This is a genomic window from Chryseobacterium ginsengisoli (assembly GCF_039542325.1).
Taxonomy (GTDB): Bacteria; Bacteroidota; Bacteroidia; order Flavobacteriales; family Weeksellaceae; genus Chryseobacterium; species Chryseobacterium ginsengisoli.
In genome coordinates this window covers 1-57,671 of record NZ_BAABHX010000004.1, presented here as the reverse complement: position 1 = coordinate 57,671, position 57,671 = coordinate 1, and the positions used below count along the sequence as shown (strand labels likewise).

The 57,671-nt window shown below is 33.8% G+C and carries 56 protein-coding genes and 1 rRNA gene (1 of these 57 running past the window's edge); 34 read left to right on the top strand and 23 right to left on the bottom strand.

Annotated elements, in window-relative coordinates; genetic code table 11:
- From ABD940_RS13510 to ABD940_RS13485, 6 genes are all read left to right on the top strand, one after another.
- Positions 1 to 143 carry the 3' portion of an NADH-quinone oxidoreductase subunit J family protein gene (locus ABD940_RS13510; protein ID WP_345204882.1) on the top strand. 355 nt of this gene lie to the left of the window's left edge, so 143 of the gene's 498 nt are visible here — the last part of the coding sequence; its start codon lies off the left edge, out of view; its stop codon occupies positions 141 to 143.
- Positions 144 to 147: 4 nt separating this feature from the next.
- Positions 148 to 477, top strand: a complete 330-nt coding sequence (nuoK, locus tag ABD940_RS13505) for an NADH-quinone oxidoreductase subunit NuoK (RefSeq protein WP_062652978.1) — start codon at positions 148 to 150, stop codon at positions 475 to 477.
- Between the two features lie 2 nt (positions 478 to 479).
- Positions 480 to 2,393 (top strand): NADH-quinone oxidoreductase subunit L, encoded by a 1,914-nt coding sequence (gene nuoL / locus ABD940_RS13500; RefSeq protein WP_345204878.1) that lies wholly within the window; start codon positions 480 to 482, stop codon positions 2,391 to 2,393.
- Positions 2,393 to 3,886 (top strand): complex I subunit 4 family protein, encoded by a 1,494-nt coding sequence (locus ABD940_RS13495; RefSeq protein WP_345204875.1) that lies wholly within the window; start codon positions 2,393 to 2,395, stop codon positions 3,884 to 3,886. Before nuoL ends, ABD940_RS13495 begins: the two co-directional genes overlap by 1 nt.
- A gap of 16 nt (positions 3,887 to 3,902) precedes the next feature.
- Positions 3,903 to 5,288 carry an NADH-quinone oxidoreductase subunit N gene (locus ABD940_RS13490; protein ID WP_345204873.1) on the top strand — a complete coding sequence of 462 codons (1,386 nt, stop codon included), beginning with the start codon at positions 3,903 to 3,905 and terminating at the stop codon, positions 5,286 to 5,288.
- Between the two features lie 75 nt (positions 5,289 to 5,363).
- Positions 5,364 to 7,685 carry a GAF domain-containing protein gene (locus tag ABD940_RS13485; RefSeq protein WP_345204870.1) on the top strand — a complete coding sequence of 774 codons (2,322 nt, stop codon included), beginning with the start codon at positions 5,364 to 5,366 and terminating at the stop codon, positions 7,683 to 7,685.
- Here the strand turns inward: ABD940_RS13485 and ABD940_RS13480 are convergent.
- A complete protein-coding gene (locus ABD940_RS13480; protein ID WP_345204867.1) occupies positions 7,670 to 8,584 on the bottom strand; it encodes a bestrophin family protein in 915 nt (304 codons plus the stop codon). The genes ABD940_RS13485 and ABD940_RS13480 overlap by 16 nt on opposite strands.
- 11 nt (positions 8,585 to 8,595) lie before the next feature.
- The gene (locus ABD940_RS13475) at positions 8,596 to 9,774 is read right to left on the bottom strand and encodes a Pycsar system effector family protein (RefSeq protein WP_345204865.1); all 1,179 of its coding nucleotides are present in this window, start codon (positions 9,772 to 9,774) and stop codon (positions 8,596 to 8,598) included.
- Between the two features lie 38 nt (positions 9,775 to 9,812).
- Here ABD940_RS13475 and ABD940_RS13470 point away from each other — a divergent pair, with 38 nt between their 5' ends.
- Positions 9,813 to 13,517: a metallophosphoesterase gene (locus ABD940_RS13470; protein ID WP_345204862.1), complete on the top strand. Its 3,705-nt coding sequence runs from the start codon at positions 9,813 to 9,815 to the stop codon at positions 13,515 to 13,517.
- Positions 13,518 to 13,578: 61 nt separating this feature from the next.
- Here ABD940_RS13470 and ABD940_RS13465 read toward each other — a convergent pair whose 3' ends face one another.
- From ABD940_RS13465 to ruvX, 5 genes are all read right to left on the bottom strand, one after another.
- Positions 13,579 to 14,460 carry a hypothetical protein gene (locus tag ABD940_RS13465; protein ID WP_345204860.1) on the bottom strand — a complete coding sequence of 294 codons (882 nt, stop codon included), beginning with the start codon at positions 14,458 to 14,460 and terminating at the stop codon, positions 13,579 to 13,581.
- On the bottom strand, positions 14,460 to 15,233 hold the full coding sequence (gene mazG, locus ABD940_RS13460) for a nucleoside triphosphate pyrophosphohydrolase (RefSeq protein ID WP_345204857.1): 774 nt from the start codon (positions 15,231 to 15,233) through the stop codon (positions 14,460 to 14,462). Before mazG ends, ABD940_RS13465 begins: the two co-directional genes overlap by 1 nt.
- Positions 15,234 to 15,534: 301 nt before the next feature.
- Positions 15,535 to 16,098: a DUF5606 family protein gene (locus tag ABD940_RS13455; RefSeq protein WP_345204854.1), complete on the bottom strand. Its 564-nt coding sequence runs from the start codon at positions 16,096 to 16,098 to the stop codon at positions 15,535 to 15,537.
- A gap of 76 nt (positions 16,099 to 16,174) precedes the next feature.
- Positions 16,175 to 16,747, bottom strand: coding sequence for a peptide deformylase (gene def / locus ABD940_RS13450; RefSeq protein WP_345204850.1), 573 nt, complete (start codon positions 16,745 to 16,747; stop codon positions 16,175 to 16,177).
- On the bottom strand, positions 16,744 to 17,160 hold the full coding sequence (gene ruvX / locus ABD940_RS13445; protein WP_345204848.1) for a Holliday junction resolvase RuvX: 417 nt from the start codon (positions 17,158 to 17,160) through the stop codon (positions 16,744 to 16,746). The genes def and ruvX overlap by 4 nt, the downstream gene beginning before the upstream one ends.
- 113 nt (positions 17,161 to 17,273) lie before the next feature.
- Between ruvX and ABD940_RS13440 the strand changes: the two genes are divergently transcribed.
- Together ABD940_RS13440 and ABD940_RS13435 are read left to right on the top strand one after the other, a co-directional pair.
- Positions 17,274 to 17,750 (top strand): SixA phosphatase family protein, encoded by a 477-nt coding sequence (locus ABD940_RS13440; protein ID WP_345204844.1) that lies wholly within the window; start codon positions 17,274 to 17,276, stop codon positions 17,748 to 17,750.
- Positions 17,731 to 18,618, top strand: a complete 888-nt coding sequence (locus ABD940_RS13435; protein WP_345204841.1) for an archaemetzincin — start codon at positions 17,731 to 17,733, stop codon at positions 18,616 to 18,618. The genes ABD940_RS13440 and ABD940_RS13435 overlap by 20 nt, the downstream gene beginning before the upstream one ends.
- A gap of 32 nt (positions 18,619 to 18,650) precedes the next feature.
- Here the strand turns inward: ABD940_RS13435 and ABD940_RS13430 are convergent, their stop codons facing one another.
- On the bottom strand, positions 18,651 to 20,195 hold the full coding sequence (locus ABD940_RS13430; RefSeq protein WP_345204839.1) for a serine hydrolase: 1,545 nt from the start codon (positions 20,193 to 20,195) through the stop codon (positions 18,651 to 18,653).
- Between the two features lie 79 nt (positions 20,196 to 20,274).
- On the opposite strand from ABD940_RS13430, the gene ABD940_RS13425 reads away from it, so the two are divergent.
- The 4 genes from ABD940_RS13425 (at position 20,275) to ABD940_RS13410 (ending at position 22,731) form a co-directional block, all read left to right on the top strand.
- Positions 20,275 to 20,772 carry a metallophosphoesterase family protein gene (locus ABD940_RS13425; protein ID WP_345204837.1) on the top strand — a complete coding sequence of 166 codons (498 nt, stop codon included), beginning with the start codon at positions 20,275 to 20,277 and terminating at the stop codon, positions 20,770 to 20,772.
- Between the two features lie 80 nt (positions 20,773 to 20,852).
- Entirely contained in the window at positions 20,853 to 21,347 is a 495-nt protein-coding gene (locus ABD940_RS13420) for a Smr/MutS family protein (RefSeq protein WP_345204835.1), read from the top strand.
- Between the two features lie 18 nt (positions 21,348 to 21,365).
- Entirely contained in the window at positions 21,366 to 22,082 is a 717-nt protein-coding gene (locus ABD940_RS13415) for a DUF3822 family protein (RefSeq protein ID WP_345204832.1), read from the top strand.
- 61 nt (positions 22,083 to 22,143) lie between these two features.
- The gene (locus ABD940_RS13410; protein ID WP_345204829.1) at positions 22,144 to 22,731 is read left to right on the top strand and encodes an RsmD family RNA methyltransferase; all 588 of its coding nucleotides are present in this window, start codon (positions 22,144 to 22,146) and stop codon (positions 22,729 to 22,731) included.
- Between the two features lie 27 nt (positions 22,732 to 22,758).
- Here the strand turns inward: ABD940_RS13410 and ABD940_RS13405 are convergent, their stop codons facing one another.
- Positions 22,759 to 23,106: a winged helix-turn-helix transcriptional regulator gene (locus ABD940_RS13405; protein ID WP_345204826.1), complete on the bottom strand. Its 348-nt coding sequence runs from the start codon at positions 23,104 to 23,106 to the stop codon at positions 22,759 to 22,761.
- Positions 23,107 to 23,191: 85 nt separating this feature from the next.
- Here ABD940_RS13405 and ABD940_RS13400 point away from each other — a divergent pair, with 85 nt between their 5' ends.
- Positions 23,192 to 23,791 carry a nitroreductase family protein gene (locus tag ABD940_RS13400; protein ID WP_345204823.1) on the top strand — a complete coding sequence of 200 codons (600 nt, stop codon included), beginning with the start codon at positions 23,192 to 23,194 and terminating at the stop codon, positions 23,789 to 23,791.
- Positions 23,792 to 23,835: 44 nt separating this feature from the next.
- Here the strand turns inward: ABD940_RS13400 and murI are convergent, their stop codons facing one another.
- The 5 genes from murI to ABD940_RS13375 all read right to left on the bottom strand — a co-directional run bounded on the left by murI (position 23,836) and on the right by ABD940_RS13375 (position 29,280).
- Positions 23,836 to 24,666 (bottom strand): glutamate racemase, encoded by an 831-nt coding sequence (gene murI, locus ABD940_RS13395; RefSeq protein ID WP_345204820.1) that lies wholly within the window; start codon positions 24,664 to 24,666, stop codon positions 23,836 to 23,838.
- A 179-nt stretch (positions 24,667 to 24,845) separates the two neighbouring features.
- A complete protein-coding gene (gene hemW / locus ABD940_RS13390; RefSeq protein ID WP_345204818.1) occupies positions 24,846 to 25,970 on the bottom strand; it encodes a radical SAM family heme chaperone HemW in 1,125 nt (374 codons plus the stop codon).
- A gap of 51 nt (positions 25,971 to 26,021) precedes the next feature.
- On the bottom strand, positions 26,022 to 26,972 hold the full coding sequence (locus ABD940_RS13385) for a PorP/SprF family type IX secretion system membrane protein (protein WP_345204815.1): 951 nt from the start codon (positions 26,970 to 26,972) through the stop codon (positions 26,022 to 26,024).
- Positions 26,973 to 27,023: 51 nt separating this feature from the next.
- The gene (locus tag ABD940_RS13380; RefSeq protein ID WP_345204811.1) at positions 27,024 to 28,097 is read right to left on the bottom strand and encodes an RluA family pseudouridine synthase; all 1,074 of its coding nucleotides are present in this window, start codon (positions 28,095 to 28,097) and stop codon (positions 27,024 to 27,026) included.
- A 73-nt stretch (positions 28,098 to 28,170) separates the two neighbouring features.
- Positions 28,171 to 29,280 carry a PASTA domain-containing protein gene (locus tag ABD940_RS13375; RefSeq protein ID WP_345204808.1) on the bottom strand — a complete coding sequence of 370 codons (1,110 nt, stop codon included), beginning with the start codon at positions 29,278 to 29,280 and terminating at the stop codon, positions 28,171 to 28,173.
- Positions 29,281 to 29,435: 155 nt separating this feature from the next.
- Here ABD940_RS13375 and ABD940_RS13370 point away from each other — a divergent pair, with 155 nt between their 5' ends.
- The 4 genes from ABD940_RS13370 (at position 29,436) to ABD940_RS13355 (ending at position 32,172) form a co-directional block, all read left to right on the top strand.
- Positions 29,436 to 30,422 carry a D-alanine--D-alanine ligase gene (locus ABD940_RS13370; RefSeq protein ID WP_345204806.1) on the top strand — a complete coding sequence of 329 codons (987 nt, stop codon included), beginning with the start codon at positions 29,436 to 29,438 and terminating at the stop codon, positions 30,420 to 30,422.
- A gap of 5 nt (positions 30,423 to 30,427) precedes the next feature.
- Positions 30,428 to 30,895 (top strand): pantetheine-phosphate adenylyltransferase, encoded by a 468-nt coding sequence (coaD, locus tag ABD940_RS13365; protein WP_345204804.1) that lies wholly within the window; start codon positions 30,428 to 30,430, stop codon positions 30,893 to 30,895.
- 83 nt (positions 30,896 to 30,978) lie between these two features.
- On the top strand, positions 30,979 to 31,611 hold the full coding sequence (locus tag ABD940_RS13360; RefSeq protein WP_345204802.1) for a trimeric intracellular cation channel family protein: 633 nt from the start codon (positions 30,979 to 30,981) through the stop codon (positions 31,609 to 31,611).
- A 3-nt stretch (positions 31,612 to 31,614) separates the two neighbouring features.
- Complete coding sequence (locus ABD940_RS13355) at positions 31,615 to 32,172, top strand: hypothetical protein (RefSeq protein WP_345204800.1); 558 nt, start codon at positions 31,615 to 31,617, stop codon at positions 32,170 to 32,172.
- Positions 32,173 to 32,199: 27 nt separating this feature from the next.
- Here the strand turns inward: ABD940_RS13355 and ABD940_RS13350 are convergent, their stop codons facing one another.
- Both ABD940_RS13350 and ABD940_RS13345 read right to left on the bottom strand, forming a co-directional pair.
- Positions 32,200 to 32,766, bottom strand: coding sequence for a DUF2892 domain-containing protein (locus ABD940_RS13350; protein ID WP_345204798.1), 567 nt, complete (start codon positions 32,764 to 32,766; stop codon positions 32,200 to 32,202).
- A gap of 75 nt (positions 32,767 to 32,841) precedes the next feature.
- Positions 32,842 to 33,336 carry a dihydrofolate reductase gene (locus ABD940_RS13345; RefSeq protein ID WP_345204795.1) on the bottom strand — a complete coding sequence of 165 codons (495 nt, stop codon included), beginning with the start codon at positions 33,334 to 33,336 and terminating at the stop codon, positions 32,842 to 32,844.
- 76 nt (positions 33,337 to 33,412) lie between these two features.
- Here ABD940_RS13345 and ABD940_RS13340 point away from each other — a divergent pair, with 76 nt between their 5' ends.
- From ABD940_RS13340 to ABD940_RS13320, 5 genes are all read left to right on the top strand, one after another.
- A complete protein-coding gene (locus ABD940_RS13340) occupies positions 33,413 to 34,021 on the top strand; it encodes a LemA family protein (RefSeq protein ID WP_345204792.1) in 609 nt (202 codons plus the stop codon).
- Positions 34,021 to 34,452, top strand: coding sequence for a TPM domain-containing protein (locus ABD940_RS13335; protein WP_345204790.1), 432 nt, complete (start codon positions 34,021 to 34,023; stop codon positions 34,450 to 34,452). The genes ABD940_RS13340 and ABD940_RS13335 overlap by 1 nt, the downstream gene beginning before the upstream one ends.
- Complete coding sequence (locus ABD940_RS13330) at positions 34,433 to 35,254, top strand: TPM domain-containing protein (RefSeq protein WP_345204787.1); 822 nt, start codon at positions 34,433 to 34,435, stop codon at positions 35,252 to 35,254. Before ABD940_RS13335 ends, ABD940_RS13330 begins: the two co-directional genes overlap by 20 nt.
- Positions 35,255 to 35,474: 220 nt before the next feature.
- Positions 35,475 to 35,996 (top strand): NAD(P)H-dependent oxidoreductase, encoded by a 522-nt coding sequence (locus ABD940_RS13325; protein ID WP_345204784.1) that lies wholly within the window; start codon positions 35,475 to 35,477, stop codon positions 35,994 to 35,996.
- Between the two features lie 3 nt (positions 35,997 to 35,999).
- Positions 36,000 to 37,883, top strand: coding sequence for a monovalent cation:proton antiporter-2 (CPA2) family protein (locus ABD940_RS13320; protein WP_345204781.1), 1,884 nt, complete (start codon positions 36,000 to 36,002; stop codon positions 37,881 to 37,883).
- Between the two features lies 1 nt (position 37,884).
- On the opposite strand, the gene ABD940_RS13315 is transcribed toward ABD940_RS13320, so the two are convergent.
- A complete protein-coding gene (locus tag ABD940_RS13315; protein ID WP_345204778.1) occupies positions 37,885 to 38,703 on the bottom strand; it encodes a head GIN domain-containing protein in 819 nt (272 codons plus the stop codon).
- 58 nt (positions 38,704 to 38,761) lie between these two features.
- Between ABD940_RS13315 and ABD940_RS13310 the strand changes: the two genes are divergently transcribed.
- Together ABD940_RS13310 and ABD940_RS13305 are read left to right on the top strand one after the other, a co-directional pair.
- On the top strand, positions 38,762 to 40,900 hold the full coding sequence (locus ABD940_RS13310) for a M3 family metallopeptidase (protein ID WP_345204775.1): 2,139 nt from the start codon (positions 38,762 to 38,764) through the stop codon (positions 40,898 to 40,900).
- 306 nt (positions 40,901 to 41,206) lie between these two features.
- The gene (locus ABD940_RS13305) at positions 41,207 to 41,584 is read left to right on the top strand and encodes a YchJ family protein (protein ID WP_345204773.1); all 378 of its coding nucleotides are present in this window, start codon (positions 41,207 to 41,209) and stop codon (positions 41,582 to 41,584) included.
- A gap of 197 nt (positions 41,585 to 41,781) precedes the next feature.
- Here the strand turns inward: ABD940_RS13305 and ABD940_RS13300 are convergent, their stop codons facing one another.
- Together ABD940_RS13300 and ABD940_RS13295 are read right to left on the bottom strand one after the other, a co-directional pair.
- On the bottom strand, positions 41,782 to 42,282 hold the full coding sequence (locus tag ABD940_RS13300; RefSeq protein WP_345204770.1) for an FKBP-type peptidyl-prolyl cis-trans isomerase: 501 nt from the start codon (positions 42,280 to 42,282) through the stop codon (positions 41,782 to 41,784).
- A gap of 102 nt (positions 42,283 to 42,384) precedes the next feature.
- Positions 42,385 to 42,633: a VF530 family protein gene (locus ABD940_RS13295; RefSeq protein WP_345204767.1), complete on the bottom strand. Its 249-nt coding sequence runs from the start codon at positions 42,631 to 42,633 to the stop codon at positions 42,385 to 42,387.
- 185 nt (positions 42,634 to 42,818) lie between these two features.
- Between ABD940_RS13295 and ABD940_RS13290 the strand changes: the two genes are divergently transcribed.
- The 9 genes from ABD940_RS13290 to ABD940_RS13250 all read left to right on the top strand — a co-directional run bounded on the left by ABD940_RS13290 (position 42,819) and on the right by ABD940_RS13250 (position 52,610).
- Positions 42,819 to 42,971: a hypothetical protein gene (locus ABD940_RS13290; RefSeq protein ID WP_345204765.1), complete on the top strand. Its 153-nt coding sequence runs from the start codon at positions 42,819 to 42,821 to the stop codon at positions 42,969 to 42,971.
- Positions 42,968 to 44,173: a metallophosphoesterase family protein gene (locus ABD940_RS13285; RefSeq protein WP_345204762.1), complete on the top strand. Its 1,206-nt coding sequence runs from the start codon at positions 42,968 to 42,970 to the stop codon at positions 44,171 to 44,173. The genes ABD940_RS13290 and ABD940_RS13285 overlap by 4 nt, the downstream gene beginning before the upstream one ends.
- Positions 44,174 to 44,176: 3 nt before the next feature.
- Positions 44,177 to 47,206, top strand: coding sequence for an AAA family ATPase (locus tag ABD940_RS13280; RefSeq protein ID WP_345204760.1), 3,030 nt, complete (start codon positions 44,177 to 44,179; stop codon positions 47,204 to 47,206).
- A gap of 51 nt (positions 47,207 to 47,257) precedes the next feature.
- A complete protein-coding gene (locus ABD940_RS13275; RefSeq protein ID WP_345204758.1) occupies positions 47,258 to 48,346 on the top strand; it encodes a sensor histidine kinase in 1,089 nt (362 codons plus the stop codon).
- Between the two features lie 6 nt (positions 48,347 to 48,352).
- Positions 48,353 to 49,027, top strand: a complete 675-nt coding sequence (locus tag ABD940_RS13270) for a LytR/AlgR family response regulator transcription factor (protein WP_345204754.1) — start codon at positions 48,353 to 48,355, stop codon at positions 49,025 to 49,027.
- Positions 49,028 to 49,427: 400 nt separating this feature from the next.
- Positions 49,428 to 50,177, top strand: coding sequence for a dioxygenase family protein (locus ABD940_RS13265; protein WP_345204752.1), 750 nt, complete (start codon positions 49,428 to 49,430; stop codon positions 50,175 to 50,177).
- Between the two features lie 131 nt (positions 50,178 to 50,308).
- Positions 50,309 to 50,950, top strand: coding sequence for a pirin family protein (locus ABD940_RS13260; protein WP_345204749.1), 642 nt, complete (start codon positions 50,309 to 50,311; stop codon positions 50,948 to 50,950).
- 18 nt (positions 50,951 to 50,968) lie between these two features.
- Complete coding sequence (locus ABD940_RS13255; RefSeq protein WP_345204747.1) at positions 50,969 to 52,003, top strand: T9SS type A sorting domain-containing protein; 1,035 nt, start codon at positions 50,969 to 50,971, stop codon at positions 52,001 to 52,003.
- Positions 52,004 to 52,112: 109 nt separating this feature from the next.
- A complete protein-coding gene (locus ABD940_RS13250; protein ID WP_345204743.1) occupies positions 52,113 to 52,610 on the top strand; it encodes a hypothetical protein in 498 nt (165 codons plus the stop codon).
- 164 nt (positions 52,611 to 52,774) lie between these two features.
- Here the strand turns inward: ABD940_RS13250 and ABD940_RS13245 are convergent, their stop codons facing one another.
- From ABD940_RS13245 to rrf, 4 genes are all read right to left on the bottom strand, one after another.
- Positions 52,775 to 53,800: an LLM class flavin-dependent oxidoreductase gene (locus ABD940_RS13245; RefSeq protein WP_345204740.1), complete on the bottom strand. Its 1,026-nt coding sequence runs from the start codon at positions 53,798 to 53,800 to the stop codon at positions 52,775 to 52,777.
- 77 nt (positions 53,801 to 53,877) lie between these two features.
- Positions 53,878 to 54,954, bottom strand: a complete 1,077-nt coding sequence (locus tag ABD940_RS13240; RefSeq protein ID WP_345204737.1) for an acyltransferase family protein — start codon at positions 54,952 to 54,954, stop codon at positions 53,878 to 53,880.
- Positions 54,955 to 55,177: 223 nt separating this feature from the next.
- Positions 55,178 to 57,319 carry a S9 family peptidase gene (locus ABD940_RS13235; protein ID WP_345204733.1) on the bottom strand — a complete coding sequence of 714 codons (2,142 nt, stop codon included), beginning with the start codon at positions 57,317 to 57,319 and terminating at the stop codon, positions 55,178 to 55,180.
- Between the two features lie 197 nt (positions 57,320 to 57,516).
- Positions 57,517 to 57,625 (bottom strand): 5S ribosomal RNA (gene rrf, locus ABD940_RS13230).
- Positions 57,626 to 57,671 lie beyond the last annotated feature (46 nt).

Sequence of the window (57,671 nt, the reverse complement as noted above, 5' to 3'; positions counted from 1 at the left end):
AAAATGTAGACAAAGGCGTTGGTCTTACTAAAAATCTGGGTAGACTTTTGTTTAATGAATATGTTTTACCGTTTGAGCTTGCATCCATCCTTATTTTGGCAGGTATTGTAGGTGCGGTATTAATCGGTAAAAAAGATTTATAAAATTATGGGAGAAGTAAATACATTTATACAAAGCATCCCTCTGAATTATTTCATCATTCTTTCTTCTGTATTATTCAGTTTAGGAGTGTTGGGCGTATTGTTGAGAAAAAATGCTATTGTTATTTTGGGTTGTGTTGAGCTTATGCTAAATTCTACGAACCTTTTATTGGCTGCATTTTCTGCGTACAAAGGTAACGGAGACGGACAACTTTTAGTTTTCTTCATTATGGTGGTTGCAGCTGCGGAAGTAGCGGTAGGTTTGGCAATTATTGCTATGCTTTATAGAAATACCCGTTCTGTTGATGTAAGTATATTTAATAAATTAAGAGGATAAGAATGGAGAATTTAATATATGCAATAATACTTTTACCACTTTTAGGTTTTCTTATTAACGGTTTATTCGGAAAAAATCTTCCAAAGATTGTTGTTGGTAGTTTGGCTACAGCAATGGTTTTTGCGTCTTTTTGTATTGCAGTAAGTATTTTCATGAATTTTGATTCTGAAAGTCCTGCTGTAGTTGTAAAAGCTTTTGAATGGTTTAGAGTAAACGGAGTTCAGATCAATTTTGGTTTCCAGATCGATCAGTTATCATTAATGATGATCATGATTATTACAGGAATCGGTTCTTTGATTCACCTGTACTCTATCGGATATATGAGTCATGATAAAGGTTTCTATAAGTTTTTCACTTATTTAAATCTGTTTATCTTCTCAATGTTACTATTAGTAATGGGAAGTAACTACCTTATCTTATTCATCGGATGGGAAGGTGTAGGTCTTTGTTCTTATTTACTTATTGGATTCTGGTATACAAACGAAGAATACGGTAAAGCAGCAAGAAAAGCTTTCATCATGAACAGAATCGGTGACCTTGCGTTATTGATTGGAATTTTCATGATCGCTTCTCAGACAAATGCTTTAGATTATATGACGGTAAAAGAAAATGCCGGAAAATTTGAATTAGACGGAAGCGTAATTATCTTTATTACAGCGAGTTTATTTATCGGTGCAACTGGAAAATCTGCTCAGGTTCCTTTATATACTTGGTTACCGGATGCGATGGCTGGTCCGACTCCTGTTTCTGCGTTAATTCACGCGGCAACGATGGTTACTGCGGGTATTTATTTAGTTGTACGATCAAACTTCTTATTTACTTTAGCACCAACAGTTCAGGGAGGAATTTTATTCATCGGATTCTTGACTGCAGCTTTGGCTGGATTCTACGCACTACGTCAGAACGATATCAAAAAAGTATTGGCATACTCTACAGTTTCACAGCTTGGATTTATGTTCATTGCTTTAGGTCTTGGAGCTTATACAACAGCAATGTTCCACGTAATGACACATGCATTCTTCAAAGCATTATTGTTCTTGGGAGCAGGTTCTGTAATCCACGCTATGAGCAACGAGCAGGATATGCGTTTTATGGGAGGTTTGAAAAAATACATTCCAATTACTCACGCTACTTTCCTTATCGGAACATTGGCTATTTCAGGATTCCCTTTATTATCAGGGATGATTTCTAAAGACGAAATTTTAGTAGCAGCTTTCGCTAAAAATCCAATTTATTGGGTATTCTTATTCATTTTAGCGGCTATTACTGCAACATATATGTTCAGATTGTACTATTTAACTTTCCACGGAGAGTTCAGAGGTACTGAAGATCAAAAACACCACTTACATGAAAGCCCGTCTAATATGACGTTACCATTGATCGTATTGGCTATTTTTTCTGTTTTAGGTGGTTTAATTAACCTTCCTCACTTTATCGGTCACGGTCATTATGCAAAATTAATGGAGTGGTTAAAGCCAGTTCTTACTGAGGAAAGCTTTAAACAAATGGAAGCTACTCTTTCGGGAGTTCCGTTTGGTACTGAAATGATTCTTTTAGGAGCAACTGTTTTGATGTTCTTCTGCGTTTGGTTTATTGTTAAAAATACTTATGTCAATAAGAAAAAACAAGCATTACCGGAGGCACAATACACAGGATGGGAAAAATTGTCTGCTAAAAAATTATATATTGACGAACTTTACAATGCATTAATTGTAAAAACTGTTGAAGGATTAGGACGAGGAGGAAAGATGTTTGATAAAGGTATTCTTGATCGTTTCGTGGACTTTGTAGGTGAAGGTGCTGAAGATAGCGGAAAAGCTATGAAACGTATCCAGAACGGAAATGTTGAGAATTACATTCTTATCATGTCTTTAGCTGTGGGAATTATACTGATTGTTAACTTTATATTACAATAATGTCTGGTTTATTATTAACATTATTACTATTACCTCTAGTAGGTTCGGGATTAGTTTTTGCCTGGAAAAACAATTCCAGCAAATATTTGGCACTGGGAATTGCATTGGTTCAGATGCTTGTAACATTCTACATTGCGGCGGATTTTAATTTTACGCCAACTGTGGACAGCGTGTTGCAACATGAGATCAACTACCCTTGGTCACAATTTATGAAGAGTTCTCTTCACTTCGGTATCGATGGGATGAGTTTGCTTCTTTTGTTGTTGACTAATATTTTAGCGCCAATCATTATTTTATCTTCTTTTAATGAAAATGTAAGCTACAGAAATACTTTCTACGGTTTGATTTTGCTGATGCAATTCGGTCTTGTAGGAGTTTTCACGTCGCTGGACGGATTATTGTTCTACATTTTCTGGGAAGTAACTTTGATTCCGATTTGGTTTATTGCCGGACTTTGGGGTCAGGAAAATAAAAGATTTGAATTCACTACGAAATTCTTCGTATATACATTCGTTGGGTCATTATTCATGTTAGCTGGTTTGATTTATGTTTACAATCATTCTGCATCTTTTGCGCTGACAGATTTATATAATGCTCAATTAAACGAAACACAACAGACAGTGGTATTCTGGTTTATTTTCTTTGCTTTTGCAGTGAAATTACCGGTATTCCCTTTCCATACTTGGCAACCGGACACATATACTTATTCGCCAACGCAAGGATCGATGCTTTTATCTGGTATCATGCTTAAAATGGCGATTTATGGAGTTATGCGTTATTTATTACCGATCACTCCCCTTCCGATTGCAGGAATTTCGGGACAGATTGTAATAATTTTAGCGATTGTAGGAATTGTTCACGGAGCATTAATTGCGATCATCCAGACAGATATGAAGAGAATCATTGCGTATTCTTCTTTCTCTCACGTTGGATTGATGGTTGCTGGTATTTTTGCTTCTGCAGTAATTACTTTAAGAGGAAATTTCAACATCGAAGGTGCTGAAGGAGCTTTGGTACAGACTTTCGCTCACGGTATCAACGTGGCAGGTCTTTTCTACTGTTGTGATATTTTATACAAGAGATTTAAATCAAGAGACATCAGACAGATGGGAGGTTTGGCGAAAGTTGCTCCTAAGTTTGCCGTGTTGTTCCTGATTATTATATTAGGATCAATGGGAGTTCCATTGACTAATGGATTCATCGGAGAATTTATCCTGTTGAAATCAGTGTATGATTTTAACGGATTGGCAGCGGTAATCGCTGGTCTTACGGTAATTCTTTGTGCTGTATACTTATTGAGATTCTACGGAAAAGCAATGTTCGGACAAGGTGATGATGCGGTTTTAAGTACAGCAAAAGATTTATCTGCAGTAGAATTCTCGGTATTGGCAAGTTTAGCGGTTTTTGTGATTGTACTTGGTATTTTCCCACAGCCGATAATCGAAATGGTGAATAGTTCGTTGAAGTTTATCTACCAATCAATGGTAAGTTAATTTGATATTTTAAAAAATGAGTGTTTTAATTATTGTTTTCCTAACGGCAGTTGTTGCGTTATTTTCAGGAGTTTTTGAACAAGGGAAATTCGCAAGGTACATTGGGATTTTGGGATTAATCATCGCATTATACGTAAGTTTCATGCCGGAATGTGCTTTCTTCGAAAAGTACAGACACATGTATGATTATACTGCAAATACTGCTTTATTTACTAAAATATCAATCGTAACGACATTATTACTATTCTTTCTGGGAGGTTTTGCGTTCAGCAATCACAGAAGCCACCAGTCAGAATTATACGCATTGATGCTTTTTGCATTGTGTGGTGGAATTATCCTTTTCGGATACCAGAATTTAGTTACACTATTCTTAGGCGTTGAAATCCTTTCTATTCCTTTATATGTAATGGCAGGAGCTAATAAAACTGACTTGAGGTCAAACGAAGCTTCAATCAAATATTTCTTGATGGGTGCATTTGCGACAGGTTTCTTACTTTTCGGTATCGCATTTATCTACGGAAGTGTTGGAAGTTTCGATTTATATAAAATTCAGGATTTCGGAGTTTCAAACCCTAAAGATACCATGTTCATTCTAGGAGTTTTACTGATCCTTTGTGCATTGGCATTCAAAGTTGCATTGGCACCATTCCACATGTGGAGCCCAGATGTTTATTATGGAGCGCCTTCATTAATAACAGCTTTCATGGCGAGTGTTGTAAAAATCTCAGGATTTTTCGCATTATTCAGATTAATGACCATCGGATTCGGAGGTGTTACAGAAGAATGGATCAATGTTTTCGGAGTACTTTTAATTATCACATTGCTTTTGGCAAACGTTATGGGACTTGCTCAGACGAACGCAAAAAGAATGTTGGCATACTCTTCAGTTTCTCACGCAGGATACATCGGTTTGGTTTTCTTCGGAATGACGAGCCTTTCTACTTATAATTTAGCATTCTATTTATTTGCATACGCTTTATCAACAGTAGGAGTTTTCATGTGTCTGATTTATGTTGAAAAACTGAAAAGAGAAACTTCTTTCGGAGCTTTCAAAGGATTGGCAAAAACAGAACCTTTATTAGCAACAGTTGCGGCAATCTCTATGCTTTCAATGGCGGGAGTTCCTTTAACAGCAGGTTTCATGGGGAAATTTGCTTTATTCTCTCAGGCAATGAATTCTAAGCACGGAGTTTTCTTAGTGTTAGTTGCGGTTTTAGGTTCTGCAGTTTCAATTGCGTATTACTTAAGATTAATTATTTCAATGTTCTTCTTTAAAGAAAGTACATTCAAATCTTCAGAAAAGGTAACGGTTACTTACAATATCGTTGGAGTATTCGTTATCGCTTCAGTGGTTGTTTTGGGAGTTTTCCCTGACTTATTTGCGAAACTATTCGGACTGTAAAAAGTCACAATAAAAATATTAAACCACAACATTGATGTTGTGGTTTTTTTATAACTTTACTCTAAATTTCAGCTTTTGTCAAATCTTTACAAAAAAGACGCTCCATTTCAGGTTTACATTTCGTTCAAAAAGTATTTGGATGTGTTAGAACATATCCGTTACAACGATCGTTTGGAGTATCGGGTAAATTATGCTGAATCTTTAATTGAAAAAACGAAAAATTTCCAAGAGCTTAGAGACGGTTTTCAGGATACTTGTTTATTAGAAAAAAATGAAGAACTCATCAAGCTTTTATTGGCAGACCTCTTTCCTACCGGACTGACTCATAACGAAATAAAAGCCGCAAGTATTCCCCTTTCCAATATTACATTCAATTATACTGAAAGATTTAAAGATATTCTAAAAGATGCCGGAAAAGATTTTGAGATTGAGCTTAGAAATATCGACGACGACGAATTTTATGTATTTTGCTGTTGTTTGATTTTACAAAGTTATTTTAAAAGAGACATAAAAAGTACCATTCCTTTTTACTATGATATTCCGAATAAACAGGGGATCATGAAACATTATAAAATTTCGGTAAATGCAGATTTTACTGAAGTTTTTCCTACGGAAGAAGCAAAAATTCCTTCTGATGAAGTCTTAGATGTATTGCTGGAAAATCTTGATGATTTCAAGCTTTGGAAAAAATATTTTCCTTCACAATCATGGATCTTAAAAGGTTTTTCAATTGTTTCTTTGGTTGATTGTACCTCAGAAGTGGCTCTTTCCGATCTTAAATCCAGTATGATTCAGATTGATCCGGAAAATTTAAAGCCGGATGAAAATCTTGTTGAAATTTTTAAATCATATTTTGATGTTGCCGAACTTAATTTCGGATTAATGCTTTTCAACAAAAAAGATCAGAGGCTTGATAAACTTCCGATTTACGAAAATCTTTTTACCAACCATATTCTGGATTTCTGGATTAATGCTTTTGACGAAGAAACCAGAAAAAATACCTTTAATAATTTAAATCATAATTCAAAACCGATTGTTGTTTCCAACATCGAAAATTTGGATCATGAAATAAAATCATTGCCATCATTCCGAATTTTAAGGGATAATAAAATCAACAGTTTCATGGTCATTCCGATCATGAAAGACAATGAATTACTGGCGATTATGGAATTCACTTCTCCTATTGCCAATAGTTTTAACGGTTTAAAGCTCAAAAAAATGGAGTTTTTCTCGGATATGATTTTATTTTCTTTAAATCGGTTCAGTTTCGAAAAAAATTATCAGATCGAAGCTATTATTCAGCGGGAATATACAACCATTCACGACAGCGTTGTCTGGAAATTCAGAAATGAAGCCGAGAAATATTTTAATGCTTCACTCGGAAAAAAAATATATACCTTAAAACAGATTTCATTTAAAAACCTTACGCCACTTTTTGGTTTTTCGGATATCCGTTCGTCTTCGGATAAACGCTATAATTTGATGCTTGAAGACCTCAACCAACAGATTGATTGTCTTCACGGTATTTTTTCATTGATTAATTCAGATTCGGAAAAATATTTATTAGCCCTGGATGTTTTTGAAAATGAACTGAACAACGAAATTAAAGCTGACAGTGAACAACGTTTTCAAAGATTATTGAGAGAAGAAATTCACCCGTTTTTACAGGCTAAACTGGAAGTGAAATCATCCAGCGAAATAAAGGCAAAAATTAAAGATTATTTTGTACAGGTCTTCACCCAGAATGATCTTTTTTATGCCAACAGAAAAAACTTAGACGATTCTATAACACTATTAAACAGAAAATTAGCAGATTTATTAGATGAAGGTCAGATAAAAGCTCAACAGATTTTCCCGCATTATTATGAAAGATTTAAATCTGACGGTGTTGAACACAATTTATATACAGGGCAAAACATCGCGCCTGAACTTCATTATCATTCAAAAGTTGTTCATAAACTGAGATATTGGCAACTGAAAACGATCTGTAATATGGAACGTGAATTTCAGATTTTCAAAAAAGATCTTCCGATTTCACTTGATATTGCTTCATTGATTTTTGTTTATAATGAAAAAATAGACATCCGTTTCCGAATGGATGAAAAACGTTTTGACGTAGACGGAGCATTCAATTCTTACTATGAAATTATTAAAAAACGTTTGGATAAAGCTCATGTGAAAGATTCGACGGACAGAATTACGTGTCCTGGGAAAATTACGATCGTTTATTTCGGAATGGAAAACCAAAGAGAATATCTGGATTACATCAACAGATTACAGAAAAAAGGAATTCTCCAAAATGATACAGAATTTCTGAAAGTTGAAGATCTACAGGGAATTACAGGACTTCTTGCATTAAGGGTTTCGATAGCTCATGAAGATCAGTCTATGAAATAAGAATCCGGTTTTTTCAGTTCGCCTTGCGGAATTTGCGCCTGTTCAAATATTGAAAATTCTATGGTTCTGCAAATACTGTTTAAAGCCAGATCATTTTCTTCTTCACCAAAAGGTTCTCCAATTTCCTGAATAATGGCATCCAAAGCAATAAAAGTATAACTGATGAGAACCACTATCAAGGGCATCATCCAATCCAGCATATCAACTAAACCAAAAGGCAGCCAAAAACAGTAAAAATAAACAGTTCGATGCAGTAAAACACTGTAGGCAAAGGGTAAAGGTGTGTTATGAATTCTCTCGCAGCCTCCGGAAATATTCGAAAACTGGTTTAACTGATGATCCAACTGCGTTAAAACAATTGTATCAATATTCCCTTTTCTGTTTTGCTCTTTGATCCAATCTGCAATAAATCCCAAAATGATACTGGAAATAAATTTTTTATCTCTCAATTCTTCAACCTGTTCGGGAGACAGCAATCGGGAAAGATGTTCTGTACCAGATTTTTCTCTTAACTGATAATTTAATGACCAGCCAAATGCAGAAATTAATTTTACAATTTTTTGTTTTTCTTCAAGAGAAGGTCCGTCAACAAAAGAGAGAATCTGCCTCGTCAAAGATCTTGTTTCAATCACCAATGATCCCCAAAGTTTTCTTCCTTCCCAATAGCGGTCATAGCTTGCGGAATTACAAAATCCCATAAAAATTGCAAGAGCAAGACCGATCAGCGTAAAAATCGTAGGATTAAGATGAACTTTATAATCGAATATTTTTCCTTTAAAAAAGTAAATAGCCAAAGAAAACAACGTAATGATACTGAGCTGAACAACAATTTTCTTCAATACAGAGCCTCTCCATATGAAAAGCATTTTCAGCCAGTTGGTACGCTGTCTTACAATCATTTTAGTTTAAATTAAAGTGAAAGAAAAGCATATCCGAAAGATAATACCGAAATTATAATTCCAGCCATGAAAATCTGATAGGTTATCGACAAAAGCCTGTATTTTCTGTCCAAAACTTTTCCCAGATAATATAAATCTTTCACCATAGAATCATAAATATAATCACGGTCTTTGATTAAAATATTCATTGCGCTATGATAATCATCAAACATCATTCTATTGAAATTTCCAAAGAACAAAAGATTTACTTTTCTGTCGGCAACATCCTGTAAACTGAATTTTGCCTTTGTAACATTTGGCTTTGTAGATAAAATGGCAAAAATGATCGTTAAAACAGCCGATAACAACAGAATAAAACTCGGAATAATCAAATGTGAGTTTTTCGGAGTATCTAGCTTCGGAACCAAAACGGAAAGACAAACCGAAATGATAATCGCATTTACAGAAAGTAAAATATTGGCTTTGCTGTCTGCAATATCGCTTAATCTTGTATGATTACTCAACGTCACTCTGAACAAAGTATCGACACTTCTGTCGGATTTCGGTTCTTTTTCTTTCTTATTTTCTGAATTATCTTTTTTACTTTCTTTCTTATCGTCGTCTTTTTCCAGCTTTTTCTCGATTTTTTTGATATTTTTCTCCTTTAAAGGTTGCCAAGCTTGTTTTGCATAATCTGTGTAAAATTTATGCTTATTTTTCAGCATTTCAAGATTTCCGGCATTCCATTCATCGTTGGAGAAACATCTTACATTGGTCAGCTCCCACTCTTTTCTCAAAGCATCAGAAATATCATTGTAATCGTGACTTGCAAAATGGCTGCAGTCTGCATCTTTTACGATCTGTTCCAAAAGATTCTGAGGTTCGTAAGTAATTTTTGTTGCCAAAATCAATTTTGAAACGTCCTCAATATAATTTTCAGGGTAATTTTCTTTCTGTAAAAAATCTTTCACAATCTTTACTCCCTCCTCTTCATGATTTTTGGCACATTCTATGTATCCAGTATCGTGAAACCAAAGAGCCAACAGCACCTTTTCCTGATCTTCTCCGGAAACGGGTGTGTTCCTCATTATTTCTTCGGCTTTATTTACCGTAAATGTAGTATGTATAAAATTATGATAAAAATATACCGAAGATAACTTATCTTTGAATAAGGTTTCAACATAATCTTTGGCTTTTTGTAAAATGTCCATCACCGAAATTTAGTTAATGTAAATTTATGAATTTATCCTTGAAAACTCACTTAAAAAATACTTCTGTTGTAATCAGAGTAGCATTGTCCGCCGGAGTTCTCTATTCCTGCGCAACATATAACGTAAAAAAGGGTAAAAACTTATCTGAAATAAGTAATTCTGATATAAAATCCGTAACTGATTTTAAAATTTTCCTGATCGGTGATGCTGGAAATGCAGATGAAGCTCAGGCTCAGAATACCCTGAATTTGCTTAAAGGACAATTGGAAGCTGCCGATAAGAATTCGATGCTGATCTTTTTGGGAGATAATATTTATCCTTCCGGAATGCCCGAAAAATCTGATAAAGATTACAATTCAGCAAAGAAAAAGCTGGAAGATCAATTGGCAATTGTAAAGAATTTTAAAGGAAAAACTTTAGTTATTCCTGGAAATCATGATTGGTACAACGGATTGGACGGTCTGAAGGCTCAGGAAGAATTTGTAAAGGATTATTTTAACGATAAAAAGTCTTTTTTACCAAAAGCTTCCTGCCCGATTGATGATATTAATTTGACCAAAGATGTAAAATTAATTGTCATTGATACAGAATGGGCTTTGGTAAACTGGGACAAATATCCCGGAATCAATAAAAACTGTGACATCAAAACCCGTGAAGATTTTTTTGATGAATTTAAAGATTTAATTAATAAAAATCAGGATAAGAGAATTATTGTCGCATTACATCATCCTGTAATCAGTTCAGGAACTCACGCTGGCTATACTTCTGCGAAATCTCATCTTTATCCTTTTAAGAGTAAAGTTCCGGTTCCTGGAGTTGCAAGCTTGCTGAATGTTGTAAGAACTTCATCAGGAGCCAATCCTCAAGACATCAACAGTCAGCATTACGCTGATTTATCGAATAGATTAAAGAGCATTGTTCAGGAAAAGGAAAATATCATCTTTGTTTCTGGACACGATCATAATCTGCAATATCACGAAGAAAGAAATATCAGACAAATCATCAGCGGAGCCGGTTCCAAAACAGATCCTGCATCCATCGGAGAAAAAACAGATTTTTCTTATGGAGGAAGTGGTTTTGCTGTATTAAATATCAGAAAAGATCAAAGTTCCGATGTTGAATATTTTTCGACAAAAGACAATAAACTGGAAAAACTTTCACAAATTCAGGTGATCGATAAACCTAAAGAGTTTGTAAACAATTATCCTAATTCTTTTCCATCAACCGTTTCATCTACCATTTATCCTAAAAAATTAACGGAAAAAGGAAAATTCTACAGATGGCTTTGGGGAGATCATTACAGAAGATATTACGGAATGCCAATCGAAGCTCCGACAGCAAATATTTCGACACTTGACGGAGGTTACACTCCTTTCAGAGAAGGTGGTGGAAACCAGTCGAACAGTTTACGATTGAAATCTCAGGACGGACAGGAATTCGTCATGAGAGGTGTGAAAAAAAGTGCCGTTCGTTTTCTTAATAATATGGCTTTCAAGAAAAGTACTTTCGGAAACGAACTGAATAATACTTTTCCGGAAAAATTCCTGCTTGATTTTTATACAACCAATCATCCGTTCACTCCGTTTGCTGTAGGAAATATGGCAGATAAGCTGGATCTTATTCACAGCAATCCGAGGCTGTATTATATTCCAAAACAATATGCTTTAGGTGAATACAATATGAATTACGGTGATGAAATGTATATGATTGAGGAGCGTTTTTCTTCAGATCCGAAAACTTTAGCATCAATCGGGAATGCAAAAGATATTATTTCGACTGATGATGTTCTTAAAAATTTTAATAAAAACTATAAATATTCTGTAGATCAGGAAACGTACATCAGAGCAAGAATTTTTGATATGCTGATCGGCGACTGGGACAGACATTCCGACCAATGGAAATGGGCAGAATACAAAGACGGTGACAAAACAATTTACAAACCGATTCCAAGAGACAGAGATCAGGCTTTCAGTAACTATGATGGTGCAGCTTTTAAACTTATCATGAATATTCCGGCAATCCGCCACATGAAAACTTTTAAAGATGATATTAAAAGTGTAAAATGGCTTGCTATGGAACCTTATCCTTTGGATCTGGTTTTCTTAAAAGGTTCTACGCAGGAAGAATGGATCGCACAGGCAAAATATATTCAGGAACATCTTACGGATAAAGATATTGACGAAGCTTTCAACAATTTACCGAAAGAAGTAAAAGATGCAACAATTGCAGATATTCAGAGAAAATTAAAATTAAGAAAAACGAAATTAGAGACTTATGCTTCTCAATATTATGATGTTTTACAGAAAAAAGTTCCATTAGCCGGAACAGTAAATCCTGATAAATTTGTGATCACAAAAACAGGAAGTACAGTTAATGTAAAGCAATATAAATTAGACAAAAACAAAGAAAATCAGGAATTGGTTTTCGAAAAAACATATGATGATTCCAAAACAAAAGAACTTTGGATCTACGGTCTTGAAGATGATGATATTTATGAAGTTTCCGGTGACGGAAAACCTAGAATGAATATCAGATTAATTGGAGGTTATAATAATGATACTTACAATGTTGCAAACGGAAGTAAAGTGAAAATTTATGATTTTAAATCACAAAAAAACACTTACAACACACACGGAGCAACGAAAAGAATTTCAGACGATTATGACATCAATACTTACAATTACAAACATCCGAAATATAACTTCTTTGCAGGATATCCCAATGCAGACTACAATCCGGATGACGGCGTAATTTTAGGTGTTCTAGCAAATTTTACAGTAAATAATTTCATCCGAAATCCTTATACTCAAAAACACAGTCTGAAAGTTAATTTTTATACTGCAACAGGTGGATTCAATGCGGCTTACAAAGGAATTTTCAAAAAAGCTGTCGGAAGTTGGGATTTTAATCTGGACGCAGCTTTCACAACTCCGCGTTTTGCTGAAAACTTCTTTGGATTATCTAATGAAAGTGAGTATGATAAGGAAACAATGGAAAGAAAATTCAACAGAGCAAGAATTTCAAAAATTAATTTTGCGCCTTCGATTTCTAAGAAAAGCTGGTCTAATATTTTTAATCAATTTCAATTAACTTTTGAAAATAATAAAGTTCAGAGAAACGGAGATCGTTTTGTAGATCTTTCTACCGATGTAAAACCTGAAGTTTTCGACAATCAGCAATTTGCAGGTGCGAATTATACTTTCAGTTATAAAAATGTAGACAATACCGCTTTCCCGACTTTAGGCATGGAATTTAAAGTAAATGCCGACTGGAAAACCAATCTTACAGATACAAAAAGAAATTTTCTGATATTGAAAGGAACCCTATCGTTGGATCACAGATTGGACAGCCGAGGAAATTTTGTTTTTGCCAATTCCAGCAACGGAATGTGGATCAACAATAATAATTTTGAATTCTATCAGGCTGCAGCTATTGGAGGAAATAACGGAATGAGAGCCTTCAGAAATGAAAGATTCTCTGGAAAATCTTACTTTACCAACAACTCTGAAATCCGTTGGGATTTTGGAAGAGTGAAAAACAATATCGTTCCGGCAAACATGGGAATTTTATTGGGTTATGATGTCGGAAGAGTCTGGAATGACAACGAAGATTCAAGAAAATGGCATCAGTCTGTCGGTGCAGGATTTTGGCTAAGCATTGTTGAAATGTTTTCGGCAAGACTGAATTATTTCTACGGAACAGATGGCGGAAGAATTTCCGGAGGTGTAGGAATGACGTTTTAATTATTAAAGTAAAAATGACTTTATATAACAAATCCGCAGAAATTTTCTGCGGATTTTGTTTTTATTTTAAAGGAAACCTGTACACATTTCCACCTGTTTTCTTATCCTTTTCATCCGCAATCAGGAGCGTTTTATCATCAAGAAAGACAATCGCTTCCTTTTGAGTATTATGGTTTAATGATATTTTCTGAATTTTTGTTTTACTAAAATCATCGGCTGTAAATCCAGTCAGGACCTGAATATTTTTATGATTTAATAAAATAATCTTATCTTTTGTGCTGTTAATTGTTGCAGAAGTAATGGCTGCGTCGCTGTATCCTCCCGGAAGCTTCAATTTACCTATCAATTTTGCTTCAAAATCCCCTTCTTTATTCGGAACCTGAAAAACTAGAAAAGTGCCGTCAAATCCTTTGCTTCTGTTTTTTGTAAACAAATAAAAATTTCCGTCCATTTCTACAAAAGCTTCACAATCATACAGCCAATTTGATTTTTTTGGTGGAAATTCTGTCTGACCTTCATAATGAAATTTCGTAGTCTGAGTTACGCTTGTATTTTTCTGTGAAGCATCTTTTAAATCTAATTTTAAAATAGCTAAATTCTGTCTGTTATTATCATTATTTCCAAAATCTCCGATGTAAATATTCCCTTGAGAATCTTCTGTAATATCTTCCCAATCATTGTTTTCAGCATTATCTACCAAAACATCAGCAATTTGATTTCCTTGTAAATCTAATCCATAGACAACGTTTTTATTTCCCTGATCTTCAATTGCCCAAATTGTTTTTTTATCCTTAGACAAAGCAATTCCGGAAACTTCCTTCAATTTTTTAGGTAAAGAAAATTCTACTTTTAAAGTATCATCTACTGACTGTTCACTTTGAGTTTTCGGATTACATCCGACCAGTAAAAGTGATGCTACTGCACAAAAAATATTCATTTTCATTAGTTGTTATTTATTAGTTTTGCCTTTTCCCAAAGAACATCCATTTCCTCCAAAGACATATCAGAAAGACTCATATTATTATTCAAAGCTAGCTCTTCCATCTTCTGGAATCTTGAAATAAACTTTAAATTGGTTCTTTCCAACGCCGAATCCGGATTGATTCCGGAAATTCTTGCATAATTGATCAACGAGAAAAAAACATCGCCCAATTCCTGCTCTTTTTTATCCAGATCTGTTTCAGCATGAAATTCCTGAATTTCTTCATCTACTTTTTTCCACGCATCTTCGGCATTATGAAATTCAAAACCGATTCCTTTTACTTTATCTTGAATTCTGTACGCTTTTACCAAACTCGGAAGACTTTTAGGAACTCCTCCCAAAATAGATTTATTTCCTTCTTTTAACTTTAATTTTTCCCAATTCTGCTTCACTTCTTCTTCATCTTTCACCGTTGTATCTCCATAAATGTGAGGATGACGGAAAATTAATTTTTCATTTAAAGAATTAATAACATCCGCAATATCGAAACTTTCTTTTTCTGAACCAATTTTAGCATAAAAAACCAAATGCAATAAAACATCGCCCAATTCTTTCTTGATTTCCTGTAAATCGTTCTGCAAAATAGCATCCGAAAGCTCATAAGTTTCTTCCAAAGTCAAATGACGAAGCGATTCTAGTGTCTGTTTCTGATCCCATGGACATTTTTCACGCAGATCATCCATAATGTCCAATAATCTTCCGAAAGCTTCCAGTTTTTCCTTTTTGGTATTCATAGTTTGAGAATTCAAGTGATACAAATTTAAGGTAAATCTTTTTGAATGTTCTTTTGTCTTGAAACATTTTAATTTTGTTGCTAATTCGCAAAGACGCAAAGTTTAATCCAGCTTGATGTTTTAAGATGCAAGGATTTTATCTTCGATAAAATTGTATGACGTTGAACTTTGCTAAAAATATTTGATTTTCTACACTTTAAAAAGTATACTATTAAAAAGAAATTTGTGCCTTTGCGAATTACTATCCAAAACAAAAAACCTCGCCATTTCGGACGAGGTCTATATTTTAATTCAAAATGAATTATCCTTGTTTTCTGTGTGTACTTTTTGGAGCTGCTTTTGCTGCAGAAGTAGCTTTTACTTTTGGAGTTGCAGGTTTTTCAGCTTTTGGAGCCGCTTTTTTAGGAGCTTCTTTTTCTACACTTACTTCTTCTGTTGCAGGTTCACCTTCTAAAGTTTCAGGTTCAGCTTTTACAAAACTATCCGGAGTGATATATCCAGCTTTGTGAAGAATATTGTACCACTGCGCTAATTTCTTAATATCAGAAGCATAAACTCTTTCTGTATCGTAGTTTGGAAGAGAAGCCGTCATGAATTCTTTCAATTCAGCATCGTTTGATTTGTGAGGAATAGCCTCTTTATAATCGTAATTTTTAGCAATATTTTCAAAAACTTCAAACAAAGGAACTTCTTTATCAAACGTGAACATCGCGATGTTGTCTAATAAACTTACTTGACTAGAATTTCCGATGCTAATTTTTTTCTTTGAAGTAACATCTTCAATAATAAATCCGTTTCTTAATTGTGAAACTAACTTGAAAAGTCCTGGTTTTCCAGAAATTGAAATTATTTTTTCTAACAGCATAATTTTATTTTTTGTAAACTTTGCAATCGGCTTTCAGCTTTTTGCTATTTATATTCTTTTTTATTTTTAATTCAAACTATTTTGGAAATCTCATCTTGTAATTGATGCTTACGTCTCCTTGAGTGATTTTTGTTAATTTCCCCTTTACCAGCTTCTTTTTTAAAGCGCTTAAATGGTCTGTAAACAAAATTCCTTCAATATGATCATACTCATGCTGAATTACGCGGGCTCTAATATCGGAAAAAGTTTCTGTATGTTTCACAAAATTTTCGTCATAATATTCAATTACGATCGTTCCCTTTCTCTTCACATCCTCTCTCACATCCGGAATAGACAGACATCCTTCATTGAATTTCCACTCTTCACCAGATTCTTCAAGAATTTTAGCATTAATGAAAACTTTCTTGAAATCTGCCAATTCATCCTTAATATCTTCATAGTCTTCATCCTCTGCAAGAGGCGAAACATCTACCATAAACAGACGAATATCAAGTCCGATCTGAGGTGCAGCCAATCCTATACCGTTTGCACTGTACATCGTTTCGAACATGTTTTCTATCAACTCTTGCAGCTCGGGATAATCTTTATCAATATCCTTAGCCACTTTTCTTAAAACTGGATCCCCAAAGGCTCTTATCGGTAAAATCATCTTGTTCTTTGTTCTAAAAAATTTTGCAATATGATGGTTGCACTTACTTTATCTATTAATCCTTTTTCTTGTCTCTGTTTTTTGCTTTTCCCACTTTGGGAAATAAAAAACGAAGCCATTTTGGACGTAAATCTTTCATCAAGTCGATTCACTTTAACATTTGGAAATTCTTTTTGAAAAATTTCTATAAATTTTAAAATGTCTGTTTCCACTTCTGAAAGATTTCCTTTCAAATCTACGGGAAGTCCTATTACTACTTCATTAACGACATTTTCACTGAAATATTTTTTCAAAAATTCCACCAGTCCTGAAGTTTGTACAGTATCCAAACCACTCGCAATGATCTGCATATCATCCGTCGCAGCAATGCCACAACGAGCCTTTCCATAGTCTATTGCAAGGATTTGTCCCATAAGTTTGCAAATTTAGTAAATTTTAATGATTTTATTCCTAACACTGTTTTTTTTCTAAATCATGTTTATTTCCAGTAATTTTTTTATAATTTTAATTTTCCAAAACTGAAAATATGAAGAAACTCATCCTCGTAAGACATGCAAAAAGTGACTGGCCGGAAGAAACGGAGGACTTCGACAGACCATTGGCAGACAAGGGTTTAGAAGAAGCAATGCACATGTCCAGATTTATGAAAACCAACAATGTGGCAATCGATTATTTTGTATCGAGCCCGGCAGTTCGTGCGTTGAATACGTGCAAAATTTTCAATCAGACCTATCATATCAACATTATTACGAATGAGAAACTTTATAATCCCTCGGAAAGTAATTTTGAATCTGTAATTTATGATTTGGACGACAGCCACGAATCAGTTGCCTTTTTCTCTCATAATAACGGAATTTCCAACTTCGCAAATTCTATTTCTCATGATATTTTTCACTTCCCGACTTGTGGTGTTGCAGGTTTTGAAATTGATTGTAATTCGTGGTCTGAGTTTGATGGAGCGAAAAAGAAATTACTATTCTTTTATGATCCGGGGAAAATTTAATTTTAAATTAAAAATCTTTTATCTATTAATTTTTATATTCTTTTTTTCCTGTCAGAAGAAAGAAAAAACTTATTTTGAGGTCATCTCTTCAAATGATGTTAAACTTTCCAATCCTACACCTCACGAATGGAGATATACCAGAAATGAGAAGTTCCAGACCTTTGAAAATTTTCAGAAATCAAAAAAAATTATTCCTGAAGCCGGAAAAAATACGATTTATCTTCAGCCTATAGGAGAATTTAATGATTTACAAAAGAAACAGATTGAATTAAGTAAAGAGTATTTAAAAGCTTATTTTCAACTGAATACAAAAGTACTTCCATCTTTGTCAAATACTATTTTTCCAAAATCTGTCAGAAGAATAAAGGATGAGAACGAACAAATTTTGGCAGGATATGTTTTGGATAGTGTTTTAATAAAGAGAAAACCGAAAGATGCTATTGTTTTGATGGGAATCACAGAAAAAGATCTTTTCCCAAAATCTGACTGGAATTATGTTTTCGGTTTAGCATCATATAAAAGTGGAGTTGGTGTAACTTCAATGTACAGATTTGCCAATGGAAATTTAACGGAATCTAATTTTAATCAAAGTTTAGAAAGACTCCTGAAAACAAGTTCCCACGAAATAGGACATATGTTCGGAATCACTCATTGCCTGAATGCAAACTGCGCCATGAACGGCAGCAACAATCTTTCAGAAACTGATTCTCGTTTTGCGCGTGCTTGTTCGCTTTGTCAGCAAAAATTAAATTCAAGCATACATTATGATAATAAAAAACGTCTGATCGAATTAAAAAGCTTCTTTGAAAAACAGCATCTCAATTCAGAGACAACAAGAGTCGAAAGTGATTTAAATGCATTAAAATAAAAAAGCTCCAACAAAAGTTGAAGCTTTTAATTTTATTTTCTTTTCAGATCCAGATCATCAAAATCAAAACTAAAATCTGTAACGTCAGAAATAGGCTTTAATCTCGCTGATTGTGCTTTTCCTGTTTCATCATAATCAAAAATAATATATGCATCGGCATCATAGCTTCTGTCGTCCCATTTGATGATGAAAGAATTATTAGAGAAAGGCAACAATTCACCTTTCAATCTTGGAGAATTTTTACATAAAATTTTATATACATTTCCCTGCTGAGAAATTTCTACATCACCAAACCATTTATCATTATAAGTTCCAACGAATTGTTCAGATTTTGGCTGTAGATTTTTATCTTTTTTGAAAGTTTCAGATTTTGCAAAAGCATCTTTTTTTTGCTTATCATAAAATTCTTCCGTCTTTTTCATTCTGTCACCATAAGTTTTCAGCCAGTTTCTATCCTCAACTCCAAGATAAGAATCTTTTACAGTATTTGTGATCGTATTGAAAGCTGCTCCGGATTGTTGATTTGTTAAAACCACAATTCCCAGTTTCATATCAGGAATCAACGTAAACTGAGTTACCGTTCCGATCAATCCGCCTGTATGCTGAATTTGTTTGTGACCTTTCACATTACTTAAGAACCATCCCATTCCATAACCATAAAAACTCGTATCATAAGGGTTTTTCGCTGCAACTCCTGCAGGAATTTGCAAACTCCAAAGCTGTTGAACATTTTTATCTGAAACTAATTTCTTACCGTCTTTTGTCGTGAAATTATTCAACAAGAACTCTGCCCAAGTTGTCATGTCTTTGATATTACTCATAATTCCACCGGCTGCGTTTGCTGTTTCGTTCCAGTCGTGAGGAACAGCTATTGCTTTTCCGTCTACAGGAGCGTGTGCATCGATCTTATTTGAAATTGCTTTCGCTCTGTTGTAGCTTCCAAAACTTGAAGTCATTCCGACAGGTTTCATAATTCTTTGTTCAATAAAATCTGCCCAAGACAATCCCGAAACTCTGTGGATAACTTCTCCGGCAACGATGAACATGATATTATTATAATCCAAAGTTGTTCTGAAAGGATTTTCCGGCTTTAAATATCTTACGTTATGCACAATATCATTCACCGTCATATTTCCGCCTTCAGGAAAGAACATTAAATCTCCCTGTCCCAAACCTAATCCTGCTCTGTGAGTTACTAAATCTTTAATCGTAACATTTTGAGAAACATACGGATCATACATGTGAAATTCAGGAATATATTTTGAAACGTTGTCGTCCCAGTTCAATTTTCCTTCATCTGCTAAAATTGCTAATGCGGTACAGGTAAAACCTTTAGAATTTGATGCAATTCCGACAAGAGTATTGTCATCCATCGGTTGTTTTGACGTCAAAGAACACACTCCGAAACCTTTAGAGTAAATCAATTTACCATCTTTGATGATTCCTACTGACATTCCCGGAACGTCAAATGTTTTTAATGTATTTTGAACTAATTCATCCAATTTTTTTTCTTCAACCTGTGCATTAAAAACACCTACAGCTAAAAGAAGAAGGAAAAAAGAAAGTTTTTGTTTCATTTTTTTTAATTTTTTCAAAGTTAAACAATTCAGGATTTATAAGTAAATTTGAAGCTTTAAAAGATAATTTCATTTAATAATGACCAAAATCCTACTTCTTTCCGATTCGCATTCTTACATTGATGACCGAATTTTAGAATACGCTCAGCAAGCCGATGAAATTTGGCATGGCGGAGATTTTGGAAGTATGGATGTGATTGAACAGCTTGAAAAAATTAAACCTTTAAAAGGAGTTTACGGAAATATCGACAATGCAAAAATCCGTTCTGAATTTCCAGAAGTGAATCGTTTTTTTTGTGAAAATGTAGAAGTTTTAATGATTCACATCGGTGGTTATCCTGGAAAATATACTCCGTTAACTCAAAAAGAAATTTCTGAAAAAGCTCCGAAATTGTTTATTTCAGGACATTCGCATATTTTGAAGGCGATGTTTGATCAGAAAAACAATTTACTTCATCTGAATCCGGGAGCTTGCGGAAAACAAGGTTGGCATAAGATGAGAACGATGATGCGTTTCGTGATTGATGGTGACGAAATTAAGGACTTGGAAGTTATTGAATTGGGATCTAAAATTTAAAATTACACTTAAAAACTATTAAGAAAAACTGGGGGATTCAGAATATTAAGAGATTGTTTCGTTCCTCGCAATGACAAATTATGAAGATAGGCGATAAAGTTTCTGTAGTTGATGAAGATTTGAGCGGAGTTGTAACTTCCGTTAATGGAAATATTGTTGTTTTCAAAGATGAATATGGCTTTACTTATCAATATCCGAAAGAAAAATTGGTTCCGAAAGATTCTGATCTTTACGAAAATGTAAGAGTTGTAAAAAAAGCAGAACCCAGAAAAAATATTTCTAAAAAACATCAAAGAAATCATTTGGTTTTGGACTTACATTTTCATAATTTGGTTAAAAATCCTAATGATTATGACAGTTTTGAAAGATTGTTCATTCAAAAGGAAAAACTGTTGGAGGTCATTGCGTTTTGCAGAAAAAACAATCTGAAAAGACTGGAAATTGTGCATGGAATTGGAGACGGAGTTTTACAGAGAATGGTTTTTGACGTTTTGGAAAGCCAGACAAATCTGGATTTTTATAATAAGGAAATACTTCACCATCAATCGGGTGCGGTAATGGTAGAATTTCACTAAATTTGCAGGAATTGAAATATGAACGTACTTAATTTACTTTTTACCAAAGACGGATTAATTTACCAGATTGCAAAGAATAAAAGCATTTTGGAGGAAAAATCTTATTTCGTAGACGAAGAATCTCCGGAAAATCTGATTGCGGATAAACTGGATGAAGTGTTGATCAAGCAAAGATTCGATGAAATTCATGTAGTTTCCGCACTGAATCATTTTACGTTGATGCCTGAAGGGTTTTCGGAGCATGAAACAGGATTTGAATTAATTGCTTATAATGCGCCTGTTGATAAGGAAAAAGAAGAGTTAATGCTTTCTGTTAATGAAAAATTTAAAGTTCAGTTTTATTATACTTTTCCGAAAAATTTTTATAAAAAGATTAAAGAATTGGCTATTCCGGTTCAGTTTAATTTTTCCGGGGAGAAGTTTTTAAATTCAATTAATAACAAAAACAACAAGGAAATTCACATTAATCTTTATCATAATCAATGTGAGTTTTTCGCGATAGACAACAAAAAAATCATTTTATACAATAACCTGGATGTTAATTCGGAGGTTGATTTTCTTTATTTCGTGATGTTCACTTTAAGTAAAATTGGTTTTGGAATCAATGAAACCAGCTTTTTTGCTTACGGAGAAACTACTGAAAATGAAACCTTTATTTCAGAATTACAGAAATTCGTAAAGAATATGAGAATTGTATTTGATAACGTTCCTACCAAAAATTTTATTTTAAATTAGGTAACAGATAGGTCTTATTTTTAGCCTGCAACCTATTACCTACAATCTAACAACAAAAAACATGTACAGAATAATTTCCGGCAAATGGAAAGCTAAGAAAATAGCCGCTCCGAAAAATTTTGACGTAAGACCGACAACGGATTTTGCGAAAGAAGCTCTCTTCAGTATTTTGGAGAATACTTATGATATGCAGTCGATTTCTGTGCTGGATTTATTTGCAGGAATTGGCTCGATAAGTTTTGAATTCGCTTCAAGAGGTTGTCAAGATATTACTTCCGTAGAAATGAACCCGAAACACACAAGTTTTCTAAATTCTACTGCTTCTGAATTAGGATTTAGCTTACAGGTAAGTGTTCAAAGAGGTGATACTTTCGATTGGCTGAAAAAATTCAGAAATAAGAAAAGCTATGAGATTGTATTTTCTGATGCACCTTTCGAAATGGAAGAAAAGAAATATCACGAACTGATTTCTTTAGTTTTAAACAATAAATATTTAAAGCCAAACGGAATTCTAGTCGTAGAACATCAAAGCCGAATGAAATTCGATCATCCGAATTTAACCGACACCAGAAAATACGGAAACGTAAGTTTCAGCTTTTTTGAACCGAATAAAGAAGAAAATATTGAAATAACAGATAATCAGGAATAATTTTCCTGATTTTTTTTTGCTTACATATTAAACAACTTCTACTTTTTCAGAAGTTACAACCGCACTTTCGCCCCATTTTGCAATTTCATTTAAAACAGGAAGCAGTGTTTTTCCAAAATCCGTTAAAGTATATTCTACCATTAAAGGTGGTTTTTCCGTGTAGACTTTTCTATTGATAATCTTGTCTTCTTCCAGTTGTTTTAACTGAAGACTTAAAGTTCTTTCGGTGATTGTCGGGATTAATTTTCTTAACTCATTGTATCGTTTTGCTCCGTCTACAAGATAATACAGAATTACAGCTTTCCATTTTCCGCCGATGAATCTCATGGTTACTGTTGTACAGCAAGGATATTCTTTGTTGTCGATTGAATACATTTTATACTATCATTTTAGACCGTTATTGCAAATGTATTAAACTTAAATTAGTTTTGCAACTATAAAAAATATAGTATAAAAAATTATGAACTTTTTAAAGAAAATGAAATCTAGATATACTGTGAAAAAGTATAATCCTCAAGGAACAATCAGTAACGAAAAATTACAGACGCTTAAAGAAATTTTACATTTAAGTCCTTCTTCCATCAACAGTCAGCCATGGAATTTCGTCTTTGTAAATAACCCTGAAATTAAAGAACAACTTGCCGAAGCTTCTTATTTTAACAAAGAAAAAATTTTAGACAGCAGTTATCTGATCGTTTTTCAAGTAATTAAAGATCCGGAAGATTTCGAAAAACAAATCGAAGAAAATTTACCTGAAGGTTCAATCAATTATTACAAAACTTTTGTAAAGCCAAAAGGTGAAGCCGAAATCAAATCATGGCTAAAACATCAGGTTTATCTTTCTCTTGGCATCTTGCTTTCTGCTTGTGCAGCTATGGAAATCGATTCTACTCCGATGGAAGGAATTGAAAACGATAAATACGATGCGATTTTAAATAATGAAAAGTATGAAAGCTTATTTGCTGTTGCAATTGGAGAAAAATCTGAAAATGACAGTAATCAGCCAATTCATACTCCGAAGAAAAGATTAAAAAGAGAGAATGTGATTTTGGAAATGTAAAAAGTCAATAAAAAAGCTGTTTCAAATTGAGACAGCTTTCTATTTTATAATACTTTAAATTCTAAGTCGATACTTTTTCCGAAGAATTTTTTTGAAATTTTTTCAAAGTTCTTGGTTAGATCGGAAAGATAAAAATGATAATTCGGTTTTGGATTGTGATCATTCAAAAGATTATACTTATCCAAAATGATCTTTAAATGATTGGCTACAATATTCGGTGAATCAATTACACGAACTCTGTTTCCATAATATTGTTTGATTTCATCAATTAATAAAGGATAATGTGTACATCCTAAAATTAAAGTTTCAATATTTTTTAATTTACTATTGCTCAGGTAATTATAAATAATTGCATGAGTAATCGGATGATTTTTGAAACCTTCTTCAATCGCGGGAACTAATAATGGTGTTGCCAACTCATCAACTTTGATCCATTTATTATGTTTTCTGATGCTTTTCTTGTAAAGTCCGGAATTTACAGTTGCTTTAGTTGCAATTACACCAACATTATTGTGAATTTCATACGAAACTTTTTCCGCAACAGGATTTATTACGTCGATTACAGGAACTTTTCCAGCAACAGACTGCATTACTTCATTCAAAGCATTTGCGGTTGCTGTATTACAGGCTATTACAATTGCCTTACAATTTTGTTCCAACAAAAAATTTGTAATTTTTGTAGAATATTCTATAATTGCTTCCTTTGATTTTTCACCGTAAGGAAGATGCTTTGTGTCCCCAAAATAAATCAGATCTTCATGTGGAAGAAGTCTTTTGATTTCTTTAGCTACAGTTAATCCTCCAACTCCACTATCAAAAATTCCGATAGGCTGTTTTGGTGAAAGATGCGAATAATCTTGCTTTTTAGTTTTCAAAATTGAGTTGAAATTTTATACAAAAATAGTGAAATTTGTGTGACAATATATCATGTTTAAAAGAGATGCTTCGACAAGCTCAGCATGACATCGCGAATACTAACTGTTTTAAACAATAATTAATCGAATAGTATTAGAAATGTCATGCTGAGCTTGTCGAAGCATCTTTATTTATTAATTTAAACGATAAACAAATCCGAAGCAATTCCATCTGCCATAAACCAATGTTTTTCCGGAATTTTCAGATGATTGTTTTCAATAATCAAAATTTCTTCTTCCAGTTTTGATTTAATTTCGCTTTGGAAGTGATCAAGAACTTCATTATTAAACTTTTCTTTTAAACTTTCGAGATCAACACCCCAAATTGTTCTTAATCCAATCATAATCATTTCATTAAACTGATCATTTTGAGAAAGAATTTCTTCTTCTTTAGCCAACAAATTTGAGTTTAATTTTTTAATATATTGTGGATTATTGGCAATATTCCAACTTCTGACATCATGACCGTTGTACGAATGTGCAGATGGACCGATTCCCAGATACTCTTTATACTTCCAATAGGCAGAATTATGTCTTGAATAAAAGCCTGGTTTTGCAAAATTCGAAACTTCATAATGTTCAAATCCATTATCTTTTAAGAAATCTGACAGATAATAAAACTCTTTATTCTGTTCTTCTTCTTTTGGACTGAGTACTTTTCCTTTAGAAATCCAATTTTCCAAAGCTGTTTTTGGCTCAACCGTTAAAGCATAAGACGAAATATGCGGAACTTCCAGAGCAATTGTTTTGTTTAAATTTTCCTTCCAGATTTCTAAATTGGAAGTTGGCGAACCGTAAATTAAGTCAATACTCAAGTTTTCAAAACCAAAATCCTGAGCTCTTTTGATAGAACCTTCAGCTTCCGAAGCTGTATGTGCACGATTCATTAGTCTTAAATCTTCCTCAAAAAAACTTTGAGTACCGATTGACAAACGATTGATCGGAGAATTTGATAATCCTTTCAAAAAATTTTTATCCAAATCATCCGGATTGGCTTCTAAAGTGATCTCAATATCTTTATCAAAACTCAAATATTTTAAGACTTCATCAATTAAAAATTTGACTTCATCAGGAGAAAGGATAGAAGGCGTACCTCCGCCAAAATAAAGTGACTGTAATGTTTTGTTTTGCAGTTCGTCTTTTCGCAAATAGATTTCCTTTTTCATAGCAGCAATCATTTCATCTTTAAAATTTAAAGATGTTGAAAAGTGGAAATTACAATAGCTGCACTTTTGCTTACAAAACGGAATGTGAATATAAATCATAAAAAAAGCTCTGAAGAAATTCAGAGCTCAAATTTATTTAAATTAAATTGATTAATATCTATAACCTCTGTGATTAATGAAGTTATCGAAGTTATATCCTAATCCAATCATGAAGCTGTTTCCTCCATATTCCTGGATATCAGATAAACCTAAGTTGTAAGTAGCTCCAATCATAAATTTATTGAATCTTACTTTTACAACTGGTGCAATCTGCAATTGCTGACTGTCGAATCTGTTCTGAACAGATCTGTAGCTAACTCCGAAAGAGAATGAATTGATATCATTAAAGAACGTACCCATTAAGTTATAATCGATTGTTCTTGTAGAGTTCGTGTTAAGGTTGATCAACGCAGATGGAGTGAAATAAATGTTATCTCCTACATGCCAATCATATCCTAAGTTTAAGAAAAACTTAATCGGAGAAGGCTCACGTCCGTTTACGATCGCCTCATCGTTTGTAAGAGCGATATCGTTAACAGAAACTCCTGCGAAGATATTTCTAAATGTAGCCTGTGCTCCAAAGTTTGCATAAGCCATGAAGATATTACTTTCACTTCCCTGCAATAATGGGTCTGAAGCGTCCTGCGTATTAATTTTTGAATAATCAAAATTCATATTATAGAAGCTTACACTTGTACCGAAAGAGAATTGGTCTTTTCTGTCTCCTTCACTACTAAGAGGAATAAAATATGAAGCACCTGCTGTAATACCTCCCGCAGAAATAGGACCATTGCTGTCTCTGAATACAGATAAACCAGCTCCTACTCTATCAAAGATGTTCGCGTTGATCCCAACCGACTGTACGTTTGGAGATTCGCTGAACTTTGAAAATTGCTGCTGATAGTTAAGATTAAGCTGCACATAGTCTGTTTTTCCATATTGTGCAGGGTTGAACAAAAACTCACCATCTAAAAGATATTGTTGATAGTACGGTAAAGTTTCTTGTGCTTTGTATGCATTCGACAAAAGAGCTAAACATACTATAGCATATAGTTTTCTCATAACAAATCTTGATTTCAATTCAACAAATATAAAAAAATTCTCAATATATTTTTAGTTTTCTAAATAATTTCTCCATTTTTTTACAGCATCCGCCATATCTTTCGGCATTGGGCTCTCAAAATATAATTCTTTCTTGGTTGTAGGGTGTATAAATCCTAAAGTATGTGCATGAAGCGCATGTCTAGGCAAAATCTCGAAGACATTTTTTATAAACTGCTTATACTTAGGAAGATTCACTCCTCGGAGAGGTGTATGACCTTCATATCTTTCATCATTAAACAAGGTATGACCGATATGTTTGAAGTGTGCTCTGATCTGGTGAGTCCTTCCCGTCTCCAATTTACACTCTACCCAAGTCATATATTTAAATCTTTCCAAAACTTTGTAATGGGTCACCGCATGCTTTCCTTGGCTTCCGTCTTCATAAGTGTGCATCTGCATTCTATTTTTAGGATGACGTCCGATATGACCACGAATTGTGCCTTCATCATCCTGTACATTACCCCAAACAAATGCCCAATACAATCTTTTTGTTTTTCGATCAAAGAACTGTTTAGCCAAAAAACTTAAAGCATATTCATTTTTAGCAATTACCAAAAGTCCTGAAGTATCCTTATCAATTCTGTGAACCAGTCCTACTCTGTCAAGATCTGATTTTGCATTATTTTGTTCGAAATGATAAGCCAAAGCATTTACCAAAGTTCCATCCCAATTTCCAAATCCTGGATGGACAACCATTCCCGGTTCTTTATCTACGACAACCAAATCATCATCTTCATAAATAATATTAATAGGAATATTCTGAGGAATGATAACATTTTCTCTCGGTGGATGTGCTAATAAAACAGAAATCTGATCTCCTGGTTTTACACGATAATTTTGTTTAACGGCAACTCCGTTCACAATAACATTTCCAGCTCTACAAGTTTGTGAAATCTTGTTCCTTGAAGAATTCTGACGAAAGATCAATAAAAATTTATCTATTCTTAATGGTTCCTGACTTTTGTCTACAGTGAGATTAAGATGCTCATACAACCCTTTATTTTCCTCGTCAATATCAAGATTATCAATACTGTTGGAGTCTAATAATTCTTCATCTAAAAAATCTTCGTTATCTTCTGACATTATTTTATTTTTTATACAAAAGGCTTCAACATAATAAAAGTTGAAGCCTGTATTTTTTACAATAATTAATTTATTATTCTACAACTACCTTTTTAGCTTTTGGCTTTTCAGTAGGTTTTTGTGTTGCAACTACAGTTTTACTTGCCGTTGGATTATTACCAGAACTACCACCTGTATTAGAAGTAGTAGTTTTAGGTTTATTATTTTCAGCTACGGAAGCCGTAGGTTTTGCCGTTGTTGCTTTTGAAACATCTGATTTAAGTGGTTGCGTCATTTGTTTCGGATCATCTTTTCTCGGAGCTGGAGGCGGCGGCGGAGCATTATAATCAGGCTCCTGATGTGCAGGAACTTCCTGATAACGAACCGGAGGCAATCCTGTATCTACTTTCATTCTGTAGATAGAATTCAATTGCTCAATTTTAGCACTCAATTCGGCAGGCGTTTTCTTACTTGCCCAGAGATCAATCTGCATTCCCTGGTCCCGGACATCTCCTGCAGCCGGATCCTGATAATAAATAATATCAGATTCGTCCTTGCTTCCGTCTTCATGTTCTACAAGACCAACCTCAAACATACTTTTGGCAATTACTAATCGTGCTTCTTTTACCGTTAATCCCACAACATTAGGAATCGAAATATTTCTCATCGGCCCCGAACCTATCACAACATCTACGATAGAAAATCTTGCCAGTTTTGTTTTAGGTTTTACCTCATTTCCTTTATATAAAATTCTTATAACTGCATCTTTTTGAATGCTTGGTTCGAAAATCGTATCACCCACTTTTAATCCTACCTGTTCCAATCTCTGGAAAGCAAGACCTGAATATTTATTTATAACATCCGGAACCTCAACTTTTGCCCAGGTTCTTGGATTTACTCTCAACTGAATTGCTCTTCCGTCTTTTACACGAGAACCCGGAACAGGATATACCTGCAAAACCTGAAAAGGTCTGTATTTAGGATCATAATTAAAGCTATCCACTTCATACTCCAATCCGGAATCATCCAATATTTTGATTGCTTCCTGTACAGATTTATTGACAATATTTGGAACGGGAATTTCCTGACCGTGGTTGGTATGATATTCTAACCAACGAAATGTAAGCCAAACCAACCCCACAAAAACACCGATGGCTACGACTAAGTTCAGTAAAACTTTCCAATTGAAAAGTGATTTAAGCATACTTAAAGTTACTATAATTAAAGAGCAAATATAATTAATAATTTTATAATGTCCTTTTTATTTAACACATTTCATTTTTGAGCTTAAAATTTAGGAATTTCCGTTTATCCATTATATAAAATCATTAAATTTGCCTTAATTGATACTATATGGACATGAGCAAAAAAAGTGTTGCCGTAGTAATGGGAGGCTATTCTGACGAATATGTTGTATCATTAAAAAGCGGACAATTAATTTATGATTCTTTAGACAGAGAACTTTACGACGTATATAAAGTAGTCATTCTTAAAGATGAATGGTATTTTTTAGACGAAAATGATAAAAAATACGAAATCAACAAAGGTGACTTTTCGGTAACATTAGACAATAATGAAACGTTAAAATTCGATGCGTGTTTTAATATTATTCACGGAACACCGGGTGAAAACGGTATCCTTCAAGCATATTGGGATGCGATCGGACAAAAATATACAGGATGTGATTTTTATCAAAGTGCTTTAACATTTAATAAAAAAGATACATTAGCCGTACTTTCAAAATACGGAATTCCTTCTGCAAAAAGTGTTTATTTAAGAAAAGGGGAAGAAATCAATGTTGACGAAATTGTAGAAAACCTTGGTCTTCCTGTTTTTGTTAAGCCAAATCAATCAGGATCTTCTTTGGGCATTTCAAAAGTTAAAGAAAAGTCTGAATTAATTACAGCGACAGAAATTGCTTTTAAAGAAGATGATGAAATTTTAATTGAAAGTTTCTTAGACGGAATGGAAGTTTCCGTTGGAGTTATCGATTATAAAGGCGAAACCATCGTTTTGGGAATCACAGAAATCGTTCCTCAAAATGAATTCTTCGATTATGAAGCAAAATATGAAGGTGCTTCCGAAGAAATTACTCCTGCAAGAATCGACGATGAAACAAGAATCAGAGTTGAAGAAATTTCCAAAAGAGCATACAATTCTTTAGGAATGAGTGGTTTTTCAAGAAGTGAATTTATTTTAATGGATGGAATTCCTTACATGCTGGAAATGAATACAAATCCAGGATTCTCTCCTGCAAGTATTCTTCCGCAACAGGCAAAAATCTACGGAATCTCTATCACAGACCTTTGTGGAAACGAGGTTGAAAAAGCTTTATCTAAAAAATAACGAGTATGAAAATTGCTGTTTTCCCGGGTTCATTCGATCCGATCACTTTAGGACATTATGATATTATAGAAAGAGCTGCACCGCTTTTTGATAAATTAATTATCGCGATCGGGCAGAATTCTCAAAAAAAATATATGTTTCCTTTGGAAAAAAGGATAGAATTCATCCGAAATTCCGTTGCTGAATTTCCCAATGTAGAAGTCGACTTTTTTGAAGGTTTAACCGTTGATTACTGTTTTGAAAAAAATGCTCAATACATTATCCGAGGTTTAAGAAATCCAGCCGATTTCGAATTTGAAAAAGCTATCGCTCATACCAACAGAACTTTAGCTCATAAAAAACTGGAAACTGTGTTTTTATTAACCTCATCCGGAAAATCTTTCATCAGTAGTAGTATTGTGAGGGAAATTATTAATCACGGAGGAGAATATGAATTGCTTGTTCCTGATTCGGTGAGGGTAGAGAAAAAGTAGAATAATTTATAGTCGATAAATGATGATTGATAAAAAATCCCAATAAAATCAATTATCGATCATCATTTATCATTCATAAAAACATGCACGAACAGTTCAATTTTGCGATAGAAGTTTTGGGAACGATCTCCTTTTCGATGTCGGGAAGCTTTGCTGCGATGCAGAAACGTCTAGATCCGTTTGGAGTATTGATTATTGCGTTCGTAACTTCTGTTGGTGGCGGAACTGTAAGAGATCTTTTGCTTGACATTCCGGTTTTCTGGATGCATGATCTTTTGACTTGTGCTTTGATTATTCTGACAAGCATTTTCACAATGATCTTTAAATCTTTTGAAAAAAATTTCAGGGTAACCTTATTTATTTTTGACAGTTTCGGACTCGGGTTGTTTACAATAATTGGTGTGCAAAAAGGATTGAATGCAGATATTCATCCTTTAATCTGCATTGGTTTAGGAACAATTACCGGCTGTTTTGGAGGTATAATCAGGGATATTTTACTCAACAGAATTCCGTTGATATTCAGAAAAGAAATTTATGCAACAGCATGTATTGTCGGAGGCTCTGCATTTTTACTCTTGACAAAATTTACTACATTAACTTATACTATCATTCAGATTTTCACCATTTTATTAATTGTTTCCATCAGAACTTTAGCCGTAAAATATCATTGGCAGATTCCAAAATTTTATGGATATGAAAATAATTCTGAAATGTAACTAATGAAAAGATTCATTCTTCTATTTTGTCTTTCATTACTTTTATCTTGTAAGCATGAGAGTAAGTTTAATCTTGAAAAAGACTTATATCAATTTTCAGAAAAAATTGAAAATGGTGATACAATAGAAATCAATGTAGATTATTCCGCATGCATGTATTTTGCACATGAGGTTTTTACTTTCGTGAAACAAAATGACACTCTATTCCTGCAGACTCATTCAGAAATTAATTCATTTGGAAAGAGAGAACAAAATTTACCAAAAACATTTTATAATATCCCCGCTTCAGATCAATTATCTTTCGAAAATTATTTTAAATATTTAAAGAAAGAAAACAAACCGAAAGAAGACTTTCGTTCTCCACTTGTAGTTATTTATTACAAAAATAGAGATCAATCTAAATCTTTTTTTGATGATGGTTTACAAGACAAATTCAAAAAATTAGACAAATTTGCTTTAATCAGAGAAAAAATTTATCCTAACGATACATTTTTTAAATCTCCTGAACCACCACCTCCACCGCCTTCAAGAAAAAACAAAAAAGCACCTAAAATAAATTAGATGCTTTATATTTTTATAAACCTCTTTTTAGAATTTTCCTCTGTTTCTCATATTAGGATTGTGGATATGCTTCTGCATTGTCGGCATTTTCATTTGATCTTTCATCATTTTGATTTGATCCGTCATCATTCCTGCACTATCCAATCTCTTCGCTTCTTCCAATAATCTTTGCCCTTCTTGTTTTCTTCCTTTAGAAATTGCTGCAGCCGCAAGATTCAATGTTGCCATTGCTCTGTCATGCTTCATATTTAAACCATATTCTAAAGCTTTTTTCATAAAAGGTTCCACTTTCGTTGGATGATCCTGAGCTTGTGTCAATCCCATCAAATAATGGAAATATCCATACTGAGACTTATGAAGCTGTGCTTGGTAATCTGTAATATTTTTCAACCAAACTCCTGCTTTTTCCATATTTTGCTTTCTCAGCTGCCAGAAAGCCAAAAGAATATTCTCATTCTTAAAGAAAAGAAAAATAGGAAATGCTGCCAAAAGGAAAACTACAATTCCCCAACCTAAACTTCTCGTAAAGATCATCATGTAAAGTCCTAAAAGGATAAGAACTGCCGCAATAGCAATTTTTATGTATTTATTCATTATTAAATTTTAAAAGTGCAAAGATAAAACATTTAGATGTTAGATACTAGAAGTTAGATACTAGAATTCTCACAACTATTCGCTCTTAATTTTCTCGTAAGTCTGAAAACAGAAGTCATATTGGTTTTTATCATCTTTATCATGGCAAGTTTCACTAACCTTTTTCCAAACCTTCGTGTCAATTTTTGGGAAATACGTATCAGCTTTAAGATCAGCTTTTACTAAAGTAACTTCAAGTTTATCAACAACATCCATTGTCTGCGCATAAATATTTCCGCCACCGATAATGAAAATTTCCTCATCAATTTTTTTCGCAAACTTTACAGCTTCTTTAATACTTCCTACAATCAGAATTCCTTCTTCGAACCAGTTCTTTTTTCTCGAAACAACAATATTTGTACGGTTAGGAAGCGGTTTCCCGATACTTTCATATGTTTTTCTTCCCATAATAATCGGATGTCCCGAAGTAATATCCTTAAAATGTTTCAAATCTTTTGGAAGATGCCAAAGCAACTGGTTTTCAAAACCAATCTCATTTTTTTCTCCCATTGCCACCACAATTGTTGTCATTAAAATAAATTTTTACAAAATTAGCACATAATTTGTATATTTGGTTAGCACAAAAAATATTAAAAAAATTCAAACTATGAAAAATAAAGGTTGTCTGAGCGCAATAATTATCGGTTTAGTTCTCATTGCTATTGTCTTTTTCATGTTCTTATGGGGCAAAAGTGGTTATAATAATTTTGTAACGAAGGAACAAAACGCCAATACAAAGTGGTCTAATATAGAAACTGTGTATCAGAAAAGAGCCAATCTTATCCCAAATCTGGAAAGAACCGTAAAATCTTATTCTAAATTTGAGCAGGAAACATTGACAAAAGTAGTAGAAGCTCGTTCAAAAGCAACTTCTATCAACATCGATCCTACCAATATGACAGAACAGGATCTAGCAAAATTCCAAGCTGCACAAGGCGAATTATCAGGAGCATTAAGCAGATTGATGGCAGTTGTGGAATCTTATCCGAATTTAAAAGCAGATCAGCAATACATTAATTTCCAGAGAGAATATACTGCGATTGAAAACAGCATCAGAACAGAAACTGTTTATTATAACGCAGCAGCTCAGGATTACAACACGTCGATCAAAACTTTCCCGAATAATATTTTGGCGAATTTTACAAACTTTAAGGAAAAACCTTATTTCAAAGCAGCAGCAGGAGCTGAAAAAGCACCTGAAGTATTCTCAGAATAATGGCAAGCAATTTCCTAACAAACCAACAGATAGCTTCCCTCGTGGAAGCTATTCAATCGGCAGAGGAACATTCTACCGGCGAAATTCGTGTACACATTGATTCGAATACTGATGAAGATAATGCTAAAATTGCCTTTAAAGTTTTCGAAGAATTATGTTTAAACAAAACAGCCGAAAGAAATGCTGTACTTTTTCATGTGAATTTTGAACAAAAATATCTTACCATTATCGGCGATTCAGGGATTCATGAAAAAGTAAACCAGTCATATTGGGATCATCTTCATGATTACATTACTTCAGAATTTGCAAAAGGAAATTTCTACCAAGCTTTAAAAAGCGGAATTCTGGAAACGGGTCTTGAATTAAAAAAATATTTTCCTGTAACAGGAGAAAACCACAACGAACTTCCTAATGAAATTACGTTCTCTTAAAATAGTTTTTTCATTTTTATTAATATGCTTTTACAGTTTTGTATCAGCACAATACACTATTCCTGAAAAGCCTTCAGTTTTATATCCTGTTTTTGACGAAGCAAATATTCTGAGTCAGCAAGAGAAGGATAACCTTAACAAAAAGCTGATTGCCTTTGCAGATTCTACCTCAACGGAAATTGAAGTGGTCATAATTCCATCAACAAAAGGAGAAGATGTAAATTTTCTAGCCACAATGTTCGGCGAAAAATGGGGAATAGGAAAAAAAAATGTTGATAACGGTATTGTTTTTTTAATAGCAACCGAAGATCACACGATGTCGATCCAGCAAGGAAGAGCAGTTGAACAATATTTAACAGCTTCTGTTGCAGGGCAGATTTTAGATTATATCGTAACCCCGCATTTTAAGCAGGGAGAATGGTATGAAGGAATCAACCGTGGAACTTCTGCATTAATGGAAGCCGTCCAAGGAAAGTTCAAACCTTTAAATAATCAGGAAAGTAGCGGTGACGGAAGTATTTTTAAAATAATTCTGATTGCTTTTGTAATCTTTATCATTCTGATCATACTTTTTGGAAACCGAGGTGGAGGAAAAGGCGGAGGCGGAAATTATGATGACGATGACGTTATCCTTTCGAGAAGAGGTCGGAGAAATTATCCAGGTGGATTTTTCCCTTTTCCAGGAAGCTTCGGAGGAGGCGGATTTGGTGGAGGAAGTTCAGGAGGAAGCAGCGGCGGCGGATTTGGAGGCTTCGGTGGTGGCGGAAGTTTCGGAGGAGGTGGTGCTTCTGGTGGATGGTAAAATTATATCAGTCAAAAAAATATAAATCGGTCATTATTGATCGATTTTTTCATTTAGCTTAAATATTTACAACGTCTTTTTAATAAAAGAAAATTTTAGTATCAATTCTTTAACTTATATAAGCATAAAGCTTAGTTTTTAATATTAAAAAATCACTAAATCATCCTAAAACCTATTTTTAATTCAAACTTTTTTCATTATATTTACTGAAAACAGGTTTATGAAGAAGACGTTGGTAGTTTTTGCGCATCCTTATTTAGAGCACTCAAACTCGAATGCAGAGCTCATTAATTTCTATGTTCGTCACCAGCATTTTACGCTTCGGGATCTTTACGAAGAATATCCTGATTTTCATATTGCCGCCTTTAGGGAAAGAAAAAGAATTAAAAATTACGATCGCTTTATCTTTCAGCTTCCATTGATTTGGTTTGGAATGCCGCCACTTCTAAAACTTTGGATCGATGAAGTTTTCGACCGCGATTGGCTGAAAGAAGATCATTACAATCCTCTGCAGGGAAAAGAAGTTCATATCCTCGTTACAACAGGCGGAAAAGAGAGATCTTTTACCAAAGAAGGAACATATAAATATACCGTCGAAGAATTGATCAGCGGACTCATTGTTTCTTTGAATGTTTTTAAAGCAAATGTTAAAAATGTCAAAGTCGTTTACGAAGCCAATAAGCTTTCTAAAAAAGAAATCATTTTGCATAAAAAAGAATTCGTAGAACTTCTTAATCAATAAGATATGGAAACCAGCTTAGCAATGAACACACTTATTTTCTTAGGCGTTGCCATTATTATGGTTCCGCTGGCTAGAAAATTTGGGTTGAGTTCCGTGATAGGATATATTGCAGGCGGAATTATTATTGGTCCTTATGTTTTACGACTAACGGGAAAGGATGTCAACGACATTATGCACGCTAGTGAATTTGGTGTGATCATGCTATTATTTTTGGTCGGATTAGAATTGGAACCCAGAAAATTCTGGGAAATGCGGAAGAAAATTGTAGGATTGGGGTTAACTCAAATGTTACTAACCATATCTTTACTTTTCCTTGTTTTCATTTGCTCAGGCTGGAAAATCGACAAAGCAATCGCCATTGCAATGTGCTTTGCTTTATCATCCACAGCAATTGTTTTACAGACTTTGCAGGAAAAAAATAACTTAAAAACCTTAGCTGGAGAAGCATCATTTTCTACTCTTTTGTTCCAGGATATTGCAGTGATTCCTATTTTGGCAATTTTGCCGCTTATTGCCAATTTTAAAGCTAAACATCATGACAACGAAATTCAGGTTTTAATCCAAACTCTTCCAGAATGGATGCAGTTTGCGACGGTAATTTTGGGAGTCGTTGTTTTGATTTTATTAGGAAGATATGTTTTTGTTCCTTTTTTAAGGTATGTTTCCACATCAGGAATGACCGAGCTTTTAACTGCCTCTTCCCTATTTTTAGTAATCGGAGTTTCTGAATTAATGGTTGCAATCGGATTATCTCCTGCTTTAGGAGCTTTCCTTGCAGGTGTAATGTTAGCAAACAGTGAGTTCCGTCATGAACTGGAAGCGCAAATCGATCCGTTTAAAGGACTTTTACTCGCCGTATTTTTTGTAAGTGTAGGTTCAACCATGAATTTTAATGTCATCCAAAAAGATCCAACCTTTATTTTCACGACAGTTTTTGCAGTTTTAGCGATAAAATTTATTGTACTCTATATTATCGGGAAAATTTTCAAAATTGATACTCCACAAAGTTTATTTTATGCTTTTGCTTTGTCGCAAGTTGGAGAATTTGCTTTTGTATTGATTAATTATGCTTCAAGTCTTTATCTTTTAAATCCTGAATTGAATGCTCAAATGATGGCTGTCACAGCAATCACGATGTGCATCACTCCTTTTCTTTTAATTATTAATGATAAACTGATTATTCCAAAATTTATTAAAGAAGTTCCGGAAGAGCAAAGTGATTTTAATATTTTAGATAAAGATGTTTCGCAAAAGAAAATTATCATCGTTGGATTCGGGCATTTCGGAAGCACGGTTGGTCGTCTTTTAAAAGCTAATAAAATTTCGGCAACAGTTCTCGACAGAGATTCTGACCGTGTGAAATTATTAAGAAGTTACGGTTTTAAAGTTTATTACGGAGATGCCACAAAAATCCCAACTTTGAGGGCTGCAGGAATTGAAGATGCAAAAATTCTGGTTCTTTGTCTTGATGATCCCGATGATAATAAATTTGTAGCAGATGTTGTTCGTGAACATTACCCTGAAGTTAAGATTTTTGTAAGATCTAAAAACAGGATTGATGCTTATAATTATCTAAATAATGGAATTAATAATATTTATCGTGAAACATTGGGAACTGCAGTTGATATGGCAGTCGATGTTCTCCATGAAACCGGAATGCGAAAATATGCAGCAAGACGAATGGGACAACGATTTATGGCGATTGATAAAGCGTCCATCAGAAAATTAGCTAAATCTGATGACGATGATGAGGTGCATCTTTTCACCACAAAAGAAATCCTCCAACGAGAGGAGGAATTACTTGCTTATGATAATCTAAATTTTGATAATCAACAATGGGAAGATTCCTCGACGGATGACAATGACGACGAGGAAATCGAAAAGTAATTTATTGAATAGTTACGCTTCCTCCACTGCTTTCTTCTTTAGTCACGTTGGTTACGTTTCCTTTTTTATAAACACTCACACTTCCGCCGGAAGATGCTTCTGCCTTGATTGATGAACTTGCACTGATGTCAACACTTGCACCGCTCGATGCTTCTGCGCTCACATTTTCAGCTATAAGGTTTTTCGCAGAAAGGCTGCTTCCTGAAGAAGAACTCACATCCGCTTTTTTTGCTTTCCCTGAAACATCAATACTTGCTGCTGAAGATGCATCAACACTAAGGTCTACAGCCCAGATTTTCCCGCTGAAACTACCGCTGCTGTTAGATGAAATATCGAAATCGTTTGCTTCAAGATCTCCGGAAACAGAACCCGAACTTGAAACTTCAACCTCCATTTTATCCTGAACAAATTTATCTTTAACCGTAATTTTCGCCGCAGAATTGGCATTTAATTTTGAGAAATCTTTAGTATAAATCTTTGCAGAAACATTATGGGTATTCATTACTCTGATTCCTGGTTTGTAATGGATATGAAGTTCACCGCCGCTGTTATCGACCAAAACCTCATCAATAATATTTTCAGGAGCGGAAATCACTACTTTTTCCACATCAGACTTTATAATTTCGGCGTCAATTGCCTGAGAAACTTCAATTTCATCAAAATCACCAGTTACTGTTCTCTCTTTTACAGGTCCGTTGTCTTTTGTAACAACTTTTTCTACCCAGCTGCTTTTCCCGTTTTCGTGGTTTTGTCGGTCGTGTTTCTCACACGAAGTTAGTAATACAAAGGCGGATAGAATAAAAATAGATTGTGATTTCATGCTTATTAATTTTATAATTTAAGTTTTAATATCTTTATACTTTATTAACAACTAATTTATGAAAAATATTACATCGGTATTATTAATTTCTGCATTAGCATTTAACTACTCTTGTACTACAATGAAAAAAGCCGATAATCAACAGGAACTTTTTATTCCTTCCACATTAACATCAAACCCTTTCGTGAAGAAAAGCAAGCTTCAGTATGAAGCTCCTGAGTTTGATAAAATTAAGAACGAACATTTTAAACCTGCTTTTGATTTCGGGCTCAAACAACATGATTCCCAAATCTTAGGCATCGCCGATAATCCTGATGCTCCGACTTTCGAAAACACGATTGTTGCTTTGGAAAAAAGTGGTGAAATTTTAAAAAGAGCCATGATTGTATTTTCAAACTTAACAAGTGCGAATACAAACCCGACTTTGCAGGCTTTAGATGAAGAGTATGCACCAATTTTTGCAGCACATTCTGATAAAATGTATCTTAATGAAAATCTTTATAAAAGAATTAAGGCTATTTCTGAAAACGGTTTAGATTCTGAAAGTAAAAGATTACTACAATATTATAAACAAAACTTTGAAATTGCAGGAGCGAATCTTTCTTCCGCAGATAAAGAAAAATTAAAGCAAATCAATCAGGAACTGGCTTCACTTTCCACTCAATATTCCAACAAATTATTGGAAGCGAGAAAGCAGGGCGGAGTTTATTTCTCCGATGCTAAAGAACTGGATGGACTTTCTGCTGATGAAATTGCTGCGGCTGCAACAGATGCCAAAAATGCAGGAAAACCTGGTCAGTATTTATTGGCTTTACAAAATACAACACAACAACCTCTTTTGCAAAACCTTAAAAACAGAGCAACAAGAGAGAAGTTATTCAAAGCATCTTGGTTGAGAGCTGAGAAAAATGATGGCAATGACACTAGAGAAACAATTGAAAAGTTAGCTAAACTTAGGCTTAAAAAAGCTCAGATCTTAGGTAAAAAAAGTTACGCAGACTGGAAATTGCAGGATCAAATGGCAAAAACTCCGGAAGCTGCTACAAAATTGATGAATCAAATTGCAACTCCTGCAGTAGAAACGGCAAGACGTGAAGCAAAAGATATTCAGGATCTGATCGATCAGCAAAACGGCGGTTTCAAAGTTGAACCTTGGGACTGGAATTTTTACGCTGAACAGGTGAGAAAAGCAAAATTTGATCTTGATGAAAGTGAAATTAAACCTTATTTTGAAATCACAACCGTTTTGGAAAAAGGAGTTTTCTTCGCTGCTGAAAAATTCTACGGATTGACTTTCAAAAAAAGAACAGATCTTCCGGTTTATCATCCAGATGTTGTTACTTACGAAGTTTTCGATCATGACGGAAAATCTATCGCGATTTATTACTTAGATTTTTACACAAGAGATTCTAAAAATGGTGGTGCATGGATGAGTAATTTTGTTGAGCAGTCTTATTTATTAGGAACAAAACCTGTGATTGTAAACTGCTACAATTATCAAAAACCTGCTCCGGGAAAACCTTCATTAATCAGTTATGATGATGTATCAACGATTTTCCACGAATTTGGTCATTCGATCCACGGAATGTTTGCAAGTCAGAAATATCCTTCGCTTTCAGGAACAAATGTACCAAGAGATTTTGTTGAATTCCCTTCACAAATTAATGAACACTGGGCTTTAGATCCTGTTGTTCTGAAAAATTATGCTCTTCATTATGAGACAAAACAGCCGATTCCACAAACTTTAGTTGATAAAATTAAAAAAGCGGCAACATTCAATCAAGGATATATGACCACTGAATTGGTTTCCGCAGCTGAACTGGATATGGATTGGCACACAGTAACCAATGAAAGTCAATTAATTCCTGTTTTAGATTTTGAAAAAGAATCTTTAGCGAAACACGGATTTACGTTAGCAACTGTTCCTCCAAGATATCACACTCCTTATTTTGCACACATTTGGGGCGGTGGTTATTCTGCAGGATATTATGCTTATTTATGGTCTGAAACTTTAGACAACGATGCTTGGGAATGGATTTCAAAGAACGGTGGTTTGACAAGAGAAAACGGAGATCGTTTCAGAAAATATATCCTTTCTGTAGGAAATTCTGTTGATCTGAATCAGGCATTCAGAGATTTTACAGGACATGATCCAGATATTAAGCCTTTATTGAGAAACAGAGGTTTTATTAAATAATTTTTAAAAGCATTCATTTTTTGGATGCTTTTTTGTTTTTAAATGGTGGATATTTTTTATTTCCCACAGATTGCACAGATTTTCACAGATGTTTGTATTATATTTTATTGTAATTAAAAAGATTATTCGTAATCATCTGTGAAAATCTGTGCAATCTATGGGAGAAATATTAATTTATAAGTTTTGGCTAAAGCCAATTTGAATTCATTTATTGTTTAAACGGGCTAAAGCCCGTTCCTATTGATACAGGATTCAGGTTACTTGTAAAAAATATTCGTGTAAATTTGTGTTTTAAAAAATCAAAAAATGAATTGTCCATGCTGCTCAGGAAAAATCTACGAAGAATGCTGTAAACCTTATCATACCGGAGAAAAAAATGCTCCAACTGCAGAAGCTTTGATGCGATCAAGATTTTCTGCATTTGCCATTCCGAATGGAAAATATCTAATGGAAACAACATCTCCAGGCAAAAGACAATTTCATAATACAAAAGATTTACAAGAATGGGGCGAGATCAATGAGTGTACAAAATTGGAAATTGTGGATAAACCTTCTATCAGTAAAGTTGAATTTAAAGCTTTTTATACTGACGAAGACGGGCGGAAACACGTTCATCATGAATTATCGACTTTCAAAATGATCCAAAACCGTTGGTTTTATGTGAGTGGGGAATTTTTAGAATAATTTAAATTTCATCTCACTTTTGTGCAGTTGTCATTTTAAGCGAAACGAAGTGAAGTCGAAAAATCTCAAATATTTGATTTCAAAAGATTCTTCACTTCATATTGCTTCGCAAAATTCCATTCAGAATGACAAAAAAAATTAAAATAAAATATCTGTAAAAAAAATGTCCGACAAAAAATCGGACATTTATATTATTTTTAGTGAGCTTCGTTTCCGTCAACTCCGTGAGCGTGACCATGTGATAACTCTTCTTCTGTCGCAGGACGAGTATTTAAAATCTCAACCTGGAAATCTAAAACTTTTCCAGCCATTGGATGATTAAGATCTGCCACAACAGCTTCCGGTGTTACTTCTACTACAAATGCCTGAAAATTATTTCCCTGATTGTCAGATAAAGGCAAAATTGCTCCAACTGGAGGAATTCCAGATTCGTTGAACATATCAATCGGCAATTGTGCGATAGCATCTTCTTGCTTTTCTCCGTAAGCTTCTTCCGGCTGAATTACAAAAGCAGCTTTATCACCAGCTTTCAAACCAAGGATATTTTGCTCAAACTTTGGGATCATCATTCCCATTCCGTATAAAAATGTAAGCGGATTTTCTTCTGTTGTTTCTTCTACAAGAATCTTGCTTCCATCCTCTTCTATTGTATGAAGTATGTACTTTACAGCTACAACATGATTGTTTTCAATTGTCATATTTTTTTCTTTTTTTTCGTGATTTCACGATTAACGGCACAAATATAATGCTTTTGAAATCATTGACCGATGAAACACATATAAAGAAGAATATCAAACATACTATTTTCCTTTTGATTCCTCTCGCTTTTTCTGCCTTAAAACATATAAATACAAACTCTCCACTTTCGTTCTTGCCCAGTCTGTTTTTCTTAAAAATTTCAATGAAGAATTAATACTCGGATTGTCTGTAAAACATTTGATATTAATCTGTTCACCCAATTTTTCAAAACCATTATAATATTCTACCAACTCTTCCAGAATGGCATCAAGTCTTTTTCCGTGAAGCGGATCTTTAGATTGTTGTTCCATAATTTTGTAAAGTTATTAATTTCATTTTGAAGCCTGTCAGATTTTACAATCCATAATGTCCTAAAATTAAAATATTTTATCCCACTTCTCCACTAAAATTGCTTTAGCTCTTAATCTTTAGTATTTTTGATAAAGATATATTTTCACACCAAATTACCTTTAGAAATTACTCGTAAAAAATAAATATGAGCAAAAATAACGAAGCCAACAGAAAAAAAAATAAAAAACTAATCGATCAGAAAAAACGTAAAATACAAAATGCAGAAGCAGAAAGAAAAGCACGTTTAAAACAAATTCGAGAAGATTTTAAAGCAAGAGAAGCCAATAATACATTATGAAAATCCTGCATACCGCCGATTGGCACTTAGGAAAACGTCTTGATAGATTTTCCCGTCTTGAAGAACAGGTTTTGATAATGGATGAAATTATTCAGATTGCTGATGCCCAAAATGTGGATCTTATTATCATTGCCGGAGATCTTTTTGATAATTTCAATCCAAGTGTAGAAGCCGTAGAATTGTTCTACAAAACATTAAAACATTTATCATTAAACGGGAAACGTCCTGTAATTGCTATTGCCGGAAATCACGATTCTCCTAATCTCATCAACGCTCCGGATCCTTTGGCTCGCGAATGCGGAATTATTCTCATCGGTCATCCAAAGGCAAAAATTATTCCTTTTGAAACCGAATATTTCAGTATTTCAAATTCTGAAGAAGGTTTTATTGAATTAAAATTTAAAAATTCTGAGATTCCGGTTCGTATTTTACATACACCTTATGCCAATGAAATTCGCCTAAAAGAATATTTTGGTGAAAATAAAGAAGAAGAAATCAATAAAGTCTTGGCAGAGAACTGGAAAAATCTTGCCGATCAGTTCTGTGACGAAAACGGCATCAATATTCTGACTGCCCATTTATACATGAATAAAAAAGGAGCAGAAATTCTAGAAGAGCCGGAAGGAGAAAAACCTATTAAAATCGGGAATGCGGATCTTATTTTTTCAGATATTATTCCAGATCAGATTCAATATACGGCTTTGGGACATCTGCATGCTTTCCAAAATATCGGAAGTGCAGAAAAACCTGTGATTTATTCATCTTCGCCTCTTTGCTACAGTTTCAGTGAAGCCGGACAGAAAAAATATATTTCTATCATTGACGCGGAACCCAGAAAAAATGTTTCTTTTGAAAAAATCCACTTACAAAACGGAAAAAGTCTGGCAAGAAAAACATTTGATTCTGTGGAAAAAGCCGTTAATTGGTTAAGTGAAAATCCAAATACTTTTGTCGAACTGACCTTAGAAAGTGAAACATTTTTGACTGCCGATGAACGAAAACTTCTCTATCAATCTCACAACGGTATCGTTTATTTAATTCCAAAAATTAAAAATCAGGATTTTAACGAAAATTCTGTTCATGAGATCAATTTAAACCAAAATATAGAATCTCTATTTCAGGATTATTTTAAATCAAAAAACGGCGGACAAAAAGCCAATGAAGACCTGATGAATTTGTTTAACGAAATTTTAAATGCTTAAGCTATGATCCCTGTTCAGCTAACAATCGAAGGACTTTATTCTTATCAGCAACGCCAGATTATTAATTTTAAAAACCTTACAGATGCCGGATTATTTGGAATATTCGGTTCCGTCGGTTCCGGAAAATCATCTGTTCTTGAAGCCATTTCTTTTGCACTTTATGGCGAAACGGAACGTTTAAATATGCGCGACAAAAGAGCGTACAATATGATGAATCTAAAATCGAACTCTTCTTATATTGAGTTTGATTTCTTAAATTTTGAAAATAAACTTTTTCGTGCTGCAAGAGATTTTAAACGTAATTCTAAAAAATTTGATGATGTAAAACCGAGCTCCGTCACGTTTTATGAAAATGTTGATAACAAATGGATTCCTTTGGAACATTCTAATGCTGAGCAGATTATTGGTCTTAGTTACTCGAATTTTAAAAGAACAATCATCATTCCGCAAGGTCAGTTTAAAGAATTTCTGGAATTGGGAGCTACGGAAAGAACCAATATGATGAAGGAAATTTTCGGACTTCAGCGTTATGATCTTCAAAATAATGTTTCTTCTCTCAACATAAAAAACAGATCCGAATTGGATCAACTGGACGGACAATTGAAAGGTTTTGAGGAAATTAACGAAGAAACAATTTCGCTAAACAAAGAAAATTTAAATTCCGAACAACAAAAGCTTCAGGAAGCTAAAGAAAATTTTCAAAAAATTAATGAAAGTTATCAACAACTTAAAAGTTTGAAAACTGATTTTGAAAATCTACAACAAAAAAAAGAAAGTTTCAAGACATTATCAAATCAAAAAGCTGAAATTGATATTTTAGAAGCTGAAACGGATCTGTATGATCGTATTTCGAGAATTTTCAATCCGCTAATTTCTGAAAAAGAAAAATTGTCCAAAGAGATTTCAGGAAAACAATCTGAAACGGAAAAACAAACTAAAATTGTTCAGGAAACAGAATTACAGTTTAATACAATAAAAGAACATATTGCGAATCTTCAGCCAAAATTTGAAGCTCTGGAACAATCTAAAATACAGGAAAATGATTTAAACCTTATTTTGCAGATCCTGAAATATTCGGATGAGATTAAAAATCTTAAAGAAAGAACGCAAAAAGGCTCAAAAGAAGTCACCGAAGTTGAAGGAAAAAGGAAAAATATTCAGCAGAATATTGATCAGCTTTCTAAAGAAACCGAAGAATTAAAAACAAAAAAACTTGATTCTACTCTACTTTTAAATGTTGGAAACTGGTATATTCAACAGAAAAATTTCAGAAAATCGCAAGAAGATCAAACTGAAAAAATCAGAAAACAAGAATCACAGATTCAGCAAATTTCAGAAGAATTAAAAGCTTTTCCTGAAAACTTTAAAGAAGATTTTAAAACCAAGAAAGAAACTTTAGAAGCTCAAAAGAAAGAATTTTCACAAAAACTTGATCATTTAAAAATCCAGCAGGAACTTTCAAAATTTTCCAGTGAACTTCATAACGGTGAAGCCTGTCCGCTTTGTGGATCTTCTGAACATCCGAATATTGTAGAATTTCATGACGTGAATACAGAATTGCAGGAAATTCAGGAGAAAATTCAATCTGTAGATCAGGAATTAATCAATCTTCAAAAACAGGAAAATGAAACTGATAAAATTCTGGAGAGAAAAAATATTTTTGAAAATCAACTGAAAATTGAACAGGAAACCATTTTAGAAATTCAAAATAATATTCAGAACCACTTAGATAGTTTTGTCTGGACTGAATTTAATCCTGAAAATGAAACCGAATTTGAACAAAAACGTTTACAATCATTAGAAACGGAAAAGCAGATTGAGCATATTAATCAAAACATTTCCAAACAGAGAGAAGCAGCAGCAAAAGAACTGGAAAATCTGGAAAAATATCAAAAGGCGCTAGAAATTTTTAAAATTCAGGAAGCAAAAAAAGAAGAACAAATCAACACGAATCGTTCTAATTTAAAGATATTAGACTGGGAGAATTATCATCAAAAATTATCTGAAGAGGTTGAAAATATTTATGAAAAACTAGCAAAATCCAATATTGAAACAGAGAAAAATTATCAGGAATTAATTCAAAAAGAAAAAGAAATTTCACCAAAACTGGCAGAACAAAAAACAATTCTGAGCCAATTGGAAAAACAGATCTCAGAATTAAAATCAGAAATTTCTTCTAATCTTGAATCCATTGAAAAGTCGTTATCAGAAAATAATTTTACCGATTTCAGCCAGATTGAAAATATTTTAGAAAAGAAAATCAATGTCGAAGAATTAAGAAACAAAATTCAAAAATTTAAAATAGATTTTGAAATCCTAAAGAACGGAATCTCCGAATTAGAAATAAAATTAAAAGATTTTTCCTTCGACGACGAACTTTTTTCTATAAAAGAAAAAGAATTCACCGAAGCTGAAAATGTATTAAAGCAAATCAACAATTTCGTAGTAAAACTTACTACAGAAATCGAAAGGTTAGAAAAAGAATACCGTAAAAAAGAAGATTTACTAAAAGAACAATCAAAACTTCACAAACGTGCCGAAAATCTGAAAGTAATGACAAATTTGTTCAAAGGAGCCGGTTTTGTACAGTATGTTTCGTCTATTTATCTTCGTCAGTTATGCGATCATGCCAATATCAGGTTCCACAGAATGACCCGAAATCAACTTAGTCTTCAGCTCAATGAAAATAATGATTTTGAGATTATCGACTACCTCAACGAAGGCAGAAGCCGAAGCGTAAAAACATTATCCGGTGGACAAGCTTTTCAGGTTTCTTTAAGTCTGGCTCTTGCTTTGGCGGAAAGTGTTCAGGCAAATGCGCAGTCAAACAAAAATTTCTTTTTTATTGATGAAGGCTTTGGAACTCAGGATATAGAATCTGTAAATATTGTATTTGAAACACTGAATGCTCTTCAAAAAGAAAACAGAATTGTAGGAATTATCTCGCATGTGGAAGAATTGAAAGAAAAAATTCCTGTGGCATTGGAAATTGTGAAAGATGAAGACCGCGGAAGTTTGATCAAAATTATTTAATCTATTATTTTAAAGAGTTTTTATTTACATTTGAATAAAAAATAGTCATTTGTGAAAAGATTTTTGCCGCATATCATCCTGATTCCTCTATTATTGACAATCCCGATTGTTTCTTCCCCGGATTTCGACGGGACTTTATCGGTTTTCAGGGTATCGCCATTTCAGAGGGAATTTATTCGGTTTGTATTGGTTATCATTTTTTTCTATGTCAACCTAAATATTTTCCTTCCGAAACTTTATGGCAAGAAGAAATATCTGCCTTTTACGATCTGTATTTTGATAAGTTTCGGAATCATGGTTTTTCTGCCTTATTATTTGGCTTCAGAAAATATTTTCTCGGGGCAACCTTCGCAAATGCAAATGGGACCGCCTGAAATGCATGCTCCAAATGGCAATTTTCCACCGCCAATGGAAGGAAAACATCTACGCCCAAATTTCGGTCCGAGAAATGACGGATCATATCATCAAATGATTTTTTCGTCTGTTTTGCCATTTTTGTTTTCTTTTTTGTCATCGTTGTTTATCTTTAGAAATAATGAGAAGAAAGAACTGGAACGATCAAAAGCCAAAGCAGAATTATTAAATTTAAAATATCAGCTTCAGCCTCATTTTTTATTTAACATTTTAAACTCAATTTACTCTTTGGCATTATTAAAATCCGATGATGCTCCGAATGGAATTTTGAAATTGTCGAACGTCATGCGTTACGTAGTTCAGGAAAGCAGCAAAGACTTCGTTGAATTGGACAAAGAAATTGAATATTTAAAAGATTATGTCGCGCTTCAATTGGTAAGAACCGATAACAGTTTAGATTTTTCATATACGGAAATAGGCGAAACGAAGGGTTTACAGATTGCACCGTTTATTTTGGTTAATTTTATTGAAAATGCTTTCAAATATGGTTTTAATGCGGAAAAAAATTCAAAAATAGCTGTAAAAGTTATTGTTCAGGAAAATGTTTTGAATTTCAGTGTTTCCAATAATATTGTAAATGAAAGCATTACAGACGAAATTAGCCTGAAAATCGGTTTAAAAAATACAATTGAACATCTGAATCAGGTTTACGAAGAAAAACACACATTGACAATCACTAATGACGGAAAAACGTACAATGTCGATTTAAGAATTAATCTAATTTAAAAAAATATGATAAAAGCCATTGCTTTGGACGACGAAATTCTCGCACTTAAAATCATTGAGAATTATGCCGGAAAAATTGAAAATCTTTCCCTCGAAAAAATTTTCAATACGCAAAGTGATGCCCAAAAATATCTCAACAAATTTCCCGTCGACCTCATCTTTCTGGATATTGAAATGCCTTCTAAAAACGGTCTGGATTTTTACAAAAGTATTTCCCAAAACACGAAAGTTATTTTCACTACCGCTTATTCCGAATATGCAGTTGACGCATTCAGTATCAATGCTGTAGATTATTTATTAAAACCTTTTTCCTTTGAAAGATTCAAAGCTGCGGTAGAAAAAGTAAAGATTAATAATGAAAATGATGACGTAAAATATCTTTCCATCCGTGCAGATTACAAGCTTCACAAGATCAATTTTAATGATATTCTTCTCATTGAAGGTCTAGATGATTATATTCAGATTCATCTTACGGATAACTCAAAAATCACAGCCCGTTCTTCCATGAAAAATATTATGGAAAAGCTGTCTGAAAAGGATTTCACAAGGGTTCATCGTTCTTACATTGTTCCTGTGAATAATATCAAAACCATTGTCAACCGCAATATTCACATCGGGGATTTTATCATTCCCATCGGGGAAACTTACAAAGATATTGTGATGAAAATTGTGACTAAATAATTTTTTTCAGGAGCTATTTCCTGCTTTCTGTTACAATCTTTTTTTTCAAAAAAGGATTTCCACTGCAATCAGGGCTAGGAAATACTATGTAAATACAATGACTCCTAAATACCACCAATCAGTTATTTTATAAACCACCCCGTCAAAAATTTCTTTGAAATTTTCGCCACCCCTCCTTTGGAAGGGAATTCTTCCGTTTTTATACTTTAGATATTCAGAAAAAGATCTTAATATTTCTTAAAAAAGAATCATTTACCGACACATTTTAATCGTTTACCTCATAAATTTCATCAGCTTTTTTTTTCAAAATACATTTGATATAGAAAATTTGAAGAACGAAAGAAAATGAAGAATTTATACTACAGTCATTTAAATAATTAAACCTTAAAAACCCTGTGTTATGAAAACAATAGATAGAAAGGGCTTTTTGAAAACCCTTGGTTTAGCCGGAGTTACAGCTGTTGCCGCTCCGCTTTTAATCCATTGCGGAAGTGACGATGATGTTATAAATTCATCTTCCAGTTCTTCAGGATCAAGCTCAGGTTCCGGATCATCTGCAACAGGATGTTCGGTAACAAATTCTGAAACTGAAGGTCCGTTCCCGACAAAATCACCATCAACATTGGTTCAGACCAATATTGTAAGTGACAGAACAGGAGTTCCTTTTACAATCGCAATTACAGTGCAGAATGTGAATGCAAGTTGTGCAAATTTACAAGGCGCAATTGTTGACATTTGGCATTGCGATAAAGAAGGAAATTATTCCGAATACGGCGGAACGAGTATGCAATCGACCAATTATACTTCCGTACATTTTTTAAGAGGAAGACAAACAACAGATGCCAATGGAAAAGTGAATTTCACTTCAATTTTCCCGGGTTGGTACAGCGGAAGAGCAACTCATATTCATGTTCATATTTATAATACTGCAGGACAGTCGCTTTTGGTAACACAGATTGCTTTTCCCGAAGGAACAGACAGTGCGGTGGTACAAGTAGGCGCAAGTACAGGCTACAAAGGTATGAGCGGATATACATACAATGCGAATGATAACGTGTTCAGTGATGGAACCTTCAACGAAATGTCCAGTATTTCGGGAAGCGTAAGCGGAGGTTTCGCTCTGACCCATACGATAAAAGTTTCGGCTTAAGCAAAACAAAAGAGAGGTTGTTTAATATTAGTTTATTAGTTTTCCACAAAACGCACAGATTTACACGGTTGTGAAGTGATTAAAAAATGTGTTTATCTGTGCAGTGTGGAATTTTTTAAAATCGGGAAATCATGTTAGTTCAAAACCCATCAAGAATATTTAAAGCTGATCTTTCAGTTTGGAAGAAGGAAAATTCCTGTATTTTGAATGAAATGGTCATCGAAGAAGATTGCAGACTCAGAAGAACAATTGAAGTTGTTTTTGACAGAAACGGCAGCTTTGAGTTGAAATATCAGTCGAATTCTTCCATTCTTATAATTGTTCTTTATGGAGAAATTTTGATCAATGATTTTGAAAAGCCTATTTCAGCGGAACAGATTTTTACATTAAAATCAAGTGACAATAATTTTTTAACTATTAAAAACAATCTCCCGAATGAAAAAGCCGATATCTTAATTTTTGAATTAAAAAGTAAAACAGAAGGAGATTTTTTCACGGTTGAAGATTTGAATTTGGATCAAAAAAATACTTTAATACAAATTTCAGAAAACCTGAAACTGCCCAATTTCATCGGACTTTACGATGGAAGACGAGAAGAGGAATATTCTTTATATAAAAAAGGAAAATCCATTTTCGGAATGGTGATCAACGGTGCTTTTGAGTTTCAGAACAGATTAATGGAAGTACGAGATGCGATCATTATCTCTAAGCTTGAAACATTGGAATTTGAAGCTTTAAGCGAAAATGCGCTCATTATTTTCTTTGAGATTTAATAGAAAAAATTAGAAAATATGGATAGAAAAAACTTTTTAAGAAATTCTCTTGGGCTTGCAGGAATTGCAGTTGCAGCACCCACTCTTCTACGATCGGAAATCTTTTCGGAAGAAATTACTGTAAATAATATCGCGAAAAGTCTTTTGACCTGTACAGTGACCAATTCGGAAACAGAAGGTCCTTTTCCGACGCATACTCCTTCAAGTTTAGTTCAAAGCAATATTATCGCTGACAGAACCGGAGTTGCATTTACGATGAATATTTATATCAAAAATACCAATGGAAACTGTGCAGCTTATCAAGGTGTTTTGGTAGATGTTTGGCATTGCGATAAGGATGGAAATTACTCTGAATACGGAGGAACAACAATGCAGACTGTCAATTATACCAATTATCATTTTCTTCGCGGACGACAGACTACCGATGCCAATGGTTTGGTAAGTTTTACGAGTATTTTTCCCGGTTGGTATCAAAGCAGAGCTACGCATATTCATGTTCATATTTATAAACCGGACGGTACTTCTCTTTTGGTAACGCAGATTGCATTTCCTGAAGGTACAACAAGTGCAGTTTATAATGTAAATGTAAACGGAACTTCTTATGGTTATACAAAAGGAATGACAGGCTACACTTATAACGCTAGTGATAATGTTTTCTCAGACGGAACAAGTACAGAAATGAGTACAGTGACAGGTTCGCTTTCGGGCGGTTATACCTTAACACATACAATATATGTTGCAGGAGCAGTTCTTGGAACACAGGAAGTTGCAAACACCAAAAATTTTAAAGTGGAACAAAATTATCCAAATCCATTTCGGGAAGAGACCGTTTTTCCAATTACTTTAAATGAAAAATCTACCGTAAGTATCACACTTTATGATGCAAGCGGAAGAAAACTCTTAACAGTGATTGATAAACAAAAACTCTCAGCAGGAAAGCAGGAAATAAAGATGAGCAGAAATCAATTAAAATCAGGAATGTATGTAGCAAAAATTACTATTGACAATTCCAAAGGAACATTTAATGAAGACCTTAAGGTTTTGGTAAATTAATTAAGTATTAATGCTTTTTTAAGCGTTAGATATTTTTTCATATCAATTTTGTTTAGGATCAGGGCGGAATTAGGAAAAAACTGCCCTGTTTTATTAAAATTTAAAAATCATGAAAGCTAAAATAAAATTGGCGTTTCGAATTGTAATTGATCAGAATTCGACAATGGCATGGGATAAATATATCTTTGAAGATACTTATTTTGAATATAAAATCCAGCATCAGGTTTTTGATGATAAGCAAAATCCGGTGAAAAACTATTGGGAATTATTATTGAAGAATTCTCATGCAGACAGAATTCCGTTTTTGCTGAGTTCAGCGGTTGTGAATTATGTTTCGCAATTAAACGGAGAAATTAAAAGTCTTCCCGATGTTTTGGGAAACACATTTTTTCCGATTGAAAGCTTTAAGCTGGATCTCATCAGTTCGAATGTAGAAGATTCATCAAAACATAAAGTGGGATTAACATTTTACACTCCTGAATTATTATTAATTGATATTATTGACAATAAGTATCTTTTAAGCAAAAATAGTTCAGGTGATAATTTTGAAACATTTATGTTTGGTTTTCATCCGCAGGTTGCGATTGCATATTACAATGCAGCATGATCATATAATTTTTACATCCCTATTCTATTTTAAGTTATCCTTCAAGGGCTCGTTCATTTTTTCATATTGATTATTTTTTTCTTGTAAACCCGCCCATTGTGGCTTACTATAGATGATTTATTAAAGAGAAACCTCCACTGATAGTTTTCAGTGGAGGTTTTATTTTAAAGATCTTTAATAACCGGTTTTACTTCTTTTCCGAATAGCTCGATCGACTTCATCATAACATCATGAGAAGGATCTCCGACATCCATGTGGCCAACGAATCTTGTAATTCCGAAGATTTCCTTCATGTAAGCAATTTTGTCGGCAACTTCTTTCGGATTTCCGATGAATAAAGCTCCGTCTTTGCTTCTTCCACCTTCATATTGCTCTTTTGTATAAGGAGCCCAACCTCTTGAAGAACCAATTCTATCCATTTGAGATTTGTAGTTGTTGAAATATCCGTCAATCACTTCAGGATCATTACTTACGAAAGAGTGAGAATGGATGGCAATCTGCATTTTGGATTCATCATGACCTGCTTTTTTATATTCCTGCTTATAAAATTCAATTAAATTTCTAAACTGAATCGGCATTCCTCCGATAATTGCAACAACCAAAGGCATTCCCAATTCGGCTGCACTCAAAACAGATTGCGGAGTTCCTCCGACAGCTCTCCAGATCGATAACTTTCCGTCATTTTTTGCTCTTGGATAAACGGTCTGATTTTGCATTGGCGCACGAAGTTTTCCTTTCCACGTTACATTTTCTTCTGAATTGATTTTTAATAATAAATCTAATTTCTCGTCGAAAAGTTCTTCATAATCATTCAAAGAATATCCGTATAACGGAAAAGATTCAATAAAGCTTCCACGACCAACGAAAATCTCCGCACGTCCGTCAGAAATTAAATCTAAAGTTGCAAAATCTTCATATACTTTTACCGGTTCCGATGAACTTAAAACTGTTACACCACTCGCTAATTTTATATTTTTGGTAATACTTGCCGCTGCTGCTAAAACAATTTCAGGGGAAGAAACCGCATAATCCGGACGGTGATGTTCTCCCATTGCAAAAACATCAATTTCCACTTCATCCATGAATTTTACCTGCTCAAGAATTTCGCGGATTTTCACTCCCGCATCTCTATATTTTCCGGTTGTCTGGTCGAAAGCTAAATCGCCAAACATTCCTATTCCTAATTCCATATTGTTGATTTTATAGATACAAAATTAGGTTACTTAAAAATCAAATACATTGATGTTTGATAAGAAAGAAAGTAAGACTAAGCCTTAATTTTACTTTTAAGCTTTAAGAATTGCTTTTCGAAAAGGTGATAAGATAAATAAGCAAGAATAATAGTTACCACAAGCGATATAAAGATTCTAAGGTGGGGTTCGATATGATATTTATCGCCTATTTTTATCAATAACATTATCGGCATCATGTGAATGAGATACAATCCGTAAGTATATTTGCCTAGTTTTGCGAAGATACCGTTATCCGACAGCTTAAATACGTTTTTATTTCCCAGGGTGAGAAGTATTAACAAAGAAAATAAAATACCGAAGAAAATATGTCTGAAATTAAAGTATCCGAATACAAGAAATTCTATAGGCATAGTAATGAATAAGATTACGATTAAAAAATATACATATTTATAAATTGCCGGAATTTTATTAAGTTTTTCAATAATATTCTTTTTAAAAACGAAAACATATGCGGGAATTGCACCAAGAGCAAAGTAATCTAAATTAGAAAAGACATCCCAATCTCTAATTTCCAATATGCTATAAGTAATTCTAAATCCAAAAGAAATTATCAAACATATTATGATAAGTTTTGGAATATGCTTAACGGAAATAAAATACATCGTAATTCCCCAGATCACATAAAAATGTTCTTCTATACAAAGTGACCAAATTACCTGTATCGGAGAAACATTAGGATGCCCTCCTCTATACATTACTTCATAGTTTTCGAGAAAAGTAAGAGTAAGAAACCAATTCGGCTTAAAACCTTCATCAGAAGACGGCAAATGAAATAAATTGAGGAGAAATGGTGTGCAAAAGGCAAATAAAATCATGAAATAATATAGAGGCCAAATTCTTAGCATCCTTTTCTTAAAAAAATTCTTGAGGGAAATGTTTTGATTATTTAATTTGTCAACCAACAATATGTAAGTAATTAAGAAGCCACTCAAAACAAAGAAAAATGAAACGCCAATTGCCCCTCTTGAAAAATAATTTAAAAAACTACCTTCTGGAATGCCCGCATGAAATAGAAATACCAACAGAAAAGAAAAAAATCTTAATGAATCAAAGGTATGAAAATGGACTCTATTTATTTTTTCAATACTCATAATGAGAATTAACTTTAGGTTTTAAAAATTGCTTTTCAAAAGAAAAATCTGGAAATCTATTCAAGACAAATAAAAATCCCCATTCCTTAGAAATAGTTCAAAAAAGCTATCTTTTGGAACGGGGAAGTGGTCTTAAAGCCAATAAAAAGACGGAAATCTCAACAAATTATATGTGAAAGTAATACCGGCTGTTTTTACAAAGCTTATTTTATATTTTTAACAATTATTTCTTTAGATTCTGATTAAAATAATCTGTTACTTTCTGCATCAAATGCACTCTGTCTTTTCCGATAACATTATGTGGATGTCCCGGATAAACAAAATAATCCAATTGCACCCCGTTATCAACTGCCGATTTTATAAATTTGATCGAATGCTGCCAAACAACTACATCATCCTGCGCTCCGTGAATCATCAATAATCTTCCTTTCAGATTCTGAACTTTATCCAAAAGATTCGCTGTTGCATAACCTTGAGGATTTTCCTGTGGCGTATCCATATATCTTTCACCATACATGATTTCGTACATGCTCCAGTCAATTACAGGACCTCCTGCAACACCTACTTTGAAAACATCAGGCTTACGAAGCATAAAGCTTGTCGTCATAAAACCGCCAAAACTCCATCCGTGGATTCCCATTCTTTCCGAATCTACATAAGGAAGAGACTTTAAGTATTCAACTCCTTTCATCTGGTCATTCATTTCAGTTGTCCCCAAATTCCTGAAAACAGCCTGTTCGAATTTCATTCCACGATTCGCTGAACCTCTTCCATCCATTGTGAAAATGATGTATCCGTTTTGAGCCATATATTCATACCAAAGATTTCCAGATGCAGGGAAAGTGTTTGTAATTAATTGTAAATGTGGGCCATTATACAAATAAACAATGACAGGATATTTCTTACTTGCGTCAAAATTCGTTGGAAGAATCATTTTCCCGTACAAAATTGTTCCGTCATCCGCTTTCAAGTTTACATTTTTAATTTCAGGTCTCTGATAATTTTTTAATGTATTTTCCGCAGTAAGAAGATTATCTGTTTTTAGTGTATTTGTATTAATAATATTGGCAACTCTTGGTGTATCTGCATTGCTGTAAACATCGTACAAATAATTTCCGTCACTGCTCAAAACTCCTGTATGAACTCCATCTGCATTATCCATTCTCTGCATTTTGAAATTCGTCCAGTTGATTCTGTACAAATGTTTTTCTAAAGGAGTTTCTTTTGTAGAAGTGAAATAAATTTCTTTTTTCTTTTCATTAAAACCTAAAATCTCAGAAACCAGCCAATCGCCTTTTGTGATCTGAGCAACCAATCCTTTTTCTAAGCTATAATGAAATAAATGATTATATCCAGTTCTCTGACTCTGCCAAATAAAGTCCGTATTTGAATTCGGGAAGAACGTCAAAGGATGTTGAGGTTCAACATATTTACTGTCTGTCTCTTCGAATAATGTTTTTACTAAATTTCCTGTTGCAGCGTCATACTGATTCATTTTCAAATGATTCTGACCTCTGTTCAGAACGCCTACAAAAATATATTTTGAATCCGGACTCCAAGTTACAGCAGTTAAATATTGATCTTTTTCGCCTTCAATTTTCAGGAAAGTTGTTTGCTGAGTTTTAATATTGAAAATTCCCAAAATAACCTGATGCGAAGTTTGTCCAGCCATCGGATATTTGATGTTGTGGTTCACAGCCGGAGTTACAGACCAGTTGATCACCGGATAATCTGCAACCATTGTCTGATCCATTCTGTAGAATGCTACACTTTCAGAATTTGGAGCCGGGAAAATTCCTGTATCAATTCCGAATTCATTTCTGTGAACGTTTGCAGCACCGTTCAGAATGTTTTCATCTGAATCGTTTGTTACAGCGATTGTTTTTCCGTTTTTACTAATAAATAAATTATTCTTTACTGTAAATGCAAAGGTCTGGTTATCTCCAAAAACCTTTACGTTAGAAGCATTTTCATCAACAGCAACAGAGTTTTTCGTTTTCCAGTCACTTCCTGATTTTTCAACCCAAACCATTTTCCCATTTGAATTAAAATAACCGTTAGAATTGCTGACGAATTTAATTTGAGGAACAGCTTTGAATTTGTTGTCCGTCAGATTTTTATTCAACTGTGTTAAAGATACCAACGTATCCTGTTTATTAGTCTTTAAATCTGTAATTAAATAACCGCTTTTCACCGCATGAATATATGACTTCCCATCTGCAGACCATGAAAATTGTGAAATATTTTTAACGACTAAATTCGTTCTCATCCCGTTTACAGCCTCCGCCATTGTAAATTTCTGGGTCTGAGCAAATGCACTGCTCCCCAAAACTAGCATCAATAAAGATAATTTATATAATTTCATTGCATAAAATTGAATTCTCCAAAAGTAAGAAATAAAAATCATTCGTTAAGAAATGTTAAATTAAAACATTCGTAAAATTTATCGATTATACTTTAATATCTTTATTTATATTTAGCATCCTCGAAGTTCCTTTATTTGGAAGTAAGTATAAAACAAAAAAAGTCTCATACAAATACATGTATGAGACTTTAAATAAAAACTGGCGGCGACCTACTCTCCCGCTTGTCGCAGTACCATCGGCGCTGGTGGGCTTAACTTCTGTGTTCGGAATGGGAACAGGTGAGCCCCACCGCTAAAACCACCCTAAAGGTTGTATATAAGGTTCAGGTTGCAGATTATAGGTCTTAGGTAA

Bases quoted from the DNA above. Each gene is read 5' to 3' on its own strand.
- ABD940_RS13435 (WP_345204841.1), top strand. From the start codon at position 17,731: ATGATCCGGGGAAAATTTAATTTTAAATTAAAAATCTTTTATCTATTA.
- ABD940_RS13265 (WP_345204752.1), top strand. From the start codon at position 49,428: ATGAAAACAATAGATAGAAAGGGCTTTTTGAAAACCCTTGGTTTAGCC.
- ABD940_RS13475 (WP_345204865.1), bottom strand. From the start codon at position 9,774: ATGGACATTTTACAAAAAGCCAAAGATTATGTTGAAACCTTATTCAAA.
- mazG (WP_345204857.1), bottom strand. From the start codon at position 15,233: ATGAATACCAAAAAGGAAAAACTGGAAGCTTTCGGAAGATTATTGGAC.
- ABD940_RS13300 (WP_345204770.1), bottom strand. From the start codon at position 42,282: ATGACAATTGAAAACAATCATGTTGTAGCTGTAAAGTACATACTTCAT.
- nuoL (WP_345204878.1), top strand. From the start codon at position 480: ATGGAGAATTTAATATATGCAATAATACTTTTACCACTTTTAGGTTTT.
- ABD940_RS13465 (WP_345204860.1), bottom strand. From the start codon at position 14,460: ATGAAAATGAATATTTTTTGTGCAGTAGCATCACTTTTACTGGTCGGA.
- ABD940_RS13415 (WP_345204832.1), top strand. From the start codon at position 21,366: ATGAACGTACTTAATTTACTTTTTACCAAAGACGGATTAATTTACCAG.
- def (WP_345204850.1), bottom strand. From the start codon at position 16,747: ATGATTTTACCGATAAGAGCCTTTGGGGATCCAGTTTTAAGAAAAGTG.
- ABD940_RS13280 (WP_345204760.1), top strand. From the start codon at position 44,177: ATGATCCCTGTTCAGCTAACAATCGAAGGACTTTATTCTTATCAGCAA.
- ruvX (WP_345204848.1), bottom strand. From the start codon at position 17,160: ATGGGACAAATCCTTGCAATAGACTATGGAAAGGCTCGTTGTGGCATT.
- ABD940_RS13240 (WP_345204737.1), bottom strand. From the start codon at position 54,954: ATGAGTATTGAAAAAATAAATAGAGTCCATTTTCATACCTTTGATTCA.
- ABD940_RS13490 (WP_345204873.1), top strand. From the start codon at position 3,903: ATGAGTGTTTTAATTATTGTTTTCCTAACGGCAGTTGTTGCGTTATTT.
- hemW (WP_345204818.1), bottom strand. From the start codon at position 25,970: ATGATTTATATTCACATTCCGTTTTGTAAGCAAAAGTGCAGCTATTGT.
- ABD940_RS13385 (WP_345204815.1), bottom strand. From the start codon at position 26,972: ATGAGAAAACTATATGCTATAGTATGTTTAGCTCTTTTGTCGAATGCA.
- ABD940_RS13250 (WP_345204743.1), top strand. From the start codon at position 52,113: ATGAAAGCTAAAATAAAATTGGCGTTTCGAATTGTAATTGATCAGAAT.
- ABD940_RS13255 (WP_345204747.1), top strand. From the start codon at position 50,969: ATGGATAGAAAAAACTTTTTAAGAAATTCTCTTGGGCTTGCAGGAATT.
- ABD940_RS13370 (WP_345204806.1), top strand. From the start codon at position 29,436: ATGAGCAAAAAAAGTGTTGCCGTAGTAATGGGAGGCTATTCTGACGAA.
- ABD940_RS13350 (WP_345204798.1), bottom strand. From the start codon at position 32,766: ATGAATAAATACATAAAAATTGCTATTGCGGCAGTTCTTATCCTTTTA.
- ABD940_RS13325 (WP_345204784.1), top strand. From the start codon at position 35,475: ATGAAGAAGACGTTGGTAGTTTTTGCGCATCCTTATTTAGAGCACTCA.
- coaD (WP_345204804.1), top strand. From the start codon at position 30,428: ATGAAAATTGCTGTTTTCCCGGGTTCATTCGATCCGATCACTTTAGGA.
- ABD940_RS13335 (WP_345204790.1), top strand. From the start codon at position 34,021: ATGGCAAGCAATTTCCTAACAAACCAACAGATAGCTTCCCTCGTGGAA.
- ABD940_RS13290 (WP_345204765.1), top strand. From the start codon at position 42,819: ATGAGCAAAAATAACGAAGCCAACAGAAAAAAAAATAAAAAACTAATC.
- ABD940_RS13420 (WP_345204835.1), top strand. From the start codon at position 20,853: ATGAAGATAGGCGATAAAGTTTCTGTAGTTGATGAAGATTTGAGCGGA.
- ABD940_RS13310 (WP_345204775.1), top strand. From the start codon at position 38,762: ATGAAAAATATTACATCGGTATTATTAATTTCTGCATTAGCATTTAAC.
- nuoK (WP_062652978.1), top strand. From the start codon at position 148: ATGGGAGAAGTAAATACATTTATACAAAGCATCCCTCTGAATTATTTC.
- ABD940_RS13320 (WP_345204781.1), top strand. From the start codon at position 36,000: ATGGAAACCAGCTTAGCAATGAACACACTTATTTTCTTAGGCGTTGCC.
- ABD940_RS13425 (WP_345204837.1), top strand. From the start codon at position 20,275: ATGACCAAAATCCTACTTCTTTCCGATTCGCATTCTTACATTGATGAC.
- ABD940_RS13440 (WP_345204844.1), top strand. From the start codon at position 17,274: ATGAAGAAACTCATCCTCGTAAGACATGCAAAAAGTGACTGGCCGGAA.
- ABD940_RS13285 (WP_345204762.1), top strand. From the start codon at position 42,968: ATGAAAATCCTGCATACCGCCGATTGGCACTTAGGAAAACGTCTTGAT.
- ABD940_RS13400 (WP_345204823.1), top strand. From the start codon at position 23,192: ATGAACTTTTTAAAGAAAATGAAATCTAGATATACTGTGAAAAAGTAT.
- ABD940_RS13430 (WP_345204839.1), bottom strand. From the start codon at position 20,195: ATGAAACAAAAACTTTCTTTTTTCCTTCTTCTTTTAGCTGTAGGTGTT.
- ABD940_RS13380 (WP_345204811.1), bottom strand. From the start codon at position 28,097: ATGTCAGAAGATAACGAAGATTTTTTAGATGAAGAATTATTAGACTCC.
- ABD940_RS13295 (WP_345204767.1), bottom strand. From the start codon at position 42,633: ATGGAACAACAATCTAAAGATCCGCTTCACGGAAAAAGACTTGATGCC.
- ABD940_RS13235 (WP_345204733.1), bottom strand. From the start codon at position 57,319: ATGAAATTATATAAATTATCTTTATTGATGCTAGTTTTGGGGAGCAGT.
- ABD940_RS13270 (WP_345204754.1), top strand. From the start codon at position 48,353: ATGATAAAAGCCATTGCTTTGGACGACGAAATTCTCGCACTTAAAATC.
- ABD940_RS13330 (WP_345204787.1), top strand. From the start codon at position 34,433: ATGAAATTACGTTCTCTTAAAATAGTTTTTTCATTTTTATTAATATGC.
- ABD940_RS13455 (WP_345204854.1), bottom strand. From the start codon at position 16,098: ATGCTGTTAGAAAAAATAATTTCAATTTCTGGAAAACCAGGACTTTTC.
- ABD940_RS13360 (WP_345204802.1), top strand. From the start codon at position 30,979: ATGCACGAACAGTTCAATTTTGCGATAGAAGTTTTGGGAACGATCTCC.
- ABD940_RS13405 (WP_345204826.1), bottom strand. From the start codon at position 23,106: ATGTATTCAATCGACAACAAAGAATATCCTTGCTGTACAACAGTAACC.
- ABD940_RS13340 (WP_345204792.1), top strand. From the start codon at position 33,413: ATGAAAAATAAAGGTTGTCTGAGCGCAATAATTATCGGTTTAGTTCTC.
- ABD940_RS13260 (WP_345204749.1), top strand. From the start codon at position 50,309: ATGTTAGTTCAAAACCCATCAAGAATATTTAAAGCTGATCTTTCAGTT.
- ABD940_RS13375 (WP_345204808.1), bottom strand. From the start codon at position 29,280: ATGCTTAAATCACTTTTCAATTGGAAAGTTTTACTGAACTTAGTCGTA.
- ABD940_RS13345 (WP_345204795.1), bottom strand. From the start codon at position 33,336: ATGACAACAATTGTGGTGGCAATGGGAGAAAAAAATGAGATTGGTTTT.
- ABD940_RS13410 (WP_345204829.1), top strand. From the start codon at position 22,144: ATGTACAGAATAATTTCCGGCAAATGGAAAGCTAAGAAAATAGCCGCT.
- ABD940_RS13495 (WP_345204875.1), top strand. From the start codon at position 2,393: ATGTCTGGTTTATTATTAACATTATTACTATTACCTCTAGTAGGTTCG.
- ABD940_RS13245 (WP_345204740.1), bottom strand. From the start codon at position 53,800: ATGGAATTAGGAATAGGAATGTTTGGCGATTTAGCTTTCGACCAGACA.
- ABD940_RS13305 (WP_345204773.1), top strand. From the start codon at position 41,207: ATGAATTGTCCATGCTGCTCAGGAAAAATCTACGAAGAATGCTGTAAA.
- ABD940_RS13315 (WP_345204778.1), bottom strand. From the start codon at position 38,703: ATGAAATCACAATCTATTTTTATTCTATCCGCCTTTGTATTACTAACT.
- ABD940_RS13480 (WP_345204867.1), bottom strand. From the start codon at position 8,584: ATGATTGTAAGACAGCGTACCAACTGGCTGAAAATGCTTTTCATATGG.
- ABD940_RS13355 (WP_345204800.1), top strand. From the start codon at position 31,615: ATGAAAAGATTCATTCTTCTATTTTGTCTTTCATTACTTTTATCTTGT.